At 68.8% G+C, this 54326-nt stretch carries 61 protein-coding genes and 1 pseudogene (1 of these 62 running past the window's edge); 48 read left to right on the plus strand and 14 right to left on the minus strand.

The genetic code is table 11. The annotated features are described in order from the left end of the window. Nucleotides 1-238 precede the first annotated feature (238 nt). On the minus strand, nt 239-679 hold the full coding sequence (locus tag Ate02nite_RS34315; RefSeq protein ID WP_203812054.1) for a universal stress protein: 441 nt from the start codon (nt 677-679) through the stop codon (nt 239-241). A gap of 497 nt (nt 680-1176) precedes the next feature. On the opposite strand from Ate02nite_RS34315, the gene pstS reads away from it, so the two are divergent. Genes pstS through pstB form a run of 4 tightly spaced genes read left to right on the plus strand, consistent with a single transcriptional unit; the run spans nt 1177 to nt 5249 of the window. Continuing rightward, nucleotides 1177-2271 (plus strand): phosphate ABC transporter substrate-binding protein PstS, encoded by a 1095-nt coding sequence (gene pstS / locus Ate02nite_RS34320; protein WP_203812055.1) that lies wholly within the window; start codon nt 1177-1179, stop codon nt 2269-2271. A gap of 40 nt (nt 2272-2311) precedes the next feature. Continuing rightward, nucleotides 2312-3379: a phosphate ABC transporter permease subunit PstC gene (gene pstC, locus Ate02nite_RS34325; protein WP_203812056.1), complete on the plus strand. Its 1068-nt coding sequence runs from the start codon at nt 2312-2314 to the stop codon at nt 3377-3379. A 32-nt stretch (nt 3380-3411) separates the two neighbouring features. Further along, entirely contained in the window at nt 3412-4461 is a 1050-nt protein-coding gene (pstA, locus tag Ate02nite_RS34330; RefSeq protein WP_438871289.1) for a phosphate ABC transporter permease PstA, read from the plus strand. Between the two features lie 11 nt (nt 4462-4472). Continuing rightward, nucleotides 4473-5249: a phosphate ABC transporter ATP-binding protein PstB gene (pstB, locus tag Ate02nite_RS34335; RefSeq protein WP_203812058.1), complete on the plus strand. Its 777-nt coding sequence runs from the start codon at nt 4473-4475 to the stop codon at nt 5247-5249. Between the two features lie 29 nt (nt 5250-5278). Here pstB and Ate02nite_RS34340 read toward each other — a convergent pair whose 3' ends face one another. Beyond that, nucleotides 5279-6097, minus strand: coding sequence for an NUDIX hydrolase (locus Ate02nite_RS34340; RefSeq protein WP_203812212.1), 819 nt, complete (start codon nt 6095-6097; stop codon nt 5279-5281). A gap of 86 nt (nt 6098-6183) precedes the next feature. On the opposite strand from Ate02nite_RS34340, the gene Ate02nite_RS34345 reads away from it, so the two are divergent. From Ate02nite_RS34345 to Ate02nite_RS34365, 5 genes are all read left to right on the plus strand, one after another. Continuing rightward, nucleotides 6184-7161 carry a Gfo/Idh/MocA family protein gene (locus Ate02nite_RS34345; RefSeq protein WP_203812059.1) on the plus strand — a complete coding sequence of 326 codons (978 nt, stop codon included), beginning with the start codon at nt 6184-6186 and terminating at the stop codon, nt 7159-7161. A gap of 13 nt (nt 7162-7174) precedes the next feature. Further along, entirely contained in the window at nt 7175-8221 is a 1047-nt protein-coding gene (locus Ate02nite_RS34350; RefSeq protein WP_203812060.1) for a LacI family DNA-binding transcriptional regulator, read from the plus strand. Nucleotides 8222-8252: 31 nt separating this feature from the next. After that, entirely contained in the window at nt 8253-9878 is a 1626-nt protein-coding gene (locus tag Ate02nite_RS34355) for a glycoside hydrolase family 13 protein (RefSeq protein WP_203812061.1), read from the plus strand. A 277-nt stretch (nt 9879-10155) separates the two neighbouring features. After that, nucleotides 10156-10521 (plus strand): type II toxin-antitoxin system RelE/ParE family toxin, encoded by a 366-nt coding sequence (locus Ate02nite_RS34360; protein ID WP_203812062.1) that lies wholly within the window; start codon nt 10156-10158, stop codon nt 10519-10521. After that, nucleotides 10521-10853 (plus strand): helix-turn-helix domain-containing protein, encoded by a 333-nt coding sequence (locus Ate02nite_RS34365; RefSeq protein ID WP_203812063.1) that lies wholly within the window; start codon nt 10521-10523, stop codon nt 10851-10853. Before Ate02nite_RS34360 ends, Ate02nite_RS34365 begins: the two co-directional genes overlap by 1 nt. A gap of 13 nt (nt 10854-10866) precedes the next feature. Here the strand turns inward: Ate02nite_RS34365 and Ate02nite_RS34370 are convergent, their stop codons facing one another. From Ate02nite_RS34370 to Ate02nite_RS34380, 3 genes are all read right to left on the minus strand, one after another. After that, on the minus strand, nt 10867-11868 hold the full coding sequence (locus tag Ate02nite_RS34370; protein ID WP_203812064.1) for an inorganic phosphate transporter: 1002 nt from the start codon (nt 11866-11868) through the stop codon (nt 10867-10869). 3 nt (nt 11869-11871) lie between these two features. After that, nucleotides 11872-12498 carry a DUF47 domain-containing protein gene (locus tag Ate02nite_RS34375; RefSeq protein ID WP_203812065.1) on the minus strand — a complete coding sequence of 209 codons (627 nt, stop codon included), beginning with the start codon at nt 12496-12498 and terminating at the stop codon, nt 11872-11874. A 117-nt stretch (nt 12499-12615) separates the two neighbouring features. Beyond that, a complete protein-coding gene (locus Ate02nite_RS34380) occupies nt 12616-13578 on the minus strand; it encodes a PI-PLC domain-containing protein (protein ID WP_239147929.1) in 963 nt (320 codons plus the stop codon). Nucleotides 13579-13667: 89 nt separating this feature from the next. Here Ate02nite_RS34380 and sigJ point away from each other — a divergent pair, with 89 nt between their 5' ends. Then, nucleotides 13668-14564 (plus strand): RNA polymerase sigma factor SigJ, encoded by an 897-nt coding sequence (gene sigJ, locus Ate02nite_RS34385; protein WP_203812066.1) that lies wholly within the window; start codon nt 13668-13670, stop codon nt 14562-14564. On the opposite strand, the gene Ate02nite_RS34390 is transcribed toward sigJ, so the two are convergent. Further along, on the minus strand, nt 14544-15050 hold the full coding sequence (locus Ate02nite_RS34390) for a DUF402 domain-containing protein (protein ID WP_203812067.1): 507 nt from the start codon (nt 15048-15050) through the stop codon (nt 14544-14546). The genes sigJ and Ate02nite_RS34390 overlap by 21 nt on opposite strands. A 56-nt stretch (nt 15051-15106) precedes the next feature. Between Ate02nite_RS34390 and Ate02nite_RS34395 the strand changes: the two genes are divergently transcribed. Beyond that, nucleotides 15107-17164, plus strand: a complete 2058-nt coding sequence (locus Ate02nite_RS34395; protein ID WP_203812068.1) for an ATP-dependent DNA helicase — start codon at nt 15107-15109, stop codon at nt 17162-17164. After that, entirely contained in the window at nt 17164-17964 is an 801-nt protein-coding gene (locus Ate02nite_RS34400) for a hypothetical protein (RefSeq protein WP_203812069.1), read from the plus strand. Before Ate02nite_RS34395 ends, Ate02nite_RS34400 begins: the two co-directional genes overlap by 1 nt. Here the strand turns inward: Ate02nite_RS34400 and Ate02nite_RS34405 are convergent. Beyond that, nucleotides 17958-18332, minus strand: coding sequence for a DsrE family protein (locus tag Ate02nite_RS34405; RefSeq protein ID WP_203812070.1), 375 nt, complete (start codon nt 18330-18332; stop codon nt 17958-17960). The two genes, Ate02nite_RS34400 and Ate02nite_RS34405, sit on opposite strands and share 7 nt — an antisense overlap. Before the next feature lie 14 nt (nt 18333-18346). Here Ate02nite_RS34405 and mtfM point away from each other — a divergent pair, with 14 nt between their 5' ends. Next, on the plus strand, nt 18347-18451 hold the full coding sequence (gene mtfM, locus Ate02nite_RS49580; protein ID WP_275407434.1) for a small membrane protein MtfM: 105 nt from the start codon (nt 18347-18349) through the stop codon (nt 18449-18451). A 2-nt stretch (nt 18452-18453) separates the two neighbouring features. After that, nucleotides 18454-19056 carry a heme-binding beta-barrel domain-containing protein gene (locus Ate02nite_RS34410; protein ID WP_203812071.1) on the plus strand — a complete coding sequence of 201 codons (603 nt, stop codon included), beginning with the start codon at nt 18454-18456 and terminating at the stop codon, nt 19054-19056. On the opposite strand, the gene Ate02nite_RS34415 is transcribed toward Ate02nite_RS34410, so the two are convergent. Next, nucleotides 19053-19790 carry an aminotransferase class IV gene (locus tag Ate02nite_RS34415; RefSeq protein ID WP_203812072.1) on the minus strand — a complete coding sequence of 246 codons (738 nt, stop codon included), beginning with the start codon at nt 19788-19790 and terminating at the stop codon, nt 19053-19055. The two genes, Ate02nite_RS34410 and Ate02nite_RS34415, sit on opposite strands and share 4 nt — an antisense overlap. Nucleotides 19791-19852: 62 nt before the next feature. On the opposite strand from Ate02nite_RS34415, the gene Ate02nite_RS34420 reads away from it, so the two are divergent. From Ate02nite_RS34420 to Ate02nite_RS34455, 8 genes and pseudogenes are all read left to right on the plus strand, one after another. Further along, a complete protein-coding gene (locus tag Ate02nite_RS34420; RefSeq protein WP_203812214.1) occupies nt 19853-20248 on the plus strand; it encodes a Fur family transcriptional regulator in 396 nt (131 codons plus the stop codon). Continuing rightward, nucleotides 20248-21288 carry a CAF17-like 4Fe-4S cluster assembly/insertion protein YgfZ gene (gene ygfZ / locus Ate02nite_RS34425; RefSeq protein ID WP_203812073.1) on the plus strand — a complete coding sequence of 347 codons (1041 nt, stop codon included), beginning with the start codon at nt 20248-20250 and terminating at the stop codon, nt 21286-21288. Before Ate02nite_RS34420 ends, ygfZ begins: the two co-directional genes overlap by 1 nt. A 22-nt stretch (nt 21289-21310) precedes the next feature. After that, nucleotides 21311-22144 carry a beta-keto acid cleavage family enzyme gene (locus Ate02nite_RS34430; RefSeq protein WP_203812074.1) on the plus strand — a complete coding sequence of 278 codons (834 nt, stop codon included), beginning with the start codon at nt 21311-21313 and terminating at the stop codon, nt 22142-22144. Next, nucleotides 22141-23055 (plus strand): asparaginase, encoded by a 915-nt coding sequence (locus Ate02nite_RS34435; RefSeq protein ID WP_203812075.1) that lies wholly within the window; start codon nt 22141-22143, stop codon nt 23053-23055. Before Ate02nite_RS34430 ends, Ate02nite_RS34435 begins: the two co-directional genes overlap by 4 nt. Nucleotides 23056-23123: 68 nt before the next feature. Beyond that, a pseudogene (locus Ate02nite_RS34440) lies at nt 23124-23474 on the plus strand (helix-turn-helix domain-containing protein); the annotation flags it as partial. Nucleotides 23475-23512: 38 nt separating this feature from the next. Beyond that, the gene (locus tag Ate02nite_RS34445) at nt 23513-23959 is read left to right on the plus strand and encodes a hypothetical protein (RefSeq protein WP_203812077.1); all 447 of its coding nucleotides are present in this window, start codon (nt 23513-23515) and stop codon (nt 23957-23959) included. Nucleotides 23960-24014: 55 nt separating this feature from the next. Further along, nucleotides 24015-24329 carry a DUF2516 family protein gene (locus Ate02nite_RS34450; protein ID WP_203812078.1) on the plus strand — a complete coding sequence of 105 codons (315 nt, stop codon included), beginning with the start codon at nt 24015-24017 and terminating at the stop codon, nt 24327-24329. Then, entirely contained in the window at nt 24326-25210 is an 885-nt protein-coding gene (locus Ate02nite_RS34455) for an alpha/beta fold hydrolase (RefSeq protein ID WP_203812079.1), read from the plus strand. Before Ate02nite_RS34450 ends, Ate02nite_RS34455 begins: the two co-directional genes overlap by 4 nt. On the opposite strand, the gene Ate02nite_RS34460 is transcribed toward Ate02nite_RS34455, so the two are convergent. Then, a complete protein-coding gene (locus Ate02nite_RS34460; RefSeq protein ID WP_203812080.1) occupies nt 25207-26205 on the minus strand; it encodes a hypothetical protein in 999 nt (332 codons plus the stop codon). The two genes, Ate02nite_RS34455 and Ate02nite_RS34460, sit on opposite strands and share 4 nt — an antisense overlap. A 230-nt stretch (nt 26206-26435) precedes the next feature. After that, entirely contained in the window at nt 26436-26789 is a 354-nt protein-coding gene (locus Ate02nite_RS34465; protein ID WP_203812081.1) for a hypothetical protein, read from the minus strand. Between the two features lie 40 nt (nt 26790-26829). On the opposite strand from Ate02nite_RS34465, the gene Ate02nite_RS34470 reads away from it, so the two are divergent. Further along, a complete protein-coding gene (locus tag Ate02nite_RS34470) occupies nt 26830-27615 on the plus strand; it encodes an EI24 domain-containing protein (protein WP_203812082.1) in 786 nt (261 codons plus the stop codon). Here the strand turns inward: Ate02nite_RS34470 and Ate02nite_RS34475 are convergent. From Ate02nite_RS34475 to Ate02nite_RS34485, 3 genes are all read right to left on the minus strand, one after another. Then, nucleotides 27580-28590, minus strand: coding sequence for a LacI family DNA-binding transcriptional regulator (locus tag Ate02nite_RS34475; RefSeq protein ID WP_203812083.1), 1011 nt, complete (start codon nt 28588-28590; stop codon nt 27580-27582). The genes Ate02nite_RS34470 and Ate02nite_RS34475 overlap by 36 nt on opposite strands. Nucleotides 28591-28594: 4 nt before the next feature. Next, nucleotides 28595-30019, minus strand: a complete 1425-nt coding sequence (locus Ate02nite_RS34480) for a GH1 family beta-glucosidase (protein ID WP_203812084.1) — start codon at nt 30017-30019, stop codon at nt 28595-28597. A 111-nt stretch (nt 30020-30130) separates the two neighbouring features. Continuing rightward, nucleotides 30131-30895, minus strand: coding sequence for a maleylpyruvate isomerase family mycothiol-dependent enzyme (locus Ate02nite_RS34485; RefSeq protein ID WP_203812085.1), 765 nt, complete (start codon nt 30893-30895; stop codon nt 30131-30133). Between the two features lie 58 nt (nt 30896-30953). On the opposite strand from Ate02nite_RS34485, the gene Ate02nite_RS34490 reads away from it, so the two are divergent. Then, nucleotides 30954-32027 (plus strand): UDP-N-acetylmuramate dehydrogenase, encoded by a 1074-nt coding sequence (locus Ate02nite_RS34490; protein WP_438871285.1) that lies wholly within the window; start codon nt 30954-30956, stop codon nt 32025-32027. On the opposite strand, the gene Ate02nite_RS34495 is transcribed toward Ate02nite_RS34490, so the two are convergent. Beyond that, entirely contained in the window at nt 32028-32534 is a 507-nt protein-coding gene (locus Ate02nite_RS34495) for a CAP domain-containing protein (RefSeq protein WP_203812087.1), read from the minus strand. It lies immediately after the preceding gene. A gap of 384 nt (nt 32535-32918) precedes the next feature. On the opposite strand from Ate02nite_RS34495, the gene Ate02nite_RS34500 reads away from it, so the two are divergent. The 24 genes from Ate02nite_RS34500 to Ate02nite_RS34615 all read left to right on the plus strand — a co-directional run. After that, nucleotides 32919-33617, plus strand: coding sequence for a response regulator transcription factor (locus tag Ate02nite_RS34500; protein WP_020513053.1), 699 nt, complete (start codon nt 32919-32921; stop codon nt 33615-33617). Nucleotides 33618-33681: 64 nt separating this feature from the next. Continuing rightward, nucleotides 33682-36063 (plus strand): chemotaxis protein CheW, encoded by a 2382-nt coding sequence (locus tag Ate02nite_RS34505; protein WP_203812088.1) that lies wholly within the window; start codon nt 33682-33684, stop codon nt 36061-36063. Nucleotide 36064: 1 nt separating this feature from the next. Continuing rightward, nucleotides 36065-36502, plus strand: a complete 438-nt coding sequence (locus Ate02nite_RS34510) for a chemotaxis protein CheW (protein WP_203812089.1) — start codon at nt 36065-36067, stop codon at nt 36500-36502. After that, nucleotides 36502-37374 (plus strand): hypothetical protein, encoded by an 873-nt coding sequence (locus tag Ate02nite_RS34515; protein ID WP_203812090.1) that lies wholly within the window; start codon nt 36502-36504, stop codon nt 37372-37374. Before Ate02nite_RS34510 ends, Ate02nite_RS34515 begins: the two co-directional genes overlap by 1 nt. A 13-nt stretch (nt 37375-37387) precedes the next feature. Further along, on the plus strand, nt 37388-38569 hold the full coding sequence (locus Ate02nite_RS34520; RefSeq protein WP_203812091.1) for a protein-glutamate methylesterase/protein-glutamine glutaminase: 1182 nt from the start codon (nt 37388-37390) through the stop codon (nt 38567-38569). Next, nucleotides 38566-39411 (plus strand): CheR family methyltransferase, encoded by an 846-nt coding sequence (locus tag Ate02nite_RS34525; RefSeq protein ID WP_203812092.1) that lies wholly within the window; start codon nt 38566-38568, stop codon nt 39409-39411. The genes Ate02nite_RS34520 and Ate02nite_RS34525 overlap by 4 nt, the downstream gene beginning before the upstream one ends. A gap of 16 nt (nt 39412-39427) precedes the next feature. After that, entirely contained in the window at nt 39428-39805 is a 378-nt protein-coding gene (locus Ate02nite_RS34530; protein WP_239147930.1) for a response regulator, read from the plus strand. Continuing rightward, complete coding sequence (locus Ate02nite_RS34535; protein WP_203812094.1) at nt 39802-40290, plus strand: chemotaxis protein CheX; 489 nt, start codon at nt 39802-39804, stop codon at nt 40288-40290. The genes Ate02nite_RS34530 and Ate02nite_RS34535 overlap by 4 nt, the downstream gene beginning before the upstream one ends. Beyond that, nucleotides 40287-40649, plus strand: a complete 363-nt coding sequence (locus Ate02nite_RS34540) for a response regulator (RefSeq protein WP_203812095.1) — start codon at nt 40287-40289, stop codon at nt 40647-40649. Before Ate02nite_RS34535 ends, Ate02nite_RS34540 begins: the two co-directional genes overlap by 4 nt. A gap of 7 nt (nt 40650-40656) precedes the next feature. Next, complete coding sequence (locus Ate02nite_RS34545) at nt 40657-41145, plus strand: hypothetical protein (RefSeq protein WP_203812096.1); 489 nt, start codon at nt 40657-40659, stop codon at nt 41143-41145. A gap of 96 nt (nt 41146-41241) precedes the next feature. Next, nucleotides 41242-41841, plus strand: a complete 600-nt coding sequence (locus Ate02nite_RS34550; protein WP_203812097.1) for a flagellar hook assembly protein FlgD — start codon at nt 41242-41244, stop codon at nt 41839-41841. Nucleotides 41842-41874: 33 nt separating this feature from the next. Beyond that, nucleotides 41875-43149: a flagellar hook protein FlgE gene (locus Ate02nite_RS34555; protein ID WP_203812098.1), complete on the plus strand. Its 1275-nt coding sequence runs from the start codon at nt 41875-41877 to the stop codon at nt 43147-43149. Nucleotides 43150-43342: 193 nt separating this feature from the next. After that, nucleotides 43343-43627, plus strand: a complete 285-nt coding sequence (locus tag Ate02nite_RS34560; RefSeq protein WP_203812099.1) for a flagellar FlbD family protein — start codon at nt 43343-43345, stop codon at nt 43625-43627. Then, complete coding sequence (locus Ate02nite_RS34565) at nt 43627-44415, plus strand: flagellar motor protein (RefSeq protein ID WP_203812100.1); 789 nt, start codon at nt 43627-43629, stop codon at nt 44413-44415. Before Ate02nite_RS34560 ends, Ate02nite_RS34565 begins: the two co-directional genes overlap by 1 nt. Before the next feature lie 3 nt (nt 44416-44418). Beyond that, the gene (locus Ate02nite_RS34570) at nt 44419-45450 is read left to right on the plus strand and encodes a flagellar motor protein MotB (RefSeq protein WP_203812101.1); all 1032 of its coding nucleotides are present in this window, start codon (nt 44419-44421) and stop codon (nt 45448-45450) included. A 13-nt stretch (nt 45451-45463) separates the two neighbouring features. After that, entirely contained in the window at nt 45464-45919 is a 456-nt protein-coding gene (locus Ate02nite_RS34575) for a flagellar basal body-associated FliL family protein (RefSeq protein ID WP_203812102.1), read from the plus strand. 112 nt (nt 45920-46031) lie between these two features. Beyond that, complete coding sequence (locus Ate02nite_RS34580; protein ID WP_239147931.1) at nt 46032-46979, plus strand: flagellar motor switch protein FliM; 948 nt, start codon at nt 46032-46034, stop codon at nt 46977-46979. After that, nucleotides 46976-47743: a flagellar motor switch protein FliN gene (fliN, locus tag Ate02nite_RS34585; RefSeq protein ID WP_203812103.1), complete on the plus strand. Its 768-nt coding sequence runs from the start codon at nt 46976-46978 to the stop codon at nt 47741-47743. The genes Ate02nite_RS34580 and fliN overlap by 4 nt, the downstream gene beginning before the upstream one ends. Nucleotides 47744-47748: 5 nt before the next feature. Then, a complete protein-coding gene (locus tag Ate02nite_RS34590; protein ID WP_203812104.1) occupies nt 47749-48132 on the plus strand; it encodes a FliO/MopB family protein in 384 nt (127 codons plus the stop codon). A 3-nt stretch (nt 48133-48135) separates the two neighbouring features. Continuing rightward, nucleotides 48136-48981 carry a flagellar type III secretion system pore protein FliP gene (fliP, locus tag Ate02nite_RS34595; protein WP_203812105.1) on the plus strand — a complete coding sequence of 282 codons (846 nt, stop codon included), beginning with the start codon at nt 48136-48138 and terminating at the stop codon, nt 48979-48981. Beyond that, nucleotides 48978-49742 (plus strand): flagellar biosynthetic protein FliR, encoded by a 765-nt coding sequence (locus Ate02nite_RS34600; RefSeq protein WP_203812106.1) that lies wholly within the window; start codon nt 48978-48980, stop codon nt 49740-49742. Before fliP ends, Ate02nite_RS34600 begins: the two co-directional genes overlap by 4 nt. 11 nt (nt 49743-49753) lie before the next feature. Then, a complete protein-coding gene (locus Ate02nite_RS34605; protein ID WP_203812107.1) occupies nt 49754-50845 on the plus strand; it encodes an EscU/YscU/HrcU family type III secretion system export apparatus switch protein in 1092 nt (363 codons plus the stop codon). Between the two features lie 94 nt (nt 50846-50939). Continuing rightward, on the plus strand, nt 50940-52994 hold the full coding sequence (locus Ate02nite_RS34610) for a flagellar biosynthesis protein FlhA (protein WP_203812108.1): 2055 nt from the start codon (nt 50940-50942) through the stop codon (nt 52992-52994). Further along, on the plus strand, nt 52972-54326 hold the 5' portion of the coding sequence (locus Ate02nite_RS34615; RefSeq protein ID WP_203812109.1) for a hypothetical protein. It continues 235 nt past the right edge of the window; the window shows 1355 of its 1590 coding nt (coding positions 1-1355); it begins with the start codon at nt 52972-52974; its stop codon lies off the right edge, out of view. The genes Ate02nite_RS34610 and Ate02nite_RS34615 overlap by 23 nt, the downstream gene beginning before the upstream one ends.

Here is a 54326-nt window from a genome sequence, read left to right on the forward strand (position 1 = left end):
GGGGCGTGCCGCCGCGAGGAGATCACCCAAGCCAAAAGCAGAGCGCGTGAGTCCCGCTGGGCGTGGGTGCTGCTGGGCGGCGGTCGATCTTGTGGGCTTCGGGTTCGGAGCGAGCGGGAAATCCGCAACCTTGAGCTCCGGGGGATCTGGCCGGGGCGATCTTGCGGAGTTGCTGTTTGCTGCTGACTGAAGCTCGACATCTTTGGCGTTCCGCATAGTGCGTCTCAGGCCGGCGGCGTTACGGGACTACCGTTACTGGCCACTTGCCGTAGCGGACCAGGCGGATTGCCAAGGAGCCGGCTATGCGGTGGCCGAAGCTTGCTGAGGAACCCACTATCAAGGCGTCTGCCCTTGTCTCCTTGGCCACCTCGGCCAGGACCGTCATGGGATCGCCTTGGCGGATTATTACCTCGGAGTTGGCTCCCCAGCCGTGGATCTCCGCCCTCAGTTGGCGTTCCAGGTCGTCTTGGGCCTCCAGCACCGCGTTTACCGCCATGCCGCTGTGGTCGGCGATGGTCAGTAGCGTGGTGGGTAGGGCGCGGGCGTAGACCGCTATCAAGCGGGTGTGCTGCCTTCTCGCCAGGCCGGCGGCGTACGCGGCGGCTCGCATCGACGTGGGGGAGCCGTCTACCCCGACCACTATCGCGCCGGGGCCGTCGGTGCCCAGCTCGAAACCCATGGCGTGAACCTAAGCCTGGCGTAGGCCGGTCAGCACGTCGGCATTCAGTTGGTGCGGAGTTTCGCCGGGAGCCACCTCCAGAGCCGATGCGGGGTCGGGTCGACCAGGCCGATGCCCATGAACGAGATCACACAGGCGAAGGCGACCGCCCAGACGGCGCGGGGCTGGCGGAACGGGTTCGACGCGGGCTTGGCATCTGAGCTAATAACTGCGTTATGCAGCTACCTTCCTGGATCTGGCCAATGCCATCGTCACGGGACGGACACTGCAGGATCTCGGGCTGGTAAAGACTGACCGGAAATGTAGGATTTTTCGGACTTCAGTCCCGTGGTTCACGGAACGGACAACTCGGGCTCAGCAGAAAGCAAACTTGAGGCGCATACGTGTTCACCCTGCGTTCATTTGTGGCCGGGAAACCGGCTACCTGGCCCTCCTAGTTTTCGGGGTGTGCCGGTCAGAGATCGGCCGTGCACCTCACCTCGAAGGGATATTCCAACGTGAAGCTCCAGCGGTCCGGTTACCTCGCCGGCATTGCTTTGACTGCGACGCTCGCGCTCGCTGCTTGCGGGTCGGACAACACCGCCGAGCCGAGCGGAAGCAACGCCTCCGCCGCGCCTGGCAGCTGTTCGTCGGGCAGCCTGACGGCTCAGGGCTCGACGGCCCAGAAGAACGCCATGGACGAGTGGATCAAGGCCTACCAGGCCCAGTGCTCCGGCGCGAAGATTGACTACCAGGGCACCGGCTCCGGCGCCGGCATCCAGGCCTTCATCGCGGGCACGGCCGACTTCGCCGGCTCCGACTCGGCCCTCAAGGACGAAGAGCAGAAGCAGGCCGACGCCAAGTGCGCCACCGGCACGGCTCTGAACCTTCCGATGGTCATCGGCCCGATCGCGGTCGTCTACAACGTGGACGGTGTCGACAACCTCCAGCTGGACGCCTCGACCCTGGCCAAGATCTTCGCCGGCAAGATCACCAAGTGGGACGACGCCGCGATCGCCGCGCTCAACAGTGGCGTCAAGCTGCCGTCGACCGCGATCCAGGCCGTGCACCGCTCGGACGAGTCGGGCACGACCGACAACTTCACCAAGTACCTGAGCAAGTCGGCCGAGGCTGACTGGACCTTCGGCAACGCCAAGGCGTGGAAGGCCCCGGGCGGCACCGGCGCTGCCAAGTCGGACGGCGTGGCCAGCCAGGTCAAGAGCACCGCGGGCACCATCTCCTACGTCGAGCTCTCGTTCGCCGAGAACAGCGACCTGAAGACGGCCAAGATCAAGAACGGTGCCGGTGAGTTCACCGAGCTGACCGGTGAGAGCGCCGGCAAGACCATCGAGGGTGCCAAGATCACCGGCACCGGCAACGACCTCAAGCTGTCGATCGACTACGCGACCACCACGGCGGGTGCCTACCCGATCGTCCTGGTCACCTACGAGATCGCCTGTGAGAAGGGCTCCTCCAAGGCCGCCGACATCAAGGCGTTCCTGAACTACACCTCGAGCACCGCGGGCCAGACCGCGCTGAGCGAGCTGGGCTACGCCCCGCTGCCCGCGTCGATCCAGTCGAAGGTCGCGACCTCGGTCGCCGCCATCAGCTGACGCTGTAATACATCCCTCCGAGACGACAGCGAGCGAGCAGATGGGTGACTACCCCTCGAGCTCGACGGACGCCACCGCCGGCGGCTCGGGTGTGACAGGACGTCACGCCCGGTCCGCCGGCACCGGCGTTTCGCCGAGTAGTTACGAACCCCCGATCGGTGGCGGTGACGGCCTGCCCAAGAAGGCCCGTTTCTCGATGGAGAGCGGGTTCCGTGGGCTCTCCACGGCCGCCGGCGCCATGGTGCTCGTCATCATCGTGGCCATCGCGATCTTCCTGATCTCGAAGGCCGTCCCGGCGCTGCGCGCCGACACGGTGAACTTCCTGAGCTACAAGCAGTGGTTCCCGAACGACACCGACCCCAAGTTCGGTATCGCGGCGCTGGCCTTCGGCACGGTGCTGTCCTCGGTGATCGCCCTGATCGTCGCGGTGCCGATCGCCCTCGGCATCGCTCTGTTCCTCTCGCACTACGCGCCCAAGCGGCTGGCCAACCCGCTCGGCTTCGTCATCGACCTGCTCGCCGCCGTGCCCAGTGTGGTCTTCGGACTCTGGGGCCGGGACGTGTTCATGGAGCCGGTGCGCGACTTCTCGGTCTGGCTCAACAAATACTTCAGCTGGATCCCGCTCTTCGGTGGCGACGGCCCGTTCGGCCGCTCGATCCTGCTCGGCAGCCTGGTCCTGGCGATCATGGTGCTGCCGATCGTCACCTCGCTGTCCCGGGAGGTCTTCCAGCAGACCCCGGGGATGAACGAGGAGGCCGCGCTCGCCCTGGGCGCCACCAAGTGGGAGATGATCCGCACCGCCGTCCTGCCGTACGGCAAGCCCGGCGTGATCGCGGCCGTGATGCTCGGCCTCGGCCGCGCGCTCGGCGAGACGATCGCCCTGGCGCTGACCCTCGGCACGGTCTTCGCCATCTCGTTCAATGTGATCGAAAACGGCGGTAACTCGATCGCCGCCAACATCGCCAACACGTTCGGCGAGGCCAACGCCACCGGCCGCGGCGCCCTGATCGCCTCCGGCCTGGTGCTGTTCGCCATCACCCTGGTGGTCAACATGGCTGCCCGGGCGATCATCTACCGTCGTCGCGAGTTCCGGGACAGTGCCGCATGAGTCTTCTGGACAGAGAGCTTTCCGGCGTCGTCATGACGCCGGACAACATCCGGACCAAGAAGTTGTCGCTTGTCGCCAACCTCGGGGTCGCCGTCGCCGCGCTGCTCGTCTCGGCCGCGCTCGTGCTCGGCCTGGGCATCGGCAACTGGGTGCTCGTCGTCGTCCTCGGCTGGGCCCTCTATCTGGTCGGCCTGCTCTACGTGGCCGGCCGGGTGGAAGGCCGCCGGGCCGCCCGTAACCGGGCCTGGAAGTCGCTTATCTACTCGGCCTGCATCCTGGCGATCCTGCCGCTCGCGAGCGTCGTCTGGACCCTGGTCTCCAAGGGTGTCGGCCGGCTCGACGGCGACTTCTTCGGCACCTCGATGAACAACATCGGCGCCCGCGACCAGAACGGTGGCGCCTACCACGCCATCATCGGCACCCTGGAGCAGGTCGGCATCGCCGCCCTGATCGCGGTGCCGCTGGGCGTGCTCGGCGCGATCTACCTCGTCGAGTACGGCCGTGGCAAGTTCGCCGGCACCGTCCGGTTCTTCGTGGACGTCATGACCGGTATCCCGTCGATCGTGGCCGGTCTGTTCATCCTGTCGTTCTGGGTGCTGATCGTGAGCCCCTGGTTCAACGACGGGCAGCCGCGCTTCTCCGGCTTCGCCGCCTCGCTGGCGCTGTCGGTGCTGATGTTGCCGACGATCGTGCGGTCCACCGAGGAGATGTTGCGCCTGGTGCCCGGTCCGCTGCGGGAGGGTGCGTACGCCCTCGGTGTTCCGCAGTGGAAGACGATCCTCAAGATCGTCGTGCCGACCGCCCTGCCCGGCATCGTCACCGGCGTCATGCTGGCGATCGCTCGTGCGGCCGGCGAGACGGCCCCGGTCCTGCTGGTCGCCGGCGGCGCTGCCGCGATCAACTTCGACCCGTTCAACGGCAACCAGTCCTCCCTGGCGCTGTACGTCTATCAGCAGGCCGGCGACGCTTCGAAGTACGCCCCGGCGCGCGCCTGGACGGCCGCGCTCACCCTGGTCACGATCGTGCTGATCCTGACGATCGCCGCCAAGATGCTCGCCCGTCGCAACAGTTTGACCCGTTAAGAGGTATGACCATGGCCAAGCGCATCGAGGCGAGCAACGTCTCCTCCTACTACGGTTCGTTCAAGGCGATCGACAGCATCTCGATGACCGTCGAGCCCAAGACGATCACCGCCCTGATCGGCCCGTCCGGTTGCGGCAAGTCCACCTTCCTCCGGTCGATCAACCGGATGCACGAGGTGCTGCCGAACGCCCGCATCGAGGGCCGGCTGACCATCGACGAGCAGAACATCTACGACCCGGACGTCGACGTCACCGCGGTGCGTCGCCTGATCGGCATGGTGTTCCAGCGCCCCAACCCGTTCCCGACGATGTCGATCTATGAAAACGTCGTGGCCGGCCTCAAGCTGAACGGCGTCAAGAAGAAGTCGGCGCTGGACGACGCGGCCGAGCAGTCGCTCAAGTCGGCCAACCTCTGGAACGAGGTCAAGGACCGGCTCAACCGGCCCGGCGCCGGCCTCTCCGGCGGCCAGCAGCAGCGTCTCTGCATCGCCCGCACTATCGCGGTCGAGCCGCAGGTCGTCCTCATGGACGAGCCCTGCTCGGCGCTCGACCCGATCTCGACGCTGGCGATCGAGGACCTGATGTTCAAGCTGAAGGACCGCTTCACGATCATCATCGTCACGCACAACATGCAGCAGGCCGCCCGGGTCAGCGACAAGACCGGCTTCTTCTCGATCGACAAGACTGGCGACCCCGGCCGCCTGATCGAGTACGACGACACCCAGAAGATCTTCAGCAACCCGACCCAGAAGAAGACCGAGGACTACATCACCGGCCGCTTCGGCTAAGTCTTTCCCAGCGTCAACCGCCCTGCTGCTCAGTCGATGTGCAGCAGGGCGCTGCCGTCTTCGGCCAGAACAACGCGAGGCATGACCGGCGTCGAGGCATCGCGGCGACTCGAGGCCGCGATCACTTCCGCAATTTTTTGGTACGGGCGGAAAGAGTTCACTGTCGACCGAGTCGGTGGGAGCATGGCCAGCTCCTCAGCTGCTTCCGGGTGGGCCCACGCGGCGACCTCACTCTCGCCGGACACGTCGCGCGCCGTCTGCCCTTCCGGCAGGAGAGCGACGAAGAACCAGGTGTCGAACCGCTTGGGCTCGAACTCCGGGGTGATCCAGCGGGCCCACGGAAACAGCAGGTCGTCCCGGAGCCGCAGGCCACGGCGCTCGAGCACCTCGGTCAGGGTCAGCTCGCGGGCGGCGATCGCGGCCCGGTCGGCCTCCCAGTCCGCCGCGCTGACGTCGCCGACCACCTGGCCGTCGTCGATCTCGCGGCCGTGCGTCACGGAACCGCCCAGCGAGCCGTCGCTGACCGTGCGGTCCGGCTCGTCGAGCGGCCCGGCCAGCAGGACGCCGGCCTCTTCGAACAGCTCTCGGGCCGCCGCGCCGACGATGGCCCGGGCCTGCTCGTCCGGGACACCCAGTCGCGCGGCCCAGTCGCTGCGGAGGGTCTCGGGCCGGTCGGTCGGGTCGACACCGCCGCCCGGGAATGCGTAGAGACCGCCGAACACCATCGTTTTCGCGCGCTTCAGCACGTACAGCTGGAATTTGTCGTCATCGGGGCGCAGGAGGACGACGGTGGCCGCGGGCCGCGGGGTTGCCGGCTCGCCGCGGAACTCGCGCGCCCGCCGGACCATCGCCTCGGGTAGCGAGAAAGTGAATGTTCCTGGGTTGGCATCGGTCACCCGTCGATCCTGCCACCGGCCGGGATAACGTAGTGATCATGACCGCTCAGAAGGTGCGCTGGGGCATCGTCGGCCCCGGCGGGATCGCCGCCCAGTTCGCCAAGGACCTCCCGCTGGTGGAGGGCGCCGAGCTGGCCGCCGTCGGCTCCCGGTCGGCCGAGACCGCGGCCGCGTTCGCCAAGCGGTACGGTTTCGCCCGCTCCCACGGGTCGTACGCCGAGCTGGCCGCCGACCCCGAGGTCGACGTCGTCTACATCGCCACCCCGCACGCGCAGCACTTCGACGCCGCGCTGCTCTGCATCGAGGCCGGCAAGGCCGTCCTGGTCGAGAAGCCGATCACGCTGGACCTGTCCGCCGCCGCCCAGCTGATCCAGGCCGCGCACACCAACAACGTCTTCCTCATGGAGGCGATGTGGATGCGGTTCAACCCGGCCATCCGCAAGATCCATGAGCTGGTCGAGGACGGCGCGATCGGCTGGGTCAGCTCGATCCACGCCGACTTCGGCCTGCAGGGCCCATTCGAGCCCGAGCACCGGCTGCGCAACCCCGAGCTGGGCGGCGGTGCGCTGCTCGACCTGGGCGTCTACCCGATCAACCTGGCCCACCTGATCATGGGCGCGCCCACCTCGGTGCAGGCCTGGGCCCACCTCACGCCGGAGGGCGTGGACGAGAACACCGGCGTGCTGCTCGGCTGGCGGCCCGGCGCGGTCGCGGCCCTGACCTGCAGCATCAACGGCGAGAGCCGCAACGCCGCGTCGATCACCGGCACCGACGGCCGGATCGACCTGCCGCCCGGCTTCTTCATGCCGCAGTCGTTCGTGCTGAACCGTCCGGGGCGCGATCCCGAGACGTTCGAGCTCCCGTTCGAGGGAAACGGCTACCAGTTCGAGGCGGCCGAGGTGCAGAGCCGGATCCTGGCCGGTGAGCTGGAAAGCCCGCTGGTCCCGCACGCCACGACGCTGGAGATCATGGGCCTGCTCGACACGATCCGTAGCGATATCGGCGTCACGTACTGACTAAAGTGGCCTAATGCCGTCGAAGAAAGTCGGCGGCAAGCCGACTTCGAGTGATGTGGCCGCGGCCGCGGGGGTCTCCCGGTCTGCCGTCTCGTTCGCGTTCAACAACCCGCAGCGCATCTCGACGGCCACTCGTGAGCGGATCCTCGCGGTGGCCGCCGACCTCGGGTACACGCCGAACACGCTGGCCCGGATGCTGCAGGCCGGCACCACCAACTCGATCGGGGTGCTGCTTCCGCAGCGGCTCGCGCAGATCCTGGAGAACCCGTATTACGCCCGCTTCCTGATGGGTGTCGGGCAGATCTGCGACCAGGAGGGCTACACCCTGCTGCTCACTCCGCCGCTGCAGGACTCGGTGCTCAAGGCCATTCCGTACGCGGCGGTGGACGGCTTCGTGGTCTGCGGTCTGGAGACCGAGGGGGCGGAGGTGGCCGAGTTGATCCGGCGGGACATCCCGTTCGTGCTGATCGACTCGGACCGGTACGAGAACGCGCCGAGCGTCGAGGTCGATGACCGGGGCGGCGCCCGCGAGGTGACCCGCTACCTGCTGGAACTAGGTCACCGTCGGATCGCCGTACTCTCCATCGCACCCGGACCGGACGTCGCCGAGCGAGGCTATCGCGGCCCGTTGGGCCGCCGGATGAGCGGCATCGAAGAAGCCCTCGCCGCGTCCGGCCTGACCATGGCCGACGTGGCGCTGGCCGAGGTGCCGGTGACCCGGGTCGACGGCTACCGCGCCACCAAGGAACTGATGGCCGGCGCCGAGCGGCCGACCGCGATCATGGCGCTCTCCGACGTGCTCGCCTACGGCGCGGTGGACGCCCTGCAGGAGCTGGGCCTGAGGGTGCCCGAGGACGTCTCGGTGACCGGTTTCGACGACCTGGCCGAGTCGGCCTGGTTCCGGCCGCGGCTGACCACTGTGCGGCAGCCCATAGTCACCAAGGGCAGAAGTGCCGCTTCGTTCCTCATCTCCGCCGTTCGGGGGGAGGACCAGCACCCGCATCAGCTGCTGGGTACCACGCTGATCGTCCGGGATTCAGCGGGCAAACCGCTGATGTAACACGAGTTAGTAATTGATACTGTGCCTACTCATGACTTCAGGATTGTCTTCCTGGTGGCGTGACGCGGTCATCTACCAGATCTATCCCCGCAGCTTCGCCGACCTCAACGGTGACGGCATCGGCGACCTCCCGGGCATCCGGAGTCGCTTGCCGTACCTCCGGGACCTGGGTGTCGACGCGGTCTGGCTCTCGCCCTTCTACCTGTCCCCGCAGGCCGACGCCGGTTACGACGTGGCCGATTACCGCACGGTGGACCCGCTCTTCGGCACCGTCGACGACGCCCGTGGCCTGATTCTGGACGCCCACGAGCTCGACCTGCGGGTGATCGTCGACCTGGTCCCCAATCACTCCTCCGACCAGCACGTCTGGTTCCAGCAGGCGCTGGCCGAGGGCCCCGGCTCGCCATTGCGCGACCGGTATCACTTCCGTGATGGCCGCGGTTCACAGGGCGAGCTCCCGCCGAACGACTGGCCGTCCATCTTCGGTGGCCCGGCCTGGACCCAGGTTGCCGACGGCCAGTGGTACCTGCACCTGTTCGCCTCCGAGCAGCCCGACTTCAACTGGGACCACCCGGCGGTCGCCGACGAGTTCCGTACGATCCTGCGCTTCTGGTTGGATCTTGGGGTTGACGGTTTCCGCATCGACGTCGCCCACGGCCTGGTCAAGGAGGCCGGACTGCCGGACATCGGCCACGAGGCGACCTGGCATCTGCTCGACGTCGGCGAGAGCCCGTGCTTCGACCGGGACGGCGTGCACGACATCTACCGCAGCTGGCGCCGGATCCTCGACGAGTACCCCGGCGAGCGGATCGCGGTGGCCGAGGCGTGGGCGCCGACCCTCTCCCGGGTGGCCAACTACGTCCGGCCCGACGAGCTGCACCAGGCGTTCAACTTCAGCTACCTGGGCACGGCCTGGGAGGCCGGCGCCCAGCGCGCGATGATCGACGACTCGCTGGCCGCCAACGACAACGTCGGCGCCCCCACCACCTGGACGTTGTCCAACCACGACGTGGTCCGGCACACCAACCGGCTCATGCAGGTCAACACCGGCGAGATGGCCGGTAAGAAGCCCACCGCGGTCGACGAGGTGGCCGGCCTGCGCCGGGCCCGGGCCGCGTCGCTGCTGCTGCTCGCGCTGCCCGGTTCCGCCTACCTCTACCAGGGCGAGGAGCTGGGCCTGCCGGAGGTCATCGACCTGCCGCCGGAGGCCCGCCAGGACCCGGCGTTCCACCGCGCGACTGGCCAGGACGGCTACCGCGACGGCTGCCGCGTCCCGATCCCGTGGTCCGGCACGACCGCCCCCTACGGTTTCGGCCCCGACGGCGGCCCGAGCTGGCTGCCCCAGCCGGACGCGTGGGCGTCGCTGAGCGTCGAGGCCCAGGACGGCGTGGCCGGCTCCACCCTGACCATGTACCGCGAAGCCCTGACCCTGCGCCGCAAGGTCTTCGCCGCCGCCGACCCCCTGACCTGGCGCGACGCGCCGACCGGGGTGCTCGCCTTCGACCGGGGCCCGGCGTTCCGCTGCACGGTAAACATGGGCCCCGACCCGGCCCACTTCGAGGCCCCCGGCCAGGTACTGACCGCCAGCGGCCCGGTCACGGTGGAAGACGGCACCGCGCTGCTTCCCCCGGACACCACCGTCTGGTGGTCAATCTAGGAGTCCGGCGGTGAGGTGCCGCCCGCCTGCAACGGCCGCCACCTCACCGCCCCGACTTCGGCCCGCTTGAGCTTCCCGACGTCTGAGCATCGCCGGGTCGTAGCCGGCTTCCGCTTCGGCAAGCAAGTTGGTCTCAATGTCGGGAGTCAACGCGGTGCCGTCCTTAGAACGCATCTGGATTTTCCTCCTTCGGCGACGGAGCCTCGTCCCCAAGTAGTCGCAAGTCAGCTAGTCTAAGGCCTAGAAAACCAGCATAAGGTTTGCTTATATTGCTGGGATGTGGGACGTTAGGTTGCACCCTGAAGTTGAGGCATGGTTCCTGAAACTCTGCGTAGCGGATCCCATCAGCGCCGGACTGATAGCCGAGGCGATCGACCTTCTGGTTCAACATGGGCCCGCGCTCGGCCGGCCCCTGGTGGACCGCCTGGGAGGCAGCACTTACCACAACATGAAAGAACTCCGGCCAGGGTCAACCCGGACCTCGGAGGTTCGTATGATCTTCGCCTTCGATCCGGCACGAGAGGCGATCTTCCTCGTTGCGGGCGACAAGGCCGGGCGGTGGCAATCCTGGTATCAGGACGCAATTGCCCTCGCGGATGCCCGCTTTTCGGCGCACCTGGCGGAGTTGGAGAAGGAGCGCTGATGAGCGACTTCACGGACTGGCGCGATGTCAAGGCGAAGGCTCGCGAAATCGATCCGCACTGGGACGATGCGGACCGCCTCGAGCAGCGGGCGCTGATGCGCGAGCAGATGCTCGCTTCAATCAGCGGGGCGCGCCTTGCCGACATTCGTAAGCAGCTCGGGATGACGCAGGTGCAGCTCGGAGCCGCTACCGGGCTGAGTCAGGCTCGGATCAGCCAGATCGAGAACGGCGGTGCGGTCAGCCTCGACGTGTTGCGGACGTACGTCGCGGGGTTGGGTGGCCAGGTCGAAATCGTGGCCCGGATCGGCGACATCAGCCTCAACGTCGCCTGAGGCCAGTCCGCGCTCAGCTGAAGAGGGGGCGGACGGCAAAGTAGAGGAGGGCGGCTATGCCGCCGGCGCCGGGGAACGTCAGGATCCAGGCGCCGACGATGTTGCTTGCCACGCCCCAGCGGACCGCGGACAGCTTCTTCGTTGCGCCGACGCCCATGATGGCCGAGGTGATCGTGTGGGTGGTGCTGATCGGGGCGCCCAGCCAGATGCCGAAGGTGAAGAGCAGGCTGCTGGCCACCGTCTCGGCGGCGAAGCCCTCGGGCGGGCCGAGGTCGACGATTTTGCGGCCCAGCGTGCGGATGATGCGCCAGCCGCCGGCGTAGGTGCCGAGGGCCAGCACCGACGCCGAGGCCCAGTACGTCCACTGCGGGATGTCGTTTGTCGAGTCCTGGTAGCCGCCCGCGTACAGGGCCAGGACGACGACGCCGATGGTCTTCGCGGCGTCCTGGAGACCGTGTCCGATCGACATCGCGGCCGCCGAGACCGTCTGGGCGTAGCGGAAGCCGCGGTTGAGCTTGCTCGGCCGGCCGGACCGGAAGATCCACATGAGGGCGACCATGAACAGGAAGCCCCCGGTGAAGCCGACCACCGGCGAGGCCACCATCGGCAGGACGACCTTCTCGATGATGGCGTCCCAGTTCACCGCGTAACCGGCCACCAGGGCCGAGCCGACCAGGCCGCCGATCAGGGCGTGCGACGAGGACGAGGGCAGCCCGAACCACCAGGTGAGCAGGTTCCAGGCGATCGCACCGAGGACGGCGGCGAAGACCACGCCGAGGCCGGCCGACGACGTCGGCACGCTGATGATGCCGCTGACCGTCTTCGCGACGTTGTGACCGGCGTGCGCGCCGATGAAGTTGCCGATGGCGGCCATCAGCAGCGCGACCCGCGGCGTCAGGGCCCGGGTGCTCACGCTGGTGGCGATGGCGTTCGCCGCGTCGTGGAAGCCGTTGGTGTAGTCGAACACCATCGCCGCGAGGATCACCGCGAGTACGGCGATGAGTTCGGCAGACAAGGTCTAGGACTCCTTGACCGCTATGGTCTCGACCGTGTTCGCCACGTGCTCGAAGGCGTCGCAGGCGGCCTCCAGCTCGTCGGCGACCTCCTTCATCTTGAGCACGGTGAGAGCGTCGTACTCGCCGGAGAAGAGCCGGACCAGCAGCATGCGGTACGCGCGGTCGCCGTCGTTCTCCAGGCGGTTGACCTCGATCCAGTACTCCTCGAGGCCCTTCATGGACCGCAGCCGGGGCATCGCCTCGGCGGTGACCTTCGCCTGCTGGTCGAGCACGTTGATCAGCTCGTGCATCTCGCGGGGCAGCGACGGCAGTTCGGTCAGCCCGTACAGGTAAAGCAGGTTTCCGACCGCCTCGAGGTGGTCCATCACGTCGTCGAGCTGGGAGCCGAGCGAGTAGATGTCGGCCCGGTCGAACGGGGTGATGAAGGTCGAGTTGATCTTTTTGTAGAGATCGTGGGTGATCTGGTCGCTGTCGTGCTCCACATCGGTCAGCCGATCGCTGACCGACTGGACGTCCACCCCGGGCAGCGCCAGTTCGTTCAGCAGCTCGGTGCCCTTGACCAGGTTGTGCGCGGCGGACGTGAAGAGGTCGTAGAAGGCCCCCTCGACGGGGCGGAAGGAGAACTTCACGGCGCGGACCTCGATCGACGGAGGTGGGATGGATCTCCGGGCATGCTAGCGGTCGCGGTGGGTTCACCTCGCGTTCGCCCGGCCCGGCCGCTCACCGATGCCCCCTTTTGCCGGCGTTTACACCGGCTCGTGGTGCCGATCGGGCCGTGACGCGTGCGGTCGCGGCGAGGTGCGGCGAATCGCGAGGGTGGGCAGCGGCGCGCCCTGCACCCACCGGCTGACCGGGTGCCGGCGCAGATGCCGGACCAGTCCGAGCTGGTCGACGTCGGCGATGACGTCGACCCCGGCCGCCCCGAGTTCGGTCCAGATCGCCCGGCGAGCCCGGCGCGAGCCGTCCGGCAGGCCGGCGATGCGGACCGTCCGGCCGTCCTCGTGGGCCTGCCGGACCAGGGCGTGCAGCAGGTGGCGTTCCTCGGCCGAGATCGGCTCGCGGCCGTCCCAGCCGAATCGGCGGTTCCACGGCTCGCTGATCATCGGGACCAGGGTGGGCGGGGCCGACCGGGAGCCGATGTCGTCGAAGGTGCCGTCGGCGAAGGCGTACCGCTTCTCCTCGCCGGCCAGGAGTTCCCGCACGTCGACGATGCCGGTCACCGACACGGTGACGGCGCCCGGCACGAGCCGTTCGCCTTCGCAGTGGCTGAGCAGGGCGGCATGGTCGCGCAATTGCTGATCCAACATGCGGTACGCACGGAGCAGCGTCTCCGCCTCGCGGTTGGCCCCGACGAACTCGACGACCAGCCGGAACGGCACCTGCTGGTCACGGGCGAGGCGGCCGCCGCGGCTGCGGGCACGCGCGAAGAGCGGCGTGAGGACGAGCCGGCGCAGCGTACGCCCGGGTTGTGGTCCACCGGGGCCGAGGAAGAGCTCGCCGTGCGGGCCGGGGGTGACCGGGACGGTCAGCCCGCCGAGGCCGCGGTGCAGCACGGTGGGCAGTGGATCGATCTGCTTGGGCGGGGCGATGGCGTGCCCGGTCGGCAGGAAGGGGCCGGGTCGGCGGGCGATGATGGCGCCGACCGACACCGCGCCGGCGACTCCGGCCAGACCGGCCAGGCAGCCGGCGATCATCACACCGTCGTTCACCGTGCACCATCCGATTAGTCCGAAATGAGTGTTACTACTGTGTCACATCGGGTTCCCGTGTCCGGGTAATCTCGCGCAGAATTCCCCCTATGCCGTCGCTGACCGCCACCACCGCCGACGAGTTCGAGGCGGAGCGTCCGCACCTGCTCGCCCTCGCCTACCGGATGCTGGGCAGCCGGGCCGAGGCCGAGGACGCGGTGCAGGAAGCCTGGCTGCGCTACGCCCGCACCCGGGACGGCGGCGAGATCCGCGACCTGCGCGGCTGGCTCACTACGGTCACCGGCCGGATCTGCCTCGACGTGCTCAAGTCGGCCCGGGTCAGCCGCGAGGCCTATCCGGGGCAGTGGCTTCCGGCGTACTCGGTCGATCCGGACCTCGGCCCGAGCGAGCGGGCCGAGATCAGCGACCAGGTCGGCCTGGCCCTGCTTGTCGTCCTCGAGCGACTCACCCCGGAGCAGCGGGTGGCGCTGGTGCTGCACGACGCGTTCGCGGTGCCGTTCGAGGACGTCGCGACGGTGCTCGGCACCACCGAGAGCACCGCCCGCCAGCACGCCTCGCGCGGCCGGCGGGCGGTCAGCGAGGGCGGTGTGCGGCACTCGGCCGACCTCGCCGAGCAGCGTGCGGTGCTCGGCGCGTTCCTGGCCGCGGCGAACAGCGGTGACCTGCAGGCGCTGGCCGCGGTGCTCGCACCGGACGTGGTCGCCATCGGCGACGGCGGCGGACTGATCCCCGGCGTCGGCACCAGGCCGGTCGTCGGCGCCGATCGGGTGGCCCGGTTCTACCTGGGCATTCTCGGCAACAAGCTGGGCGAGATCACGCTGGAGCCGGTAGTGGTCAGCGGCTCGGCCGGGGTCGTGGTGCGCGGCACCTACGCCGACGGGCGTCCGCTGCTGTCCGTGCTGGCCGTCGCGGTCGACGAGGGCCGGATCACCGGGCTGTTCAACCAGCTCAACCCGAACAAGATCCTATTGGGTGACCTCGGATAGGTACTTGTGGTACTGCGTGGCGAACGGCTCACTGCCGTCGCCGAGCGCGCCCAGCAGCTTGGCCGCGGCCGCCTGGGCCTCGGTCACCAGGTCGTCCGGGTAACCGAACTGCACCCGGTGCTCGTCGAACTCGTCCTCGTCGCGCAACTCCACCCGGCCGGACTCGCGCCGGCGCACCACATCGAGGTCGAGGTCGATGATGTGCACCGTGTCGCCCTCCCAACGGGCCGGCGTGGTGATGTCGCAGTAGACCTCGCTGGTGCGTGGCGGCGGGTTGAACATGCCCGTCCACCAGGCGTGATGCGGGATCAGCAGGACGAACGGGATCTGCTCGACCGATGGGCGGCCGTGATAGACCGACGGCGTGCCGTGCGTCACCCCGACCCACACGCCGAGGTCGTCGGAGCCGAAGCGGCGAGCCGGATAGTCCCGGTGGGCCGAACCGTCGTACTTCGTGTAGACGACCCGGACCATGTCGTGCGCCATGACAAGAACCCTAACGGTGGTCGGCTTCTGTCGGTGGCGCCGGGTACCGTCTCTCCGTGCCCGCAGCTACCCGTAAGAAGGCGACCGCCGAGCAACTTCTAGCAGCCGCCGTCGGTGCGGTCCCGGGTGGCGGTGAGCGCCCCGGCCAGCAGGCCATGGTGGCCGCCATCGACCGCGCCGTCAAGGAGCGCGAGCATCTGCTCGTGCAGGCCGGCACGGGCACCGGAAAGAGTCTCGCCTACCTGACGCCCGCGCTGCTTGTCGACGGCCCGGTGGTGGTGTCCACGGCCACCCTCGCCCTGCAGAACCAATTGGTCGAGCACGACCTGCCCCGCCTCGCCGCCGCGGTCGAGCCGGTCCTCGGCCGGCGCCCCACGTTCGCCGTGCTCAAGGGCCGTCACCACTACCTCTGCCTGGCCAAGATGGAACACGCCGACGAGGAGGAACCGACCGACACCCTCTTCGACGACGCGCCGCCCAAGGCCACCCAGTGGCTCGGCGAGGCCGGCAAGCTGGGCAAGCAGATCCAGCGCCTGCAGGCCTGGTCGGAGAAGACGAAAACCGGCGACCGCGACGAGCTCGACCCCGGTGTCGACGAGACGGCGTGGCGACAGGTCTCGATGCCGGCCCGCGACTGCGTCGGTGCGGCCAAGTGCCCCTATGGCGCGGAGTGCTTCGCCGAGGCCTCCCGGGCCCGCGCCCGGGAAGCTGACATCGTGGTCACCAACCACAGCCTGCTCGCCGTCGACATGCTCGCCGACCGGCACATCGTGCCGCCGCACAAGCTGCTCGTCATCGACGAGGCCCACGAGCTGGCCGACCGCGTCTCGTCGGCGGCCCAGGCCGAGCTGACCCCCGACGCGATCGAGCGCTCGTCCCGGCGCGCGAAACCCTTCCTCCCGCCGGCCACCGCCGAACAGCTGGCCGAGTCGGCCGACTCTCTCACCGTGGGCCTGGCCGAGACCCCGGCCGGCCGCCTGACCGGTGGCCTTCCCGACATGCTGCGGCAGGCGGTCACGTTGCTGGAGGCGGGCACCCGGGCCGGCCTGACGGCCATCGGCGACATCAAGGGCGACGACCCCGATCCGGTACGCAAACAGCAGGCCAAAGCGGCACTGGGTGACCTGTCCGACACCGCCCAGCGACTGCTCGAGGAGTCCGACTTCGACGTCGCCTGGGTGGAGAAATCCGACCTGGGCAGCGGCCGCCGGGCGCTGGTGGTGGCGCCGCTGTCGGTGGCCGGCACGCTGGCCCAGGGCCTCTACGAGGACCGCACGGTCGTCGCCACCTCGGCCACCCTGACCCTGGGCGGCCGGTTCGACACGGTGGCCCGCTCGCTCGGCCTGCCCGCCGCCGTCCCGGTCGTGCCGACGGCCCGTAACGCGGTCGCCGAGACCGCCGCCCCCGGCTCGCTGATCTCCGGCGCCCCGCCCACCTCCGGCGACAACTGGACGTCGCTCGACGTCGGTTCCCCCTTCGACTACCCCAAGCAGGGCATCCTCTACGTGGCCGCGCACCTGCCCCGGCCGGCCGCGTCCGGCCTGCCCGACCCGGCCGGCGAGGAGCTGCTGCGCCTGGTCGAGGCGATCGGCGGCCGCACGCTGGGCCTGTTCTCCTCCCGGAAGGCCGCCACCCAGGCCGCCGAGCTGCTGCGCGCCCGCACCGACCTGCCGATCCTGCTGCAGGGCGAGGAAGCGCTGCCGCTGCTGGTCCGCAAGTTCCGCGAGGTCAAGGAAAGCTGCCTGTTCGGGGTGATGTCCCTCTGGCAGGGCGTCGACGTCCCCGGCGACGCCTGCCAGCTGGTGGTGATCGACCGCCTGCCGTTCCCCCGCCCCGACGAGCCCCTGGCCGCGGCCCGCTCGGCCGCCGTCGACGCGGCCGGCGGCTCCGGCTTCGCCTCGGTGAGCGTCCCGATCGCGGCGATCCGGCTGGCCCAGGGCGTCGGCCGGCTGATCCGCTCGACCGGCGACAAAGGCGTGGTCGCGGTGCTCGACTCCCGCCTGGAGACGGCCCGGGGTTACGGCGCTTTCCTGCGCAAGTCGCTCCCCCCGTTCTGGTACACGACAAAGCCGGAGGTGGCGCTGGGCGCCCTGCAGCGCCTGGGCAAGAGCTGATGGCCAAGCGGCGCTGGTGGCTTGTCGGGCTGGTGGCCGCGTGGGCGGTGGTGCTGGGTGGGCTGTCGGTGTGGTCGGTTCGGCATGAGAAGGCGAGCGTGCCGGAGCAGCGGGACATCGCGGACGCCGTGCCGGAGCTGCAGCAGGCGGCGGGGGTGCTGTTCGCGGCGGCCGACGCGGACGGGCGGGCGCTCGTGCTCGGCGGGCTGGAGCTGATCGGGGACTGCCGGATCACGCCGGTGCGGTCCGGGGTGGTGGCCGCTCGGGACCTGACCGTCTACGTGCGTGACGGGGAAGCCCGGACCGCGCTCGACGCCATCGCGAACGGGCTTCCGCCGGGCTATCTGGCCGAGGTGGCGGCCAACAAGGGCGGGACCCGGCTCGGCTTCCACGCCGACGCCGGCAATTTCATCGGGATCGACGGGAACGCCGAGGCCACCGCCAAGGTGCTGACGCTGCGGCTCAGCAGCGGCTGCCGGCCGGACAGCGATCAGATCCCGGGTGAGACCGACCCGGGCGCGGGGGCGCCGCCGGCCGCGTTCGATGCCGTCCTGGCGGCTCTGGGTGGCGGCCGCGCGACGCCGGAGGTGCAGGCCGTGAACCGGCCGGACGCCGGGGTGGCGGCCAGCTGGAGTGTCGAGCTCGACGAGCCGGCGGACCTGGCCCAGCGGCTGCGGCTGGTGAGCGCGGGGGCGACGCTGCTGCGCTCGGACGCGAGCGCCTGGGCCTACCGGACGGACAACACCTCGGTGGTCGTGGTGCCGGACGGGAAACAGGTCCGGGTGACCGTCACTCAGTAGACGAGGGCCTGAGCCTCCGGGGCGGTCACTTCCTCGACGAAGACGGCGGCGCCGGCGATCCGGATGCCGGGGAGCACCGCCTCGGGCGTGATGTCGCGGCGGGCCGCGCACTGGGTGCAGGCGGTGACCCGGCCCTCGGACAGCAGCAGGTCGATCAGGTCGGGCAGGGGAGCGGCGTGCGGCAGCTCGAACTCGGCCGCACGGCCGGGCAGGGCGAACCAGGTCGACTCGCCGGTCAGCCAGAACGAGACGTCCACGCCGGACGCGGCGGCGGTCGACGCGACGGTGAAAGCCTGCGAGCAACGCTCGGGAGCGTCGGCGCCGGCGGTTGCCTTGACGACCAGTAAGCGTGCCATGGGCGCCAGCATAAGATGGTTCGGTCATGGTTACCGAGATCGGGTTCGTGAGCCTGCTGGTCGCCGGTTTGGGCGCACTGGCGGGCGGCATCGGCTATCTGGCCGTTCGTGTTTCCAGGGGGCGTTGGTAAGAGTGAGTGACGAGTCGGACAACCCTCTCGGACCGCCGCCGTGGCTGAACGCCCCGCCGGTGGAGCCCTATCCGTACGAGGACACCCACGACCTGCGTAAGGGTGCCGACCTGCACCCGGCGCTGCTCGGGCTGCTGCCGTTCGTGGGGCTGTGGCGCGGGCGTGGTCAGGGCGGCTTCCCGGCCGACGACGACTACGACTTCGGGCAGGAGATCCGGATCAGCCACGACGGCCGGCCGTTCCTGCGGTTCGAAGCGCGGTCCTGGCTGCTCGACGAGGACTCCAAGCCGGGCGGGGAGTGGATCGTCGAGTCCGGGTTCTGGCGGCCGGTGCTCAACGACGGGCGCGCGACCGACGAGATGGAGGCGACGATCGTCACCCCGGAGGGGACCGCCGAGCTCTATCTGGGCAAGACGGTCGGCCCGACCCGGCTGGAGATGGCCGCCGACGCGATCGCGTACACCCCGTCCGGCCTGCAGCTGACCGGCGCGCAACGGCTCTTCGGCATCGTCGACGCCGCGCTGCTCTACGCGCACGAGGTGGCGGTGGGCGAGAGCGGCCTGCGCCCGCACATGTCGGCGCGCCTGCTGCGCATCGGCGGCTAGTAACCGAGCAGGTCCAGCAGGCGGGGAGTCCAGGGCGAACGGGCCCGGGGCACCCCGTCCAGCGAGGTCACCTCGGCGAGACCACGCAGGGCGGAGGCGAACCAGATCGCGTCCGCCCTGGTCAGCTCGTCGAGCGTGACCATCCGGTAGGACCCGCGGAGACCCGCGGACGAGCATCGGGACAACAGCTCGGCGGCGGTGGTGCCGGCCAGGATGCCGGCCTCTTCCGGGGGTACGGAACACAGCTCCCCGCCGGTCAGCCAGACCACCGACGCGGTCGGGGCTTCCAGCGCGTACCCGTCATGGGAAACCCACAACAGGTCGTCGCCGCCCTGAGCCCGCGCCCAGCGCCGGGCCGCGAAGTTCGGTCCGTAGGACAGGGTTTTGGCCCCGGCCAGGGACCACGGCGGTGGCGGGCCGACCGCCGCGCTGAGCACCCGGATGCCCGACTGCCGCTCCTGCCGGACCGCATCGGGGATCGGGGCGACGGTCACGTGGAGTGATTCCCGGGTCTGAATGATCCGCAGCGCGCTCTCGACGGTTACCGGGGGTAATGCCGCCACCCGGGCTGCGGCCTCCTCCGCCGAGGCGGTGAAACCCAGCATGGCGGCCGACCGGGCCAGCCGGGCCAGATGTTGATCTAGCAGCCAGGGGCCGTCGGGACGCAGGTGCACGGTCTCGAAGACGCCGTCGCCGAACAACTCGGCCGGCGAGACCAGAACTCGGTCGGTCACGGGCGGAGCGTAACGACGAGCCGAACTATGCTCGTAACGTGTCCGCCACATCGCTAGCCGAAATGCTCCGTGAGCGCGGGCTGCGGCTCACGCCGCAGCGCCAGCTCATCCTGGAGGCGGTGCATGATCTCGGTCACGCCACGCCCGAGCAGGTGCACACCGCGGTCCGTGAGCGGGTCGCCGGGGTCAACATCACCACCGTCTATCGCACCCTCGAGCTGCTCGAAGAGCTCGGGCTGGTCAATCACACCCACCTGTCGCACGGTTCGCCGACCTACCACGCCGCGGGTGAGGATCAGCACGTTCACCTGGTCTGCCGTGGATGTGGGTCGATCAGTGAGGTAGACCCGACAGTGATGCTGCCGGTGACCGACCGGCTGCTGGCGGAGCGCGGCTTCCGGGTCGATGTCGGCCACGTCTCGCTCTTCGGTGTCTGCGAGGACTGCAAGGAGCTGTAATGACCGTAGTGATGGTCGAGGACCTCGATCCCTCGTCCGCCGACGCGGGGGTGGCCGCGCACTACGGCGACCCGATGCGGGAGCAACGCACCCTGGCCACCGCGGTCGGCCTGGTCGACCGCTCGAACCGGGACGTGATCGCCGTCCCGGGTGACGAGCGCGCCAGCTGGCTGCACACCCTGACGACTCAGCATTTGTCGGATTTGTCGGCGGGCTCCGGAAGCGAGCTGCTCGTGCTGTCCCCCAATGGGCACGTTGAGCAGCATGCCTACGTGACTGAGGATGGCACTACCGCCTGGCTGGACACCGAGCCGGGCGCAGGCGTCGGCTTGTTGAAATACCTGGAGATGATGCGATTCTTCACCCGGGTCGAGCCGCGCGACGCGACCGGCGAGATCGCCGTGCTTTCGCTGGTCGGGCCGGGTGCGGCCGACCTCTTCCCCGATCTGGCGGAACCCCGCCTGGCGGCGGTGCCGGGCCCGAAATTCGCCGCCGGCGAGCTGCCGGGGCACGCCACGAGCACTTACGCCGTACGCGCGTTTGAGGGTGGTCTGGCTCGTCGGGTTCCTCTTGGGGTTGATCTTCTGGTGCCGCGCGCCTCGAAGACGGCCGTCATCGAGAAGCTGGGCGTGCCGCTGGCCGGCCTCTGGGCCTACGAGGCGATCCGGGTGGAGCACCGCACCCCGCGCCTGGGCTGGGAGACCGATCACCGCACCATCCCGGCCGAGGCCGACCTGATCGCCGCCGCCGTGCATCTCGACAAGGGCTGCTACCGGGGGCAGGAGACGGTCGCCCGGGTGCATCACCTGGGCCGCCCGCCCCGCCGCCTGGTGCTGCTGCACTTCGACGGGATCGCCTCCGACCACCCGCCGGTGCAGGGCACCCCGGTGACCGCGGACGGCCGGGCGATCGGCTTCATCGGCACCGCGGTCCGGCACCACGAGCTGGGCCTGGTCGCCCTGGCCGTGCTGAAGCGCAACGTGGCCGACGACGCCACTCTTACCGTCGGCGAGTCGGTGGCAGCGATCGATCCCGCTTAGGGCCTGTCCTAGGATCCGTCTCATGACCGGGACCGTGATCACCGTTGCTCCGACCGGTGCGGAGAACACCAAAGACGACGTGCCAGCCCTGCCCGTCACCCTCGACGAGCTGGTGCGGACCGCCAAGGAATGCGAGGCGCTCGGCGCCTCGATCATCCACGTGCACATCCGGGACGCCGACGCCAAGCCGACCCTCGATCAGGGCCGGCTGCGCGACACCGTGACCGGCCTGCGCGAAGCCACCGACATGATCGTCCAGCTGTCCAGCGGCGGTGCGGTGACCGACCCGGAGTCCGACCGGCTGGCCGTGCTCTACGCCGCTCCGGAGATGGCCTCCTGCACGATGGGCACGGTCAACTTCGGCGACGGCGTGTTCCTGAACCGCTGGGAGTTCATCGTCGACCTGCACACCCGCATGCAGGACCGGGGCATCGTGCCGGAGTACGAGATCTTCGACCTGGGCCAGCTCACCACGCTGCAGCGGTTGCTCGGCCGATATGGCCTGCCGGCCGGTGGGCACGTGCACGTCGACCTGGTGATGGGGGTGCCGGGCGGGATGCCGGGCACGGCCGCCGCGCTGGTCGCCTGCGAGCAGGCGATCCGCGACCTGCCGGCCGGGACGACCTTCTCGGCGACCGGCATCGGCCGCAGCACGATTCCGGTGATGCTGGCGTCGCTGTCGGCGGGCGGGCACCTGCGGGTCGGCATGGAGGACACCGTCACGTACGCGAAGGGCCAGCCGGTCGAGTCGAACATGCAGCTGGTGGCCCGGGCGGCCGGGTTCGCCCAGCTCGCCCAGCGCCCGCCGCTGACCACCGCCGAGACCCGCGAGCTGCTGGGCATCCCCACTCGATGATCATCGCGGAGGTGGTGCGGTCCGGCTTCGTCGAGAGCGTGCACCACGGCTCGGTGGCGGTGCTGGCCGACGGCGGCGAGAGCCGCGGCGACGTGACCACCCCGATCTTCCCCCGGTCGGCGCTGAAGCCGTTGCAGACCGTCGGCATGCTGCGGGCCGGCCTGGTGCCGCGGGACGAGTCCGACCTCGCCATGATCAGTGCCAGCCACTACGGCGAGGCGCTGCACGTCCGGCGGGTGCGGGAGGTGCTGGCGGCGGCCGGGCTGGAGCCGGGTGCGCTGCGCTGCCCACCCGCCCTGCCGCTGGCCGAGCCGAGCCGAGACGACTGGCTCCGGCAGCAGGGCGGCCGGGAGCGGATCCTGATGAACTGCTCCGGCAAGCACGCCGGCATGCTCGCCACCTGTGTGGCGAACGGCTGGCCGACCGAGACCTACCTGGACCCGGACCACCCGCTGCAGAAAGCGCTGGCCGAGGCGGTCACCGAGCTGACCGGCGAGCCGATCGCCGCGGTCGGGGTGGACGGGTGCGGCGCGCCCTGCTTCGCGCTGTCGCTGACCGGGCTGGCCCGGGCGTTCCGGCGGCTGGTCGAGGCGGCCCCGGGGACGTACGAGCGACGGGTGGCGGACGCCATGCGGGCGCATCCGGTGCTGGTCGCCGGCACCGGCGTGGACGACTCGGTGCTGATGGCGGCGGTGCCCGGCCTGCTGGCCAAGGGCGGCGCCGAGGGTGTGGTGGCGGTGGCCGTGCCCGGCGTCGGCGCGGTAACCCTCAAGGTCGACGACGGTGGGATGCGGGCCCGGACCCCGGTGCTGCTGGCCGAACTGCGCCGGCTCGGGGTTCCGGTCCCGGCGATCGAGGTGCTGGTGCTGGGTGGCGGCGAGCCGGTTGGCGACGTTCGTCCCGTACGGTGACTCGTTTCACGCTAGCTGTAGTTAGCGTTTTGCTTGCAAGAGCTAGCACTCCGAGCTAGCGTCGAGCCATGGCCACCCCCAAGGATCTGCCTCAGGACATCGGGAGTTTCATCCGTGACCTGCGGCAGACGGCGAAGATCTCGCTGCGCCAGCTCGCCGACAAGGCGGGCGTGAGCAATCCGTATCTCAGCCAGATCGAGCGTGGCCTGCGCAAGCCGAGTGCCGAGGTGTTGCAGCAGATCGCCAGCGCGTTGCGGGTCTCGACCCCCGCGATGTACTTGCGGGCCGGTCTGCTTGACAGCGAGGGCCAGCAGGGGGTGCTGGCCGCGATCGCGGTCGATCCGGACCTCACGATCGCCCAGAAGCAGTCGCTGTCGCAGATCTACGAGACGTTCCGCAACGAGAACATCCGGCACGCGCCCGAGCCCGAGCCCAGCACGAATTCCGAGGAGCCGAAATGACCGAGCAGACCAACACCCGTTTCCCCGCCCCGCTCTACGCCGCCGCCGGTGCCGGTGACCTCGCCGTCGAGCAGCTGCGCAAGCTGCCGGCCGTGGTGACCGAGCTGAGCGAGCGCGCCGCCGCGTCGCTGCGCACCTACAACGAGCAGGCCAACGTCAAGGCCGCTCAGCTGCGCGAGAAGGCGTCCACCACCGACTTCGACGCCCTCCGGGGCAACGCCGCCAGCGTGGCGACGTCCTTCGCCCAGATCGCTCAGGACCGGGCCGTCGCGGCGTACACCGCGCTTGTCGCCCGGGGCGAGAAGGTCGTCGGCAGCGGTGTCGTCGAGGCCGCCGACGTGGTCAACGCCGACATCGAGACCACCGAGGTGCCGAAGGTCATCGAGGCCGCCAAGCCGGCTCCGAAGCCCCGCAAGCGGGTCACCAAGCCGGCCGCCGAGTAAAAACATGATCAGCGGGCCCCGGCGTTTGCCGGGGCCCGCGTCATAGACTTCTCTCATGGCCTACTCCGCGCCCATCTTCTACGGCGACGTCCGGAACTACATCGATCTGGTCATCATGATCTTTTCGTTGATCGTTCAGGCGGTCGCTCTGATTCATTGTCTGACTCAGCGGGGCGACGGGTTCCAGGCCATCGGCACACTGCCCAAGGGCGCCTGGGCCGCGATCCTGGCCGTCTGCATCGTGCTCACGCTGCTGTTCAGTGGCCCGATCGGCATCTTCAGCCTGATCGGCATCGGTGCCGCCCTGGTCTACCTGCTCGACGTCCGGCCCGGCCTGAAAGACCTGTCGGACGGCAAAGGCTTCTGGTGAGACGGTTCGGTCCGCCCCCACCTGACGGCGGACCCCGCCTGCAACGCCCCGACCGCACCGGCCCGCGATCCGGGCGGCCCACGCTGCCCGGGCCGGTGACCGAGCTGGTCTCCACGCCGTCCGGCGTCCGCCTCGAGCAACTGATCACCGGGGTGGGGGAGCCGGTCACCGTCTTCGCGCACGGCCTCGGCGGCGACATCGCCGGCAACCGCCCGCTGGGCAGCGCGGTGACCGGGCGCCGGGTGTTCTTCCACTTCCGCGGGCACGGCCGCTCCGACGCGCCGGTCGGGCCGTGGAGCTTCGGTGACCTCGCCGGCGACCTGCGGGCGGTGGCCGATCTGTCCGGTGCCACCCGCGCGCTCGGCGTGAGCATGGGGGCCGGCGCGCTGGCCCGGTTGCTCAGCGATACCCCCGACCGATTCGAACGGGTCGTCTTCTATCTGCCGGCGCCGCTCGACGGCACCCGGCCGGCCGCGGCCGAGGCTCGGGTGGAGCGGCTGCTGGCGGCCGTCGAGTCCGGCGAGGCCGCGTCGATCGCCGCCGCCGTGGAGTTCGAACTGCCGCCGGTCGTGCGTAACACCCCGACCGGCTGGAGCTATCTGCGGCAGCGGGTCGAGCAGTTGCAGACCGACGGACTCGCGGCCGAACTGACCACGCTGTGGCACGAGCCCGCGGTGGCCGACGAGTCGAAACTGGCCGCCTTCCGCGGGCGGGCGCTGGTGCTCGGCTGCCTGGGCGACGAGGTGCACCCGGCCGCGTGGGCCGAGCGACTGGCCGGCCTGTTACCGGGCGCGGAACTGCACATCTACGACCGGCCCGCGGTGCTCTGGACCAACCGGTCCGAGCTCCGCGAGCGCATCTCGTCGTTTTTGAATTCCTAGCTGGTCAGGTTGTACGCGACGTAGTAGTCGTCGGAGATGTTGCCGACCTTGTCCCACGCGTAGTAGTCGACCTCGAACGTGTAGCCCTTGCTGAGGCCGGCTGCGCCCACCGACCAGTTGCCGGCCCCGTCGACCGGACGCAGCGCCTGCGCCGTGTAGGGCAGGGCCTGACCGGTGTACTTCACCCAGGTGCCGTTGGCGAAGTTGTAGAAGTAGATCGTGGTCGCGTTGTACTTGTAGAACTGGATGCCGACCACGTCGACGCCGGCTTCGCCGTCGGCTGCCTTACCGCGGACGGTCGACCAGGACGCGGCCTTGTTGGGGCTGGCCGGGACGGTCAGCGAGACCGTCGGGCCGGTGGTGTCGGGCAGCACGGTCAGCGTGTTGACGGCGCGCGGGGTGGCCTTGCCCGAACCGTTCTGCAGGGTGACCTTCGGCGTCCAGGGGCCGGTGCCGAACCAGTGGCCGACGGTCGCCGACGTACCGGCGCTCAGCAGGCTGGTCTCGCCGTCGCCCCAGCCGGTCCACACCTTGGTGTTGGCCGGCAGCCCGGAGGCCAGCAAGGTGGCCTGCTCCTGGTAGTTGGGGTAGGTGTAGATCGGCGACTTCTGCCAGGCGTAGTTGCCCGGGGAGGTCGTGACGGTGACCGCGGAACCGGTCGTGAACACCCCGCTGCCGTCCAGGGCGCCGTCGTTCAGCGTCACCTTGACCTGGTAGGTGCCGGCCGTCGAGTAGAGGTGGCCGAAGAGACCGTCGACGGTCCCGTCGCCCCAATCGATGCTGCGGGTGATGGCGTCCGGCGCGGTGGTGTCGTCGGTGACGCCGCTTTCGCTGAGGTTGACGCGCTGGCCGGCCCAGATGGCGGTGGTGTCCAGAGCGTACGAGGCGGTGGGAGGGGTGTTGACCGGGTCGTCGGCGTGCGCCGGCGAGGCGATCGAGACGGCTCCGGCGGTGAGCGCCAGGCCGAGAAGGACGGGCAGTGAGCGACGGTTCATTTCTCCCCCGAGGTAACCCGCTCGTCCGTCCACACGGACGGAGGCCTGCGGACATTACCGGCTGGCAGAGCCATTGATCAAGCCGCTTCCCGACCGTTGGGCCGTAACCTTTACCCCCGCTGATCCGGTGTTCCCGTCGTGCGGTTATCCCCCAAATCCATTTTTATCGGACTCGTGGCCCTAGGCCTGCCGATCTCCGTCATGATCGGCTGGACCCTGGCGACCCCGCCTCATGCGCCGAACTCGCTCGGCTCACCGGGCGGTACCGGTGCTCTCGGCAACGCCGCCGGCAACGGTGGCGTCGGTGCGGCCCCCGGACGTGCCAATCCTCGTCCAACCACGACGGTGAAGCCGGCGCCGAAGCCGGTGCTGTCGACCGTCGTGCTACCACCGGCCACGGCGCCGCTGGGCCCACCGGTGGCCACCACGGCACCGCCGCCGACCCCGACGACGGCACCGACCACCGAGCTGCCACCGCTGAACGAGCCACCGGTGCCGACGCCCACCGAGATCACGGTGACGCCGACCTGGTCGTTGAGCGCGTCCGTCTCGGCCGACCCGAGCGGCGGCATCGGGGCGGGCATGGCGGACTGACCTGGCGCGCAGGCCATATGCTGCCGGATCGTGACCGCTGTTCGGCAGTTCCTGCAGGGTGCCGCCCTGCTCGCCCGGGGCCTCGGCCTGATCCTGCGCAGCCCCAAGCTGCTCGTGCTGGGTCTGGTGCCGGCCTTGATCTCCGGCATCCTCTACACGGCGGCCCTGGTCGCGCTGGTCGACTTCCTGCCGCGGCTGTCCCGGGGCGTCACCTGGTTCGCCGACGACTGGGCCGAGGGCTGGCGTGACCTGGCCCGGGTGCTGGGCGGGGCCGGCCTGCTCGGGGTGGCCGTGCTGCTCGGCATCCTCACCTTCACGGCGGTGACGCTGCTCATCGGCGACCCGTTCTACGAGCGCATCTCGGAGCTGATCGAGGACCGGTTCGGCGGGGTGCCGGACGAGGTCGAGGTGACCTTCTGGCAGTCGCTGCGGCGCAGCCTGGTCGACTCGCTCCGGCTCATCGCGCTGTCCATCCTGTTCGGCATCCCGCTGTTCGTGCTCGGGTTCCTGCCGGTGGTCGGGCAGACGGTGATCCCGGTGCTGGGCGCCATGGTCGGCGGCTGGCTCCTCGCGGTCGAACTGACCGGCGTGCCGTTCCAGCGGCGGGGAAAACGCCTGGCCGACCGCCGGGCCGCGCTTCGCCTTGCCCGGCCGCGAACGCTCGGCTTCGGCGTCGCCGTCTTCTGCTCTTTCTTGATCCCGCTCGGCGCGGTGCTGCTGATGCCGGCCGCAGTGGCCGGCGCGACCCTGCTCGCCCGGGACGTCCTGGGCAGCCCGCAATCACGCGCTTTCGCGGATCACCAGCTCGGTCGGTAGCACCACGGCGTCCGGCAGGTGTGGTTCGTCGTTGATCAGGCCGAGCAGCTGGCGGGCCATCGTGCGGCCCATCTCCACGATCGGCTGGCGCACGGTGGTCAGCGGCGGCTCGCTGTAGCGACTGATCTCGAAGTCGTCGAAGCCGATCACCGCGACGTCGGCGGGCACCCGGCGGCCGGCGTCCTTGAGGGCGGTCAGCGCGCCGTGCGCCATCATGTCCGAGGCCACGAAGACCGCGTCCAGGGCCGGATCGTCGTCGAGCAGCTTGCGCATGGCCACCATGCCGGACTCGCGGGTGAAGTCGCCGATCTGCACGTGCTGAGCGAGACCGGCCTCCTCCAGGGTGGCGCGGTAACCGGCGAGCCGGTCGATGCCGGCCACCATGTCCTGCGGGCCGGCGATGGTGGCGATCCGGCGGCGGCCGGCCGAGACCAGGTGGCGCACCGCCGAGCAGACGCCGCCGAAGTGGTCGACGTCGACGTAGGGCACCGCGGCCTCGCCGATCGGGCGGCCGCTGCAGACCACCGGGATGCCGAGCCGCACCAGGGTGCCGGGCAGCGGGTCGGCGCCGTGCATGGACGCGAACATCACGCCGTCCACGTGACCGGCCACCGCGTAGCGTTCGACGCGATCGTGGCTCTTGGCCGAGCCGGCCATCATCAGCACGAGTTGCTTGTCGGCGGCCTCGAGCTCGCCGCCGACGCCGCGGATGATCGCCGGGAAGAAGAGATCGTCGGAGAAGACCCGGTTGGCCGTTTCCGGCAGGATCAGCGCGATCGACTCGGTGCGCTGGGTCACCAGGCTGCGGGCGGCCTGGTTGGGCACGTAGCCCAACTCCTCGACCGCGCGGGTGACCGCCTCGCGGATGGAGGCGGCCACCGATGTCGAACCGTTGACGACGCGGGAGACCGTCGCCCTGGACACTCCGGCGCGTCGCGCCACCGCCTCCAGGGTCGGTCGTTCCCGCGTCACCACCAGGTCACCCCTCGCTCTCTCCCGGCTCGGCGATGCCGTTGCGGCGGATCACCTCCCGGTACCACTTCGCGCTGTCCTTGAGCCGCCGCTCCTGGGTGGCGTAGTCGACGTGCACGATCCCGAAGCGTTTCGCGTAGCCCTCGGCCCACTCGAAGTTGTCCATGAGCGACCAGACGAAGTATCCACGCAGATCGACTCCGGCCGCCAAGGCATCATGGCAGGCCCGCAGGTGGCCGTCGAGGTACTCAATGCGTCGGGTGTCGTGCACTTCGCCGTCGGCACCCGGACCCTCGGGGTACGCCGCGCCGTTCTCGGTGATCAGCATCGGGGTGCCGGGGTAGTCGTCGTGAATCCGCTTGAGCAGCCGGGTCAGGCCGGACGGCTCGATCGGCCAGTTCATGTCGGTGACCGGGCCGTTCGGGGCGCGGAAAGCGATGCCCTCGCTGCCGGGCTGGTCCGGCGCGGCCGGCGAGCCGGGCTTGGCCGAGACGTACGACGGCATGTAGAAGTTGACGCCCAGCACGTCGATCGGGGCGTTGATGGTGGCCAGGTCGCCGTCCTGGATGTAGGACAGGTCGGTGAACCGGGACATGTGGGCCAGCATGTCGGCCGGGTATTGGCCCTTGAGCAGCGGATCGAAGAACACCCGGTTGGAGAGCCCGTCGATGATCCGGACGGCCTCGCGGTCGGCCGCGTTGTCCGGGTCGACCGGGAAGACCGCGGACGGGTTGAGGGTGATGCTGACGCTCCGGGCGCCGGCCGAGCGCAGCGCGCGGGCCGCCAGGCCGTGGCCGAGCAGCAGGTGGTGGACGGCCGCGAAGGTCGCCGCCGGGTCCTGCTTGCCGGGCGCGTGCCGGCCGCTGGAGTAACCCAGGTAGGCCGAGCACCACGGCTCATTGAGCGTGGTCCAGGTGCCGACCCGGTCGCCGAGCCGGCCGTAGACGATCTGGGCGTACTCGCCGAAGGCCTCCGCGGTGAGCCGGTTGGCCCAGCCACCGAGGTCTTCCAGGGTCTGCGGCAGGTCCCAGTGGTAGAGCGTGACCACCGGGTCGATGCCCTTGCCGAGCAGTTCGTCGGTGAGCCGGTCGTAGAAGTCCAGGCCCTTGACGTTCACCGGGCCGGTGCCGTCGGGCTGGATGCGCGGCCACGCGATCGAGAATCGGTACGACGCTAGGCCGAGATCCGCCATCAGCGCCACGTCGTCGACGTAGCGGTGGTAGTGGTCGCAGGCCACGTCGCCGGTGTGCCCGCGGTAGACCCGGCCCGGCTCACGGCTGAAGGTGTCCCAGATGGACTCGCCGCGACCGTCCTCCCGCGCCGCGCCCTCGATCTGGTACGACGCGGTGGCCGCGCCCCAGACGAAGCCGTCGGGGAAGGTGATCCCGGCGAGGGCCGGCTGCGCCGACGTGGACGTGACGGTTGCCGTCATGCGTTCCCCGCTTCCTGGTGTTGCGAAGTGTGTTCGCGAAGTCACTTAACCGGTTAATCATAGGGGCCCAAGGGGCCTCGACGAACCGCCGGTAAGACGAATTTAAACGGGTCAGCCGGTCCGCAAGGCCGAGATCAGGCGAGGGTCACCGGTTACCACCAGGCGATCCATCCGCTGCCGGCCCATCAGGGCGAGGAGCAGGTCGCTGGCCGGGCCGGTCGCCTGGGCCCGCGCGTGGTGGTCGTCGGTGTCCAGAATCGTGCCGGTGTCGAGCAGCGCCACCCCGGCGCCGCGCAGCCGCACGAACCACTCGTAGCCCGCGTCGCCGGCCACCAACTGCACGACGCCGTGCAGGTCGGTGGGGCCTTTCCGCTTGCCGGCCGGCAGCCAGGTGTCGAGCACCTCGCTCACCCCGTCGGCCGCCAGCTTGGTCTCGATCGGCGTGGCCCGGCCGGCCGCGGCCTCCGCGTCCCAGCGGTGAATGGAAACCTCGTGGGCCATCCGGCGGTGCCAGAAACCGGCCTGCTTGGCCTGCGGCGCCCAGTTCCACGCCGGGAAGTCGGCCTCGATCGCCTCGAGGGTCTCGATCGTGCCGGTCAGCTCGCGGCGCAGCTCGTCGAGCGCGGCCGTCCACTCGGGGCGTTCGCCCGAGCGCACCGGCGCGGTGGTCGGACCGGCGGTGGTGCCGCGCGGCACCGTCTCGCGCACCCAGTGCATCAGGGTCGTGACGTGCTCGACCAGATCGGCGCAGGTCCAGCCGGGGCAGGAGGGCACCTCGGCGGACGGGCCGGCCTGGGCCACCGCGTCCTGCAGCGCGGGGCTGTCGGCTCGCAGGGCGGCGAGCCAGAACTCCTTGGTCGCGTGCAGCCTGTTCATCGCGAATCTCTCCACTCCATCGGACCGCCGATGAGTGCCCCGGCGCCTTGAGCCTAGGGTGTTCGTCGTGCCTGACGTTAGTCGCGACCGCCAAACCGACGCACCCGCGAATTCACCACTCGCGGCTTACACGACGCTACGCCTCGGTGGCGAGCCCGGCACCTTGACGGTAGCCGTCGAAACGGACCAAGCCGTCACTACGGTGCGTAATGCCTCGGCCGAGGGGCGTCCGGTCCTGGTCCTGGCCGGCGGCAGCAACGTGGTGATCGGCGATGCCGGCTTCCCCGGCGAGGTGCTGCTGCTGCGCACCCGCGGGATCGAGGTGGTCTCCACGCGAGCTGACGACGTGGTCGTCCGGGTTGCCGCGGGCGAGGTCTGGGACGACTTCGTGGAGTACGCCGTGACGAACGGCTGGTCCGGCGTCGAGTTCCTGTCCGGCATCCCCGGTTCGGCCGGAGCCACCCCGATCCAGAACGTCGGGGCGTACGGCTCGGAGGTCGCCGACACGATCGTGGCCGTGCACGCCTACGACCGGGAACGGGACGCCGTCCGGGCGATGACCCCGGCGGAGTGCGCCTTCGCGTACCGCGCCAGCGTCTTCAAGCACAGCGACCGCTACCTCGTGCTGCACGTCGACTTCCGGCTCGCGGTCTCCACCGAGTCGGCGCCCATCCGCTATGCCGAGCTGGCCCGCAGTCTCGGGGCCGAGGCCGGAGACCGGGTCTCGCTGCGCCAGGCCCGCGACACCGTCCGGAAACTGCGCGAGCAGAAGGGAATGGTGCTCGCTCCGGATGACCACGACACCTGGTCGGTGGGCTCCTTCTTCACCAACCCGGTGGTGAGCGGTGAGCGCTGGGCGGCACTCGGCTTGGACCATGCACCGCACTGGCCGGGCGAGGACGGCAGCGTCAAGATCCCGGCGGCCTGGCTGATCGAGCACGCGGGCTTCCCGAAGGGCTTCGCCGGAGCCGGCGTCTCGATCTCCACCAAGCACACCCTGGCCCTGACCAACCGGGGCGAGGGCACCACGACCGCGCTGCTCGACCTCGCGAGGACCATCCGGGGCGGTGTCCTGGAGAAGTTCGGCATCGAGCTGCACCCCGAGCCCGTACTGATCAACTGCGAGCTTTGATTATTCGTACCCGAAGACCTGGGTGTAATAAGGCAGGCCGTTGTTGCCGTAGGCAACGCCGGTCCCGATCGAATGAGCGCTGCAGTTGAGGATGTTGTCCCGGTGGTCCGGGCTGTTCATCCACGCCTCCAGCACCTCCTCCGAGGTGCGGTAACCCCAGGCGATGTTCTCGCCGGAGGGCTGTTCGTAACCGGCCGCGTGGGCCCGGGCCGCGAACGTCGTGCCGTCTTTCCAGACGTGCGTGAACTGGCCGGTCTTGGCCATGTAGAGGCTCTGCCGGATGGACGCGATGGTCAGTTCCAGGTCGACCGAGAGCGTGCCGCAGCCGTTGGCCCGCCGCTGCTGGTTGGTCTTCGTGACGACCTCTGACATCAACTGGGCCGGGGTGAGCGCGGCGTCCGGTGCGTTGGCCGGGAGCGGTGGTGCCGGGACTCGAGCCTGTGCCGGCGTTCCGGCCGCGAGCAGCGCCGTGAGCGCGGCTGCGAACAGGGCGAGACGTCGTAACACCTGTTGCCTCCCGGGTGCGGGTAGGGGCTGAGTCGCCCACCTAGGTATATCGCAGCCGTTATTTGGCTGTATGTCCCTTATTTGGCGGAAACCGGCATCGGCCCCCGCAAAAGTGTCAGGCTGGTGGGATGGCCGAGTGCGCCAGCCCGTCCCCGGATTCCGGAAACGTGCGGACCGCCCCCGCTGGCCGGATAGCCCGCTAAACTGTCACTGTCCGTAAATAGACCGTGACATCACGCTATCGTGGCTTTGCGCGGTTAAATCCGTTGCCCGCTGTCGTGCGAGCAACGCTGAGCAAGACGCTGACTTATTCGACGGGCCACCACCGGTGCGCCCGGCGGACAGCTGTGTGCGAGCGAGGGGTGGGGCCAGGGTGATGACACGATGAGTCGCCTTCTCGTCGTCGAGGACGACCCGGACATCGCGCTCGCACTGCGGCTGCTGTTCAGCCGGGCGGGCTACGAGGTCGCGCATGCCGGTGACGGCCGTACCGGTCTGAAGGAGGCGTACGCCGAGCATCCCGATCTGGTGGTGCTCGACGTCGGCCTGCCCGAGATGGACGGCTGGCAGGTGCTCGAGCGGCTGCGCGACGTCTCCGACGTGCCGGTGCTCGTGCTGACCGCGCACGGCCAGGAGGCCGAGAAGGTGCGTGGCCTGCGCGGTGGTGCCGACGACTACCTGACCAAGCCGTTCGCCAACAACGAACTGCTGGCCCGGGTCGAGGCCCTGCTGCGCCGCTCGTCGAGCGGCCAGAACAGCTGGGCCAGTCAGGTCTACGACGACGGACTCGTGCACCTCGACCCGACCAAGCGCCGGGTGTACGTCAAGGGTGACGAGAAGCGGCTGACCCCGACCGAGTTCCGTCTGCTCAACGCGCTGGTCCGGCACGCCGGCGCGGTACTGAGTCCGAACCAGCTGCTGACCCAGGCGTGGGACGACCCCACGGGCATCGGTCAGGAACGCGTGAAATTCGCCGTACTGCGGCTGAGGCGCAAGCTCGGGTGGTCAGATCCGGACGAATCGCCCATTGAATCGGTCCGAGGATTCGGCTACCGCTACCGCCGACCCGGCGGCGAGTCCTGATTTCTCAGGTGACGGGCGCAACCGTCGATGAGGGCTGTGGAAGCCGAGCAGGAGGTACGTAAGCGTGGAAGACCTTGGTGAAATCGTTGCTGAATTCCTTCTGGAGAGCCACGAGAACCTGGACCAGATCGACCGCGACCTCGTCGCCCTCGAGCAAGAACCGGACTCTCGGGATCTGATTTCCCGGATCTTCCGGGCGATCCACACGATCAAGGGCACCAGTGGCTTCCTGGCCTTCAGCCGGCTTGAGAAGCTCGCCCACGGCGGTGAATCGCTGCTCTCCAAGCTGCGCGACGGCGTGCAGCCGGTCACCCCCGCGACGATCACCGTCCTGCTCGCGATGATTGACGGCGTGCGGTCGATCCTCTCCTCGATCGAGGAGAACGGCACCGAGAACGACGTCGACATCGACAGCATTCTCGCCCAGGTCCACGCCCAGATGAACGCCGGCGAAGCGGCCGCCGAAGCAGCCGCGCCGGCCGCCGCGGCACCCGCCGCCACAGTGCCGCCCGCCGAGGCATCGGCCGAGACGCCGGTGCCGCTGGACGAGGCGCCGGCCGCGGTCCGGCCCGAGCCCGAGCCGGTCGAGGAGCAGCGCAAGCCGATCGGCGAGCTGCTTGTCGAGTCGGGCGGCGCGCAGCCGCAGGACGTCGGTTCGGCGCTGGCCCAGCAGCTCGAGGGGGACGAGCGCAAGCTCGGCACGATCCTCCTCGAGGAGGGCAAGGCCAAGCCGGCCGCGGTCAACGAGGCGCTGCAGCAGCAGGCGCCCAAGCGCAGCATCGCGGACAGTGCGATCCGGGTCGACGTCGACCTGCTCGACACCCTGCTGAACATGGTCGGCGAGCTCGTCCTGGCCCGGAACCAACTGGTCCGCGGCGTGATGGAGATCGGCGACGCGACCCTGGTGCGCAGCGCGCAGCGGCTCGGCATGATCACGAGCGAGCTGCAAGAGGGCATCATGAAGACCCGGATGCAGCCCATCGAGCACATCTGGTCGAAGCTTCCCCGAGTTATCCGGGACCTGAGCAACTCGCTCGGCAAAAAGGTCGAGCTGGTCATGCAGGGCAAGGAGACCGAACTCGACCGGAGCCTGCTCGAGGCGGTCAAGGACCCGCTGACCCACCTCGTGCGCAACGCGGTCGACCACGGCATCGAGGAGCCGGAGCGGCGCCTGGCGGCCGGTAAGAGTGCCGAGGGCACGCTGACCCTGCGCGCCTACCACGAGGGTGGGCACGTCGCGGTCGAGGTCGCCGACGACGGCGCCGGCCTGGACGTGGATCGCATCGCCCAGAAGGCCGTGGAGAAGGGCCTGCTGCGCGCGGAACAGGTCCCCAACATGGACAAGCGCGACATCATGGCCATGGTCTTCCAGCCGGGCTTCTCCACCGCCGCCAAGGTCACCAACGTGTCCGGCCGCGGCGTGGGCATGGACGTCGTGAAGACCAACATCGAGAACATCGGCGGCGCGGTCAGCGTCGACTCGACGCCCGGCGAGGGCACGGTCTGGCGCCTCACCATCCCGTTGACGCTGGCCATCATCCAGGCACTCACGGTCGACTGCGGCGAGCAGCGTTACGTCGTACCCCAGGTTGCGGTCTTGGAATTGGTCTTCATCGACGGCAATTCCACAAAGATCGAATACGCCTCGGGCGCGCCCGTCTACCGCCTGCGCGGCAAGCTTCTCCCGCTGGTCCGGCTGGACCGGACGCTCGGCCTCGAGGTCGGCGGTGACCAGGGCGTCTACATCATGGTGCTGCAGGCCGACGGCCGCCGGTTCGGCCTGGTCGTGGACCGGGTGCTGAACACCGAAGAGGTCGTCGTCAAGGCCCTCAACAGCAGATTCAAAGACATTGGCCTGTACGCCGGGGCGACCATCCTGGGCGACGGCAAGGTCGGCCTGATCCTGGACGTGTCCTCGCTCGCCCGCCGTAGCCATCTGACCGCCGACGCCGATCGGAAGAGTCTCGAGGGCTCGTCGCGGGCGAACTCCGCCGCCGGCACCGGAGAACGGCTGCTGGTCACCGCGGTCGGTGAGCGGCGGGTCGCGATCCCGCTGGACACCGTCACCCGGCTCGAGGAGTTCCCGCGCGACCGGATCGAGCACGCCGGCTCCCGCGAGGTCGTGCAGTACCGCGGGCAGATCCTGCCGCTGGTGCGGTTGTCGCACCTGCTCGGCGCCTACGGCGAAGAGCCCGAGGGAGACACCGTGTCGGTGGTGGTCTACAGCGAGGGCGGCCGCAGCGTCGCGCTGGTGGTCGACCGGATCGTCGACATCGCCGAGAACTCCACCACGGCCCGCCGGGACGCGGAGGAGGACGGCCTGGTCGGCACGGCGGTCATCCAGCAGCGAGTGACCGAGCTGCTCGACGTCCGCCGCGCGATCCTCGCCGCCGACCCGAACTTCTACTCCGACCTGGAGAACGACGAGATGCTGGTGGAGGCCTGAGATGGCGAGCCGACAGTTCGCCACCTTCGAGGTGGCCGGTCAGCTTTTCGGCGTGGAGGTGGACACGGTGCAGGAGGTGCTCTCGTACAACGAGTACACCCCGGTGCCGCTCGCACCGCCGGCCGTGGGCGGGCTGTTCAACCTCCGCGGTCAGGTGATCGCGGCGGTGGACCTCCGAGTCCAGCTGGGCATGGCACGCAAGGCGTTGCAGGGTCCGGTGATGAACGTGATCCTGCGCGGCGACGGTGAGCCGGTCAGCCTCCTGGTCGACAAGATCGGCGAGGTGGTCGACCTGGACGACGAGCGGTTCGAGCCGCCGCCGGACACGCTCAGCGGACCGACCCGGGAGCTCGTGGTCGGCACGTTCAAGCTGGACGGACGGCTGATGTTGGCCCTCGACGTCAATCAGGCCGTCGACACGTACCGCGCCACCACCTGATGTACAGCCTGGTCAGCGCCCCGGTGCTCGGCTTCGACCTGACCCGCCTGGCCGGCGGGTCGGCGACGGCCGAGGTGGTGCTGCGTGGCCTGCGGTTGCAGAAGGACGATTTGCACGTCCTCGCCGACCGGTTACCGGACGAAGGGATCCGGGGTCCGTTGTGGGTCGAGGTGGAGAGCGCGGCTCGCCGGATGCCGTCGCTCAAGGGCATGTCGAAGGAAGACCCGGCCGGCAGTTTGGCGCTGGTCGAGCGGGCGCCGATCGGTTCGGTCGACGCACTCCTGACCTGCCTGCGCTACGACGTGATGGCCTGGACCTGGTCCGGGACGGGCCGGGAGGCGCAGCAGAGCGAGTTGGCCGCGTCGGCCACGGCGCTGCTGTGCGATGCCGCGGTGGCCAGTTACCTCCGTGAGGTGCTGGACACCGATTCGCGCCGGATGCTCGGCGCCGGCTGGGTGTCGGCGATGCGCAAGCTGCCGCCCGGCGCCCCGATCGACCTGGGCCCGCATCACTACGTGGTGTCGGCCCTGCTGGACCGCCTGCGTTCGCTGCGGTCCAAGGATGTGAACCGGCTCGCCTCCTCGGCGGAGGATGCGCGCCGTAACTCGGGTGGCTGGTCTCCGGCCGTCCATTCGGCCTCCTGGGCCGCGTATCTCTCGGATCGCGTCCGCACCGCCGCCGCGGCGCAGATGCTGTTGGTACAGGCCGTCGATACGGCCGACATCCCGTTGGCCGACCGGGCCGGCGGGGTCTGGAACATGCTGAGCGGTGCGGTGCAAGCGCTTGTGGTACGTGACCTTCTGGACACCGCCACCGCGCATCGGCTACTCGCACCAGTAGTCGCGGCATTGGGCCCGGCGTGGCTCGGGTGAAGGAGGTGGTCGGATGATTACGGTGCTGGTCGTCGACGACTCTGTCGTGGTTCGTCGGCTCATCGTCGACGCCCTGGGCGGCGCGGAGAACATTGAGGTCGTCGGTACGGCCTCCAACGGTCTGCTGGCCCAGGCGAAGATCGATCAGCTCAAGCCTGACGTGATCACGATGGACATCGAGATGCCCCAGATGGATGGCATCGAAGCGGTCCGGGAGCTGCGCAAGCGGCACAAACAGATCCCGGTGATCATGTTCAGCACGCTCTCCGCGGCGGGTGCCTCCGCCACACTGGAGGCGCTGGCGGCGGGCGCGACCGACTACGTCACCAAGCCGAGCAATGTCGGCTCGGTCAACGAGTCCATCGCGGCGGTCCGGACCCAACTGGTCCCGAAGATCCATGCGCTGGGCGGTAAGCGACGCGCGGCAGGTGCGCCGGCCGGTCCCCCCGGCCGTCCGGATGCCGCCGCACCGAGCCGGCCCCGTCCGGGTGCCGCGCCGCCGCGTGCGGGTCTTCCACCGGCCGGCCCGCCCGGCCGACCGGGTGCGGCGCCGGCCGGGCCACCTCCGCGCCCGGTCAAGCGGGGTACGCCGGGCGGGAAGATCGACATCCTGGCGATCGGCTCGTCCACCGGTGGGCCGGACGCGCTCACCAAGGTGCTCACCGGAATTCCGGCCGACATCCCGGTGCCGATCGTGATCACCCAACACATGCCACCCGTCTTCACCCGGATGTTCGCGGAGCGCCTGGACCGCAGCACACCGCTGCACGTGGTCGAGGCGACCGACGGGATGGAACTGCAACCCGGATGGGCGTACATCGCCCCCGGCGACTCGCACCTGGTGCTGCATCGCCGGGGAACGGCGACGCTGACGCAGCTCAGCAGCGCTCCGCCGGAGAACTCCTGCCGCCCGGCCGTGGACGTCATGTTCCGGTCCGTCGCGGCCCTTTACGGGGCATCCTGCTATGCCACCGTACTTACCGGAATGGGACATGACGGACGAGGTGGCGCGAAGGTGCTGAGAGACGCAGGAGCCGAGATTTTGGCCCAGGATGAGGCCACCTCGGTGGTGTGGGGAATGCCGGGTGCCGTGGTCGGCGCCGGCCTGGCGGACGAGATCCTGCCGCTGGACCGGATCGCCGCGCATCTGATCAGCCGGGTCAAGACCGGCCGCTCGGCGGCGGTGGCGCGATGACCCTCTCCCAGGCCGAATTCACCTACGTCTCGACGCTGGTCCGGAAGGAAGCCTCCATCGTCCTTGCCCCGGGCAAGGAATACCTGGTGGAGGCCCGGCTGATCCCGGTCGCCCGGGCGGTCGGGGCGGCCAACGTCAACGAGTTCCTCGCCGAGCTCCAGCGCCGGCCGAACCCGGCCAACCAGCGCCGGATCATCGATGCGCTGACCACCAATGAGACCTCGTGGTTCCGTGACCGGGAGCCGTTCCTGGCGCTCACCGACGTGGTGCTGCCCGAGCTGATCAAGTCGCGGGCCTCCACCCGCAAGATCCGGATCTGGTCGGCCGCCAGTTCGAGCGGTCAGGAGGCGTACAGCCTGGCCATCACGATGCAGGAGAACCTGCCGCCGGGCTGGTCGTACGAGATCATGGGAACCGACATCTCCACCGAGATGGTCAAGCGGGCCGAAGCGGCCGAGTACAGCCAGGTCGAGGTCAACCGGGGTCTGCCGGCCCAGCAGCTGGTGCAGTACTTCGAGCGGGCCGGTGCGCACTGGCGGATCACCGCGCCGCTGCGCAAGAACGTCTCGTTCCGGCTGATGAACCTGACCGCGCCGCTGCCGGCGATGCAGCCCTTCGACATCGTCTTCCTGCGCAACGTCCTGATCTATTTCGACGTCGCGACGAAGCGGACCGTGTTGCAGAACGCGGCCAAGCTTCTCCGCCCCGACGGATGGCTCTTCCTCGGCGCGGCCGAGACGACCATCGGGATCGACGACAACTACGAGCGGGTGGCCGCCGGCCGCACCTCTGCCTACCGAGTCCGTAATGGGGTGCCCGCGGGCGCTCCGAGAAGGGGATGACGCCGCGATGCGCGCCATGGTGATCGACGACTCCCGCGCGATGCGCATGATCCTCAAGCGCATTGTCACGAAGCTGAACTTCGATGCGGTGGAAGCAGGCGACGGCAAGGAAGCTCTCGACCTGCTCACCGAGATGCCCGAGGTGCCGGAACTGGCCCTCATCGACTGGAACATGCCCAACATGAACGGGCTCGAGTTCGTCATCCACGTCCGCGCCGATCCGCGTCTGCGGGAGATGACGCTGGTCATGGTCACCACCGAGAGCGAACAGAGCCAGATCGTGCGAGCGCTCGCCGCGGGCGCCCACGAGTACGTGATCAAGCCCTTCACCGAGGGCGCGATGATTGAAAAGCTGGCCCTGCTGGGCCTCGTCCCGACCGGAGCAAACTCATGAGTGTCGAAGTCGAGGTCAATGAGGATGACCTCGCCGAGATGGTAGGACAAGTCTGGGAGTCGTACCTGGATCCGGAGGGCATCAACCCGCTGATCCCGACGTACGACGAGAACCAGCCCTCCGAGGTGCATTCCTCGGTCTCCATCAGCGGTTCCTGGACCGGGCATCTGGTCTACGCATCCTCCATCTCGGCGGCCCGTCGAGCCGCCGCCGCCTTCCTGGCGATGGAACCGGAGGAGGTGAGCGAGGACGATATGTCCGATGTGTTGGGCGAGCTCGCCAACATCGTCGGCGGCAACGTCAAGGCCATGCTGCCGCCCGGCGCCTTCCTCTCCCTGCCCCAGGTAGTCCTGGCCCCCGAATCGTCGGCTCGGTACCCGAATACCGAGCGGATCGGGGGCGTCTACGGCCTCTGGGAAGACGAACCCGTGTCCATTTCCATGTGGCACAGCCGCGCGGAGAAGAGTGAGGAGGAGAGTGCATGAAGATTCTCATCGCCGACGACAGTCGGGTCATGCGGCAGATCGTGGTCCGCACGCTGCGGCAGGCCGGCTTCGGTGACCACGATCTGATCGAGGCCACGAATGGTCGGGAAGCCTTCGACATGACCAAGTCGGAGAACCCTGATCTGGTGCTGTCCGACTGGAATATGCCCGAAATGACAGGTATTGAGGTGCTTCGTCAGCTTCGGGCGGCGGGTAATGCCGTGAAGTTCGGTTTCGTGACGTCGGAGAGTACGCCTGAGATGAAGGATCAGGCGGACGCTGCCGGTGCACTCTTTTTCATCGTGAAGCCCTTCTCGGCTGAGCGATTCGACGAGGTATTCGCTCCGATTTTGGGATGATTAAGACATGTCCGACGTATCGGTTCTTCCTGGCACAGTGGCCGTTCGCAACCTCTTCGAGGACCTGCTCGGCCGAGAAGTGACCGTCAGCCCCGGCGATCCGATCTCCGCTGAGGAGATCGCTACGGCGACGGTCGCGATTTTCACCGACACCGCACAGAACATCTACGGCGTGATGGGGATGGACCTCGCCCTGTCGGCCAACGCGGGCGCCGCGCTCGGCCTGATGCCGGCCGGTGCCGCCGAGGACAGCATCGACGAGAAGAAGTTGTTCCCGAACCTCGCCGAGAACGTCTTCGAGCTCTGCAACGTGCTGACCAGCCTGCTCAACCGGGAGGGTGGCCCGCACATCAAGATGTACCAGGTGATCTACCCCGGTGACCCGCTGCCGGCGGACGCCCGAGCGCACCTGATGGCGCTCGGCCGCCGGGTCGACCTGCAGGTCGAGGTCAACCGGTACGGCAAGGGGAAGTTCAGCCTGTCCCTGGCGCCCTGACCGTTCCACCAACAGAATGCATCGCGGGCTCGCCTAACGGCGGGCCCGCGGTTTTTTGTGGCTAAGCAAAGACCGGGGGCGGTCGAAGCGTAGGTTATGACCTCGCCGACTTCTGGAATATCGGGCAATCCGGGTATTACCGGAGCAAATGCCCCAGCCTCCTCGAAGAGTATCGGGGACAAGGCCAAAGACCTCGGGGACAAGGACACCTTCCTCAAGCTGCTGGTGGCTCAGCTCAAGTATCAGGACCCCAGCAACCCGGCCGACTCGACCCAATTCCTCGCGCAGACCGCACAGTTCACCCAGGTCGAGAAGCTCGGTGACATCGCCGACATGCTCAAATCGCAGCGCATGATCGGCGTGAGCAGCCTGGTCGGGCACGAGGTCACCTACATGGACGAGAACGGCGGCCGGCAGACCGGCGTCGTCTCGGCCGCAAAGCTCAACGGAGACAGCGAACCGATGCTTCGGGTCGGGAACACGGATGTGCAGCTGTCCAAGGTCATGGAAGTCCAAGCACTGGGCCAGTCGACCGGTGGCACCGCCGCCGCCGCGGCGCCCGCCGCTGGTCTTTCCGCAGCTCTGGCCCAGGCTCAGGCCCAGGCCCAAGCAGCGGTCAAGCCGGCGGCCCAGCCGACGACCACCCCGCCGGCCGCCACCAAGGCCAACCCGGCGACCGGTCCCGCGACCGCCTGATCTCGCGTTCTCTCTCCGTAAAGGAATCGATTCATGCTGCGTTCTCTGTACTCCGGCATCAGCGGCCTGCACGCGCACCAGCAGATGATGGACGTCACCGGTAACAACATCGCCAACGTCAACACCGTCGGCTACAAGGCCAGCACCGTGCAGTTCCAGGACACGCTCAGCCAGATGCTGGGCGCGGCCGGTGCCCCGCAGAACGGCCAGGGCGGCACCAACCCGGCTCAGGTCGGCCTCGGTGTGCGCAACGCCGGCATCCTCTCCAACTGGGCCCAGGGCTCGCAGGAGACCACCGGCCGATCCGGCGACATGATGATTCAGGGTGACGGCTTCTTCATCACCCGCAGCGGCGGGGAAAACCTGTACACCCGGGCCGGTTCGTTCTCCTTCGACGGAAACGGCCTGCTGACCACCGCCACCGGCGAGCCGGTGCAGGGCTGGACCGCGGTGGACGGAGTGGTCAACGCGGCCGGCAAACCGGGTGACATCACGATGCCGCTGGGCAGCACGATCCCACCCAAGGCAACCTCGACGGTCACCCTCAAGGGCAACCTGAGCAGCGACGACATCCCGAACTCGACGGATCCCACGAACTCCGGCCTGAACTACGTCACGACGATCCCGGTCAAGGTCTATGACGCGCAGGGCGCGACACATACGGTCACTGCCAAATTCAGCCGTACGGCCAACGACAACGTCGCCGACACCTCAGCCTGGAAGGTGGAGCTCTTCAAGGAGGGCGTCGACACCACCACCGGCACCTCGTTCGCCGACACCACGATGAACTTCGAGGCGGGTAAGTCGACCGACGGGTCCGGCGCGGCGGTGACCACGCTCGCGCTCGGTACCGCCCCGGACGCGTACACCCTCGACGTCAAGGACATGACCTCGTTCTCCGGCCTTTCCGACGCCCGGGTCTTCGACACCGACGGCCAATCGGCCGGCGCGCTGACCTCGCTGTCGTACACGGTCTCCGACACCGGCCAGATCATCGGCGTCTACAGCAACGGTCTGAAGCAAGTTCTCGGGCAGATCGCCATGGCGACCTTCAAGAACGTCAACGGCCTGGAGAAGACCGGCGACTCCTCGTACCGCTCGACCGTCAACTCCGGTTACGCCCAAGTGGGCCTGCCGGCCAGTGCCGGCATGGGTCAGGTCATCAGCGGCGCGCTGGAGATGTCAAACGTCGACCTCGCGCAGGAGTTCACCAACCTGGTCATCGCCCAGCGTGGCTTCCAGGCGAACTCCCGGGTCATCACTACCTCAGACGAGCTCCTGCAGGAGCTCGTCAGCATGAAGCGCTAGTAGTAACAGTCGGCCGGCGGCCGGGATGGGCACTCGCGTGCCTGTCCCGGCCGTCCGTATATAGCCGAACGGCTGCACCCGTAGTGCGACCGGTTGGATCTCATCAGCAACCGTCAAGTCGCCGAAGTTACATATGAAAGCGGGCCACGGACGGCCAACCAGCCAGGACCCACACCACCAAGGATGGATGTAAGTGATCCTCGTAACTCGCCTAAACGGTGCCGTGTTCGCCCTGAATCCGGACCTGATCGAGCGTGTGGAATGCACGCCCGACACGGTCGTAACGCTGGTCGACGGTACCAAGTACATCGTCGCCGAGTCCGTGCCCGAGTTCATCGACTCGGTTCGCCACTACCGGGCCTCGCTTATCGCCCAAGCGAGTCGCCTGGAGGCAGAACCTGCGCCAGTTGCCATGTCGTCCGCGGACGACGAAGACCACGACGCCAAGGTGCTTCCGCTGCACCGGAAGGAACGCTGATGGACATCTCAACCATCGTCGGTGTAGTCGTATCCCTGGTGATCGTCTTCACCGTGCAGATCCTCGAGGGTGGTTCGCCTTCCTCGATCATCCTGATCCCCTCGATGCTGCTGGTGTTCGGCGGCGCGTTCATGGCCGGTATGGCCGGCGGTGTTCTGAAGGACGCGACCGGCGCCGGCAAGCAGCTGCAGAAGGCGTTCCTGGCCAAGGTCACGCCGCCGACGCAGCTGGTCGAGAACATCGTGAAGCTGGCCGAGCGGGCCCGCCGCGAGGGCCTGCTGGCCCTCGAGGACGCGGTCAAGACGGTTGAGCACCCCTTCCTGAAGCGCGGTCTGCAGCTGGCGATCGACGGCACCGACCCGGAGGAGCTGCACGACATCCTCCACGCCGAGATCGCGGCCAAGAAGAAGGCCGACAAGGCCAGCTCCAAGCTCTTCGAGAACATGGGCGGTTACGCCCCGACGATCGGCATCATCGGCACGGTCATGGGCCTCGTGCACGTGCTCGAGAACCTGAACAAGCCGGAGACGCTGGGTCACTCGATCTCCGCGGCGTTCGTCGCCACCCTCTGGGGTGTGCTCAGCGCCAACCTGATCTGGCTCCCGGTCGCCGCTCGTCTGACCCGCCTCAGCGCGGTCGAGGCGGAGGAGATGGAGCTGGTAGTTGACGGTGTCCTCGCCATCCAGGCCGGCTCTAACCCGCGTCTGGTCGCCCAGAAGCTCCGCAGCCTCCTCCCGCCGGACGAGGCCAAGAAGGCCGAGGCGGCCTCCACCAAGAAGGCGGCGTAACGCATGAGCTCAGGTGGTGGGGGTCGTCGTAAGAAGGCTCACGAGGAACACGAGGAGCACGTCAATCACGAGCGCTGGCTCGTTTCGTACGCCGACATGCTCACCCTGCTGTTCGTGCTCTTCGTGGTTCTCTACTCGATGTCCGACGTCAACATGAAGAAGTTCGCCCAGCTGGCCTCGGGTCTGTCGCAGGGCTTCGGTGCACAGAGCGCCGCGTTCTCCGGCTCGCAGTCAACGCTGGACGGCGCCGGCCAGAGCGCCGAGATCGTGCAGATCGACCCGGGTGCCAACCCGGGTGACGGCAAGACCGGCACGTCGAACATGACCGAGAAGGAGAAGGCGGCCGTCGAGGCAGCCGTCAAGGCCGAGGACCGGCTCAAGGCTTCGCAGAGCGCCCAGGCGGCCACCAAGGAAGCCCAGGACCTGAAGAACGTCGAGAACAAGTTGGCCGACGCGCTGACCAAGGCCGGCCAGCTCAACAACGTGAAGTTCACGATCGACAAGCGCGGCCTGGTGGTCACCATCGTCACCAACGAGGTGGTGTTCGCCGGTAACCGGGCCGACCTGAAGTCCGGGGGCAAGAAGATCCTTGACGCGCTGGCACCGACGCTGGCCAAGCTGAAGAACAACATCGAGGTCGACGGCAACACCAACCAGCTCAAAGCGGTCACCACGTACTACCCGAGCGGCTGGGAGCTCTCCGCGGCTCGCGCCTCGACCACGGTCCGGTACCTGTCCGGTCACGGGGTCGCCAAGAACCGGCTCAGTGCGGTCGGCTTCTCGGACACCAAGCCGCTGATCGACCCGAAGGACCCGCGCTCGATCACGATGAACCGCCGGGTGGACGTCGTTGTCCTCACCACCCTCCCGGCCGACCAGGCGGCGCTGCTGCCGGCCGCAGCCGGCTCGGACGCCAAGCTGCACACCGGTCAGACCACAGCCCAGGCCGCGGCCTTGGAGAAGGCAGTCGAGCAGGCGAACACCGCAGCAGAGACGTCCGGTTCCACCACCAATTCCACGACCACGCACGACTGACGGGGGGATTCCAATGGCTGACGAGAACAAGGAAAGCGCCGCTGAGGCGCCGAAGAAGTCCAAGAAGATGCTCATGATCATTGTGATCGCCGCAGTGGTGCTGATCGGTGGTGGGGCCGGCGCGTTCTTCATGCTGAAGGGCGGCTCGGCCGAGGCGAAGGCGCCGGAGAAGGGCTCGGTCACCGCGATCGACGACGCTCTGACCATCAACCTGGCCGACAGTCACTACCTCAAGCTCCAGTTCGCCCTGCAGCAGACCACCGACGCCGGCACCGAGGAGGTCGACACCAGCGAGGCGATCGAGCTGGCGATCGACGAGTACACCGGCAAGACCATCGCCGAGTTGGAGACCGAGAAGGGCCGCGAGGCGATCAAGGAAGACCTGCTCAAGAAGATCGTGAAGGCTTACACCGAGGACAAGAAGGAAATGGTCATGGGCATCTACTACACGGCCTTCGTGACCCAGTAATCCACTGAGGCGGACGGGCGGGATCACTCCGGTGATCCCGCCCATTCGTCGATTTACGGCTAAATACGGCCCTCACGCTCAGCGGTTCAGGAAGTGAGCCGATGGGGACGACGTGACCTCCGGAACACGATCCCCGGGCAAGATGTCGCGTCGTGGGCAGAGTGGGGGGCCCACGGCGTACGACTTCCGCCGGCCCGTCAAGCTCTCCCGGGACCACGTCCGCACGCTGCAGACCGCGTTCGAGACGTACGCCCGTAGCTGCGGCACCCTGCTGACCACCCGTCTGCGCGTGGTCAGCAGCGTCACCCTCGCCGCCATCGAGCAGCTCAACTACGACGAGTACGTCGCGTCGCTCTCCAATCCCACCGTGATCGCGGTGGTCGGCCTCGATCCGCTGGACGGCACGGCCCTGATGGAGATGTCCTCCTCGGCCGTGATGACCGCGATCGACCACATGCTCGGCGGCCCCGGCGGACCTCAGCCGGAGCGCCCGCTCACCGAGGTCGAGATGCCACTGCTGCGCGGGTTGCTGGAGCGCATGCTGGGCGAGTTGAGGTACGGCTTCGAGGCGCTGGTCGCCATCCAGCCGAAGCTCAAGGAGATCGAGTACAACGCCCAGTTCCTGCGTGCGCACGCGCCCGGTGATGCCTGCGTGGTCGCCACCTTCGACCTGAAGATCGGCGCCGAGGAATGCCTGGCCAGTATCTGCATGCCGTTCAACATGATCCTGCCGGTGCTGTCCCGCACCGAGGCCGTGGTGCTCAGCGACAAGGAGCGGGCGAGCAAGAACCTGGCGCTGCGCAACCTCACGGCCGGCCTTTTCTCGGCTCCGATCGACGTTGCGGTCCGATTCCAGCCCATTCGTATGCGTACCGATGACATCGTGGACTTACGTCCAGGTGACGTAGTGCCGCTGGGTCACGCCACCAGCCGGCCCCTCGAGGTGACCGTCAACGAGACCGTTTTCGCTCACGCAGTTCCCGGTAATCAGGGCGCCCGGCTCGCCTGTCTCGTGGTGCCGCCGCCCAAGGAGTCGTCCAAGGAGTCAGGCCGCCCATGACCGCGCCCACCATCACCGCGCCGCAGCTCGCGCTCGCCCGGAACGCCGCCGAAGCCGCTCTTGCCGTCCTGCCCACCAGCCGCGCGCTCAGCGTCGCCGCCCCGGTTGCCGCCTCGGCGGACACCGTCATCGACGGCCAGGCGGTCACCGCCAAGTTCAGCGGTGCGGCAAGCGGTGAGGTCGTCGTCGTGGTCGGCCAGGATCTCGCGGACGCGCTCAAGGAGAGCCCGCTCGGCGAGCTCGATCTGACCGCCGCGGTCCGGCCGGCCCTGGAGGCGGCGGCCCGGGTCTTCGGACCGGTGGTCCTCGACCCCGGGCAGGTGATGGAGCCGGGCGTCGCGCTGAGCGCGCTGGCCACCAAGGAAGACGCGGTGGTCGTCCCGCTGGTCGAGGGCGAGGAAGTACGCGCGGTGCTGGCTCTCGCGCTGAGCCCCTGGCCCAGCGAGGAACCGGGCCAGATGGACGTGGCCACCCGGGCGTCGGCGCCGCCGGCCGCGGGAGCGGCACTCACCCGCGGCGGCCTGGACATGCTGCACGACGTCGAGATGGAGGTCTCGGCCGAGCTCGGCCGCACCCGGATGAGCGTGCGCGAACTGCTCTCGCTCAACCCGGGCGCGATCGTCGAACTCGACCGGGCCGCCGGTAGCCCGGCCGACCTGCTCGTCAACGGCCGGCTGATCGCCCGGGGCGAGGTGGTCGTGGTGGATGAGAACTTCGGCATCCGGATCACCGAGATCGTCGCACCGGGCACCGAGCGGGAGTAACGGCCTTGCTCGAGCTCGTCCTGCGGATCGGCTTCTCGCTGCTGGTCGTCCTCGGTCTGATGTGGGCCGTGGCGCGGTTGGTACGCCGGCCGCTGAGTGCCCGCCGGGCGCACGGCGCGCTCGCCGTTCTCAACCGGCAGCAGATCAACCGCAACGCGGAGGTGGCCGTGGTGCGGGTGGCCGATCGCGCGATCATCATCGGGGTCACCGAGGCGCAGGTGAACTTCCTCGGCGAGGCCGACGTCGCCGCCTTCGAGAAGCCCGAGCACGAGGAGCACGTCCCGCTCGAACCGGGCGATCTGCCGGCCGTCCATCCGGCCGGGCCGGGCGCGAACCGGCTGGACCGAACCCTCCTGGAAACGATCCGCGACCGGACATCGAGGCGATAAGCCATGCGACGCGCGATCCTGTTTCTGCTCGCCACGGTCGGCCTGGCGCTGGTGCTGCTGCCCGGCGCCGCGTCCGCCGAGCCAAGACCGGCGCCGAGGGCCCCGGCGATGGCCCCGGCGGTGGTGACCGTCGCGATGCCGGATCGGGTCCCGCAGGCACCGGCGCCGCCGTCGCCCCCCAGCATCAACTTCAACGTCAACGGGACCAACCCGGACGGCAGTAAACCGGCCTCGTCGCTGGTGATCATGCTGGCCCTTACCGTGCTCTCGGTGGCCCCGGCCCTGCTGCTGCTCTGCACGTGTTTCACCAAGGTCTTCATGGTTCTCGGGATCACCCGTAACGCGCTCGGCCTGACCAGCATGCCGCCCAACCAGGTGCTGGCCGGCCTGGCCCTGTTCCTGAGCCTGTTCATCATGGGACCGACCGTTTCGGCCATGAACGAGCAGGGCGTGCAGCCCTACCTCAAGGGCGAGAAGACCCAGTCGCAGGCGTTCGACGCCGGCATCAAGCCGTTGCGCGAATTCATGTGGAAGACCACCCGTGAGGACGAGGTCGGTCTCATGATCAAGCTGTCCGGTTCGGACAAGCCGCGGAACAAGGACGACGTCGAGCTGACCACGCTGATCCCGGCGTTCGTGCTGTCCGAGCTGCGGGCCGCGTTCATCATCGGCTTCGTCATCTTCATCCCGTTCCTGCTGATCGACATGGTGGTCTCCGCCTCCCTGATGTCGCTGGGCATGATGATGCTGCCGCCGGTGACCATCTCGCTGCCGTTCAAACTCCTGCTGTTCGTGATGGTCAACGGATGGGGGTTGATCCTCACGGCGTTGGTGGCGTCCTACCGATGAACTGGAACATCCCGATCGCGGATCTTCTCGCGATCATGCTGGGCTCGGCCCGGACCGGGGCGTTCCTGATGATCTGCCCGCCGTTCAACTCCCGGTTCATCCCCGGCACGGTCAAGGCGCTGCTCTCGGTCGGTCTCACCCTGCCGATGGCGCCGTACCTGCGCGGCACGATTCCCAGCCTGGAGACCGCCGACATCGTCGTCAGCGCGGCCCTGCAGGTCTTCGTGGGCGCCTCGCTCGGCTTCCTGGTGGCGATGATCTTCGCCGCCCTCCAGGCCGCCGGTGACCTGCTCGACCTCTTCGGTGGTTTCACCCTGGCGATGGGCTACGACCCGCTGTCGATGAACCAGAGCTCGGTGTTCGGCCGGTTCTACAACCTGGTGGCGGTCACCATCCTGTTCGCCACCGGGGGTCATCAGATGATCCTGCGCGGGTTCCTGCAGTCGTTCCGGACCATGCCGCTGAACCTGAACTTCGACCTGGCCACGTTCAGTCAGCTGCTGCTCAAGGGCGTTGGCGAGCTGTTCCTGGCGGCCATCCAGATCGCCGGTCCGCTGATCATCGTCCTGTTCCTCACCGACGTGGCGTTCGGCCTGCTCAACCGGGTCGCGCCCGCACTCAACGCGTTCCAGCTCGGGTTCCCCGCCAAGATCTTCGTCCTGTTGCTGCTCTCCGGACTGTCGATCACCACGCTGCCGACGATCATCGAGCACCTGGTCGAGGAGTCGGTCACCGCCGTCCTGAAGTTGACGGGTGGCTGAGGAGGTGACCCGTGTCCGGTGAGAAGACCGAACAACCAACCCCACAAAAGCTGAAAAAGGCCAAACGCGAAGGCCAGATCGGTCGTACGCAGGACATCGGCGCCTGGTTCGGCATGTTGGCCGCCAGCATCATGCTGCCCCGGACGCTCGGCACCGCGATGGACCACGCCGAGGAGCTGGTCTCCCGGATACCCGAGGTGATCGACCGGCCGGAACCGGCCCTGGCCCTGATCATGCTCAAGGACGCGGGGTTCGGCATCGCCTGGGCGGTGCTGCCGCTGTCGCTCACCCTGATGCTGGTCGGCATCGTGTCGGCCGGCGCGCAGGGCGGCATCCGGATCGCGACCAAGCTGTTCATCCCGAAGTTCAACCGGCTCAACCCGCTGCCCGGCATCAAGAAGATGCTCGGGCCGCAGGCCCTCTGGGAAGCGGTCAAAGCCCTGATCAAGACGGGCGTGCTGGCCGCCGTGCTGTACACCACGACCAAGGACCAGATCCCGATCCTGATGACCGCCGGCCAGCTGCAGCTCGGCTCGCTGGTGGCAGCGGTCAAGGACGCCACCATCGGGCTGATCCGGGCCGCCTCGGTGGCCGGCATCGTGATGGCCGCCGCCGACTACTTCGTGGTTCGCCGCCGCACCAACAAGCAGCTGCGGATGACGAAGGAAGAGGTCAAGCAGGAGAACAAGAACGCCGAGGGCGACCCGATGGTCAAGGCCCAGATCCGGGCCCGGCAGATGGCGATGGCCCGCAACCGGCAGATGGCCGACGTGCCGATGGCCGACGTCGTGATGGTCAACCCGACGCACGTGGCCGTGGCGCTGCGGTACGAGCCGACCAAGGGCGCGCCGCGAGTGGTCGCCAAGGGCCAGGGCCCGCTTGCCACCAAGATCCGTGAACTGGCCACCGAGCACCGGGTTCCGCTGGTCCAGGACGTGCCGCTGGCCCGGTCGTTGTACGCCGGCTGCGAGGTCGGCGCGGAGATCCCGGCCGACTTCTACGGCGCGGTAGCCAAGGTGCTGGCGTTCGTGATGAGTCTGAAGGCGCGTGGATCGGCGGCAGGCCTGCACCGCAACCCCAATTCCACCTCAACAGCCGCATAACCGAAAATTTAGGAGATTTCCTCACATGCACCACTCGTACGAGGGAGACTCTCTGCGTGAGGGGTGAGGTACACCCTGTGCCCGGGAAGGTGCCGTGAAAAGCCGCAACCTCAGTCGACTGGCCGTACCCATCGGGGTAATCGGCATCATCATCATGATGGTCGTCCCGTTGCCGACGTTCCTGCTCGACCTGTTGATCGCGCTGAACATCACGGCCGCCCTGCTCATCCTTCTCACCAGCATGTTCGTACAGAAGCCGTTGGACTTCGCGGTTTTCCCGGCACTGCTCCTGGTGGCCACGCTGTTCCGGCTCGCCCTCAACATCAGCGCCACCCGGCTGGTGCTCCGCGACGGTGACGCCGGCAAGGTGATCCACGCGTTCGGCAGCTTCGTGGTCGGTGGCAACCTGGTCATCGGCCTGGTCATCTTCATGATCCTGGTGATCGTGCAGATGGTCGTGGTGACCAAGGGTGCCGAGCGGGTCGCCGAGGTCGGCGCCCGGTTCACCCTCGACGCCATGCCCGGTAAGCAGATGGCGATCGACGCCGACCTCAACGCCGGCCTGATCGACGAGGACCAGGCCAAGAAGCGCCGCGCCGAGGTGGGCGCCGAGGCCGAGTTCTACGGCGCCATGGACGGTGGCTCCAAGTTCGTCAAGGGCGACGCGATCGCGGCGGTCATCATCACCGTGATCAACCTGGTCGGCGGTTTCGCCGTGGGCCTGATCCAGCAGGGCATGTCGGCCGCCGACGCGATGAACCACTACAGCCTGCTGAGTGTCGGCGACGGCCTGGTCTCCCAGGTGCCGGCCCTGCTGCTCTCGGTGGCCACCGGTCTGATCGTGACCCGCTCGGCGACCTCCGGCGACATGGGCACCAGCGTGACCGCCCAGCTCGGTCAGAACAAGCTCGCCCTGCGCATCGCCGGCGGCGCCGCGCTCGCCCTCTGCGTCATCCCCGGCCTGCCCAAGGTCCCGTTCCTGATCGTCGGCGTGATCGTGCTGGTGATCGCGCAGCGGGTCAAGGAGCCGGAGCCGGAGGACGAGATCGCCGCGAAGGCCGCGGCCGCCGAGGCGGTCGACATGCCGGCCCCCGACTCGCCGGAACAGCTGCTCGGCGAGATGCGGGTCGACCCGCTCGAGCTCGCCCTCTCGCCCGACCTCGTCGACCTCGTCGACACCAGCAGCGGCGACCTGCTCGACCGGGTGCGCGCCCTGCGCCGCAAGATGGCCATGGAGCTCGGCGTGATCATGCCGCCGGTGCGCACCCGGGACGACCTGGACCTGCCGCTCTCCTCGTACGCGATCCGGATCTCCGGGGTCGACGCCGGCACCGGCGAAGCCCCACCCGGCACCGTGCTGGCGATCGGCGACGGGCTGCACGGCCTGCCCGGCCGCGCCGGTGTCGAACCAGTCTTCGGCCTGCCCGGCAAGTGGGTGCCGGCCGAACTGCACTACCAGGCCGAGCTCTCCGGAGCGACGGTGGTGGACCGGGCCAGCGTGATCATCACGCACCTGGCCGAAGTGGTGCGCAGCAACGCGAGCCGATTGCTCGGCCGCGAGGACGTCCGGGCGCTGACCGAGATGGTGAAGCGGACGCACCCGGTCGTCGTGGAGGAACTGACCCCGGCCGTGTTGAGCCTCGGTCAGATCCAGAAGGTGCTGCAAGGAATGCTGGACGAGGGCGTGGCCATCCGCGACCTGGTCCGAATCTTCGAGGCGCTCTCGCTGAGAGCGAAGATCTCCGCCGACCAGGACAGCCTGATCGAGGCGGCCCGGGCCGCGCTCGGCCCGGCCATCGCCGCCCAGTACGTCACGGCGAACCGGCTCACGGTGATCACCCTCGATCCCATGCTCGAGCAACAACTGCTCGAATCGTTGCGGCCAAGCGAGACGGGAGCCTTCATGGCGATCGACGGTTTGCGTGCCGAGGCGATCGTCAGCGAGGCCGCTCGCCTGGCCGAGACCGCCGAGCAACAGGGCCTCTCGCCCGTGCTCGCATGCTCGCCACAGCTGCGGCTTCCTCTGATGCGCCTGCTGCGCGCCGGCTCACGCCGGGTGCAGGTGCTGTCGTACGGCGAAATCTCTGGTTCCACAGCACAGATCGAAACGATAGGGGTGGTGAACGGTGCCTACGCGGGTGCTGCTTGAGGGACCGGCCATCGAGCCACTGCTGGCTCAGGTACGTGATGAGTACGGCTCCGGTGTCCGGATCATTTCCGCCGACAAGGTCCGCAGTGGCGGCGTCGGGGGGTTCTTCGCGAAGCAGCATTACGAGCTTTCCGTGGAGGTTCCGGACCCGAACGAGGACAGGAATGAGATGGCGAAACGACCGACCTCGGACAACGGCCACACACTGGAACGACTGCTGGAACGCGCCGAATCGCAGGATCGACTGGACGAGCCGGCCCGCCCGGCGGCTCGGACGGTAACGCCGGCGACCTTCGGCCAGGTTCGACCGGGCGAGACGACGTTCTCCCGGCCGGCCGCTCAAGCCCGGCCGGCTGCGGCACCAAGCCCGGTCGAGGACGACAACTTCGGTGCCGACGAGGGCCGGGGTGCCGCGCACAGCGACACCAATGCGGCCTTCGCCGAACTGATGGCCGGCCTGGACTCCACCGGGCACGCGCCGCTGCCGGACTTCGAACGAAATCCGCCCCGGCCGAAGGCGGGGGTGCCGCTGCGCGGCGAGGACACACCGACGGTGCGTCCGTTCCGGCCGGCCGCGACCACGGAGGCCCCGGTGAATCATCCGCATCCACCGAAGGCGACCGTTCCGGTCGTGTCCGCGCCGCCGGCTCCGGCCGCCGAACCGGTACACGTCGCGCAGCACGCCCAGCCCGCGGAGCACGCTCAGCCGACTCTGGCCGAGCGGATCGGTGGCCTCGGGGCCAGTGCGGTCGAGGTGGACGAGCCGGTGATCGAGGAGCCGATCGAGACACCGGCGACCTCGGCGGCCGCGGCGTTCGGGCTGAAGCCGATCGCGGCGACACCACCACCGGTGGCGGCTCCGGCCGACAGCGACCCGGTGATCCGCAACCTGGTGTCGGTCGGCATGCCGGAATCGATGGCCAGCCGGATCACCGGAGCCGACACGTACGCAGGGGTGCTCAGCGTGCTGGCCGCGCGGCCCTCGGCGCCGGGGATCCCGGACGGGCCGGGCGAGATCCTGGTGCTGGCCGGGGACATCAACCTCGGCGTACCGATCGCGCGGCACCTGCTCGACCAGATCGGCGTACCGGAGAATCACCTTCTCCTCGCCGCGACGTCGACCGCCGGCACCGGCCTGCACTCGTCCCGGCTGATCCCGGGCCGCGAAGCGGCCGAGTCGCGAGTGGACAAGCTGCACAACGCCGAGCAGGCGTGGGTCGTGGTGCTCGACGCACCGGTGGGTGGCACCGACCCGCTCTGGGTCAACGAGATGTGCGACGCGATCGGGGCCACCGCGGTCTGGGCGATCGTCGACGCCACCCGCAAGACCGC

Origin of the sequence: Paractinoplanes tereljensis (genome assembly GCF_016862435.1) — a bacterium.
Lineage (GTDB): Bacteria > Actinomycetota > Actinomycetes > Mycobacteriales > Micromonosporaceae > Actinoplanes > Actinoplanes tereljensis.

Excerpts from the sequence above, each read along its gene's own strand:
- Ate02nite_RS34315 (WP_203812054.1), bottom strand. The coding sequence starts at position 679 with ATGGGTTTCGAGCTGGGCACCGACGGCCCCGGCGCGATAGTGGTCGGG.
- pstC (WP_203812056.1), top strand. The coding sequence starts at position 2,312 with ATGGGTGACTACCCCTCGAGCTCGACGGACGCCACCGCCGGCGGCTCG.
- pstA (WP_438871289.1), top strand. The coding sequence starts at position 3,412 with ATGACGCCGGACAACATCCGGACCAAGAAGTTGTCGCTTGTCGCCAAC.
- pstB (WP_203812058.1), top strand. The coding sequence starts at position 4,473 with ATGGCCAAGCGCATCGAGGCGAGCAACGTCTCCTCCTACTACGGTTCG.
- Ate02nite_RS34340 (WP_203812212.1), bottom strand. The coding sequence starts at position 6,097 with ATGGTCCGGCGGGCGCGCGAGTTCCGCGGCGAGCCGGCAACCCCGCGG.
- Ate02nite_RS34345 (WP_203812059.1), top strand. The coding sequence starts at position 6,184 with ATGACCGCTCAGAAGGTGCGCTGGGGCATCGTCGGCCCCGGCGGGATC.
- Ate02nite_RS34350 (WP_203812060.1), top strand. The coding sequence starts at position 7,175 with ATGCCGTCGAAGAAAGTCGGCGGCAAGCCGACTTCGAGTGATGTGGCC.
- Ate02nite_RS34355 (WP_203812061.1), top strand. The coding sequence starts at position 8,253 with ATGACTTCAGGATTGTCTTCCTGGTGGCGTGACGCGGTCATCTACCAG.
- Ate02nite_RS34360 (WP_203812062.1), top strand. The coding sequence starts at position 10,156 with ATGTGGGACGTTAGGTTGCACCCTGAAGTTGAGGCATGGTTCCTGAAA.
- Ate02nite_RS34365 (WP_203812063.1), top strand. The coding sequence starts at position 10,521 with ATGAGCGACTTCACGGACTGGCGCGATGTCAAGGCGAAGGCTCGCGAA.
- sigJ (WP_203812066.1), top strand. The coding sequence starts at position 13,668 with ATGCCGTCGCTGACCGCCACCACCGCCGACGAGTTCGAGGCGGAGCGT.
- Ate02nite_RS34390 (WP_203812067.1), bottom strand. The coding sequence starts at position 15,050 with ATGGCGCACGACATGGTCCGGGTCGTCTACACGAAGTACGACGGTTCG.
- Ate02nite_RS34400 (WP_203812069.1), top strand. The coding sequence starts at position 17,164 with ATGGCCAAGCGGCGCTGGTGGCTTGTCGGGCTGGTGGCCGCGTGGGCG.
- Ate02nite_RS34405 (WP_203812070.1), bottom strand. The coding sequence starts at position 18,332 with ATGCTGGCGCCCATGGCACGCTTACTGGTCGTCAAGGCAACCGCCGGC.
- mtfM (WP_275407434.1), top strand. The coding sequence starts at position 18,347 with ATGGTTACCGAGATCGGGTTCGTGAGCCTGCTGGTCGCCGGTTTGGGC.
- Ate02nite_RS34420 (WP_203812214.1), top strand. The coding sequence starts at position 19,853 with ATGCTCCGTGAGCGCGGGCTGCGGCTCACGCCGCAGCGCCAGCTCATC.
- ygfZ (WP_203812073.1), top strand. The coding sequence starts at position 20,248 with ATGACCGTAGTGATGGTCGAGGACCTCGATCCCTCGTCCGCCGACGCG.
- Ate02nite_RS34430 (WP_203812074.1), top strand. The coding sequence starts at position 21,311 with ATGACCGGGACCGTGATCACCGTTGCTCCGACCGGTGCGGAGAACACC.
- Ate02nite_RS34435 (WP_203812075.1), top strand. The coding sequence starts at position 22,141 with ATGATCATCGCGGAGGTGGTGCGGTCCGGCTTCGTCGAGAGCGTGCAC.
- Ate02nite_RS34445 (WP_203812077.1), top strand. The coding sequence starts at position 23,513 with ATGACCGAGCAGACCAACACCCGTTTCCCCGCCCCGCTCTACGCCGCC.
- Ate02nite_RS34450 (WP_203812078.1), top strand. The coding sequence starts at position 24,015 with ATGGCCTACTCCGCGCCCATCTTCTACGGCGACGTCCGGAACTACATC.
- Ate02nite_RS34460 (WP_203812080.1), bottom strand. The coding sequence starts at position 26,205 with ATGAACCGTCGCTCACTGCCCGTCCTTCTCGGCCTGGCGCTCACCGCC.
- Ate02nite_RS34465 (WP_203812081.1), bottom strand. The coding sequence starts at position 26,789 with ATGCCCGCCCCGATGCCGCCGCTCGGGTCGGCCGAGACGGACGCGCTC.
- Ate02nite_RS34480 (WP_203812084.1), bottom strand. The coding sequence starts at position 30,019 with ATGACGGCAACCGTCACGTCCACGTCGGCGCAGCCGGCCCTCGCCGGG.
- Ate02nite_RS34485 (WP_203812085.1), bottom strand. The coding sequence starts at position 30,895 with ATGAACAGGCTGCACGCGACCAAGGAGTTCTGGCTCGCCGCCCTGCGA.
- Ate02nite_RS34500 (WP_020513053.1), top strand. The coding sequence starts at position 32,919 with ATGAGTCGCCTTCTCGTCGTCGAGGACGACCCGGACATCGCGCTCGCA.
- Ate02nite_RS34510 (WP_203812089.1), top strand. The coding sequence starts at position 36,065 with ATGGCGAGCCGACAGTTCGCCACCTTCGAGGTGGCCGGTCAGCTTTTC.
- Ate02nite_RS34515 (WP_203812090.1), top strand. The coding sequence starts at position 36,502 with ATGTACAGCCTGGTCAGCGCCCCGGTGCTCGGCTTCGACCTGACCCGC.
- Ate02nite_RS34520 (WP_203812091.1), top strand. The coding sequence starts at position 37,388 with ATGATTACGGTGCTGGTCGTCGACGACTCTGTCGTGGTTCGTCGGCTC.
- Ate02nite_RS34525 (WP_203812092.1), top strand. The coding sequence starts at position 38,566 with ATGACCCTCTCCCAGGCCGAATTCACCTACGTCTCGACGCTGGTCCGG.
- Ate02nite_RS34530 (WP_239147930.1), top strand. The coding sequence starts at position 39,428 with ATGGTGATCGACGACTCCCGCGCGATGCGCATGATCCTCAAGCGCATT.
- Ate02nite_RS34535 (WP_203812094.1), top strand. The coding sequence starts at position 39,802 with ATGAGTGTCGAAGTCGAGGTCAATGAGGATGACCTCGCCGAGATGGTA.
- Ate02nite_RS34540 (WP_203812095.1), top strand. The coding sequence starts at position 40,287 with ATGAAGATTCTCATCGCCGACGACAGTCGGGTCATGCGGCAGATCGTG.
- Ate02nite_RS34545 (WP_203812096.1), top strand. The coding sequence starts at position 40,657 with ATGTCCGACGTATCGGTTCTTCCTGGCACAGTGGCCGTTCGCAACCTC.
- Ate02nite_RS34550 (WP_203812097.1), top strand. The coding sequence starts at position 41,242 with ATGACCTCGCCGACTTCTGGAATATCGGGCAATCCGGGTATTACCGGA.
- Ate02nite_RS34555 (WP_203812098.1), top strand. The coding sequence starts at position 41,875 with ATGCTGCGTTCTCTGTACTCCGGCATCAGCGGCCTGCACGCGCACCAG.
- Ate02nite_RS34565 (WP_203812100.1), top strand. The coding sequence starts at position 43,627 with ATGGACATCTCAACCATCGTCGGTGTAGTCGTATCCCTGGTGATCGTC.
- Ate02nite_RS34570 (WP_203812101.1), top strand. The coding sequence starts at position 44,419 with ATGAGCTCAGGTGGTGGGGGTCGTCGTAAGAAGGCTCACGAGGAACAC.
- Ate02nite_RS34575 (WP_203812102.1), top strand. The coding sequence starts at position 45,464 with ATGGCTGACGAGAACAAGGAAAGCGCCGCTGAGGCGCCGAAGAAGTCC.
- fliN (WP_203812103.1), top strand. The coding sequence starts at position 46,976 with ATGACCGCGCCCACCATCACCGCGCCGCAGCTCGCGCTCGCCCGGAAC.
- fliP (WP_203812105.1), top strand. The coding sequence starts at position 48,136 with ATGCGACGCGCGATCCTGTTTCTGCTCGCCACGGTCGGCCTGGCGCTG.
- Ate02nite_RS34600 (WP_203812106.1), top strand. The coding sequence starts at position 48,978 with ATGAACTGGAACATCCCGATCGCGGATCTTCTCGCGATCATGCTGGGC.